Here is a 57,671-nt window from a genome sequence, read left to right as displayed (position 1 = left end):
ATCTATGTAGTTTTTCCATCTCGGATTCTCCGGTATCCACTGAATCGGGAAGATAAATACATCCTTATCCAATTTCAATGAAGCTGACACCATCCATGCAAACGGTACCAGCATAAGGAATGCAAAGACGATCAGGACTGCATAGAGAATAACCCGGCTGATCTTATAATTTGTGCTTTGTACTTTCATATTTATTCCTGCCCTCCTTAATTCGCATACTTCTTCTCACCACGGAACTGGATCAGCGTGATGACAAGGACCATCAGGAACAATACCATGGCGACCGCGCTGGCATATCCCAGATTCCAGTTACGGAACGCTTCCTCGTAAATATGGTAGACGAGAACCATGGCTGAGGAGCTGACAACGCCGTTGGAACCGCCGGCCAGCATGTATACGATATCGTAAACCTTGAAACAGTTAATCGTTAAAATAATCGTGACAAAGAACGTCGTCGGCTGCAGCTGCGGCCATGTGATGTAGCGGAAACGCTGAAGGGAATTAGCCCCGTCTAAGCTGGCCGCCTCATAGAGCTCGGCGTTGATTCCCTGTAAACCTGCTAAATAGATGACCATGTAATAGCCCATGTTCTTCCATACGGAAAACAGTACGATGGTGAACATAACCCAGTGGGGGTCGGCCGCCCATTTCGGCAGGCTCTTCGCAGATACGCCCAACTGATATAAAATCATGTTGATGGGACCGCTCTTCTGGGGACTGAAAAGCATGTTCCATACGGCGGCCACGGCCACCAGCGATGCTACGTAGGGAAAGAAGCTGACGGTACGGAAAAAATTCCGTCCCTTGACCTTCTGATTTAACAGGACCGCCAGCCCCAGCGCACAGGCCAGGGTAAAGGGCACCGTCGCAAGACAGTAGACGATTGTATTGACAAAGGATGCCCGGAATCTGGCGTTTCCGACCATCTGTATAAAATTCTTGAGTCCTGCGAACTCCATGGGGCTGTTGCCATCCCATTTCATAAATGCCAGCACAAAGGCAAAGATGATCGGTCCCAGGGTAAATACCGCGAATCCGATGAAGTTGGGAGCAATAAAAGAATATGCCACCATGTCCCTCTTTTCCTGTCTGGTAAACCGCTCTCCCGTGCGCACCTTCTTAATCTTCTCTTCTGTGGTCTCGATCTGGGAGATCAGTTTGTTTCTCTTATGTGACTGTTCTGTATTTTTAAGCTCGCGCTCCAGAGCCTCACGCCTTGTGAGCAGCGCAGCAATTTTTTCGTTTTTCTGTGCTTCTGTTATTGTCTTAGCCACCGGCTTTTCCTCCTTTTTACCATTGAGCACTCTCAGAAACTCCCTTGCACGTTTCCGAGAGTACTCCTTTACCATTCCACATTTCGTTTCAAATTCAGAGGGGATTCTTTAAATGAGGCGGGCTTTTATTCTGCCCGCCTCTTGATGTTGCCTGATTGTCGTCTGCGCTTTTTATTCAGCCAGGATAGCGCTTACCTGCTCATCCATCTGTGCGATTCCGTCATCGACAGACATGCTTCCTGTCATGATGGCATCATGTGCTTCGTTTAGTGCGGTCTCAATCTCAGAGCTCTTCGGATGTACCGGCATTTCCAGATACAGATTTGCAGTATTTAACGCGTCTACACTGGTTTCGTCGTCCTTCGGGAAGCCTTCCGTTGCAGATACCAGGTTCGCCACTTCGTCTGTCATAACAGCCGGGATTGTTCCTGTTGCCGCGAGAACCTCTGCGCCTTCTGCTCCGCTTACGAAATTTACGAACTCCCAGGCCAGATCTTTATGAGGTGCGTTGGTCGGGATTGCAAGGGAGGTGATGGTTGCCAGTGTGGAACCAGCCTCTACGCCGTCAGCATGAGGATACTTTGCAATTCCCCAGTTTGTGCAGTCTGTGTACTCGCCCGTTTTGATCTTCTCGATCAGTGTGGAGATGAACCAGGTTCCCATGTTCATCATCGCTACGTTGCCCTGGGCAAATGCGCCGGAGTAATGAAGGCCGCTGGTCTTTAAGGTTGCATAATCCTGGCATACGCCATCTTCCTGCTCTGCAAGAACCATGTCGTAGTATGGCTTTAAGAACTCATACTTTCCGTCCAGAATCGTATTCTTTCCATCCAGGATACCGAACAGCTGAACTGCGGATCTCCATGTGTGGTAGTGAGCGCCGTATACTTCCTGGCCTGGGGTATCGACGGTTACGGATCTGGCCAGCTTATCATACTCATCGAATGTCATGTCGTTGGTCGGATAGGCAACTCCTGCCTTGTCAAATACGTCCTTGTTGTAGAACAGCACCCAGAAGTCATTTCTGAATGGAAGCTCGTATAACTTGCCGTCTACCGTAATCTGATCGGTAAGTCCCTTGTACTGAGCCAGATCCACACCGGAATCTGATATGTAGCTGTCGAGAGGCTCCAGCACACCCTTGTTCACCAGAGTCATATAGCCTGGAACGTCCTTTACGGTTACTACGTCGAAGTCGGAACCATTGCCTGTAAGCTCTGTGGCAAGTACAGTCTGGTAATCGGTGGATCCCAAATCTACCATTTCAATGGTGACATCCGGGTGAGCCTTCTCGAACTCATCGATGAGCGGCTGATAATAGGTCGTGGAGCTGATATCCCAGACAGACCACTTAAGAGTTGTCTTATCTCCAGAGGCCGCTGCCGTCGTGTCCGCCGGTGCCTCTGCCTTCGTTGTCGTCTCCGTGGTTGTTCCTTCCGGTGCAGCCGTTGTTTCCTTGCTGCTGCTTCCGCAGCCAGCCAGCGTGGTAACTGCCATCACTCCTGCAAGCGCGAGACTTAATGCTCTTTTTTTCATTGTATTCCCTCCTGATTTGAATTTGGTAAATCTCATCTGTCTGTGATTTACTATGCCTAAATTATAACCGGACCGCCGGCTGAAAAGAATGGATTTTATCTCATAAAATATTCATTATTTATTCACAATTATTTCATAAACCCCTTGGCAATGTAATTTTTTACGATTAATAATACAATTTCTCTATTGTATACATATTGCATTGTTTTTCGTAAAGTACCATTCCATTTTTCATTGACAATTTACAATAAATAGTCTAATTTTGTATATAGAAATCTGTAGAGAGAGGAATTCATCCTTATGATAAAGAAATTTCTTCCCAGTTCCATCCGCGGAAAAATCATGGCCGTAACGGCGGCGATCACGGTTCTGATCGCAGTCATCACCATGGCAGTCTGCTACTCCGTATTCCAGTCTTTTCTTATGAAAAACCAGATTCAGTCCACGGAATTCAACCTTTCCGTCGTCAGCAGCAACATGGCAGAGGATATGAAGGAGATCGTCACCTTCACCAAATGGTGCTGCTCCAACAGTGAGGTCGGCCACTATCTGGAACGGCTGAAGGACCAGCCGAAGCTCCCAACGGCTTCCAAGGACACCGAGGCCCTGCGCCCGCTGGCTCTGACCGCTTACAAGCGGCTGAATGAGGAATACATAACCTCCGGGACCGCTGGCGGCAAGAAGTATATGGCCCGTGTCATCATCTCCACTCCCAATACCGGGAATTTCCTGCAGTCCATGACCAGCGCCAATTACTCCAGCTCCTTCGACGCCGCGCGGGTCAGCAAAAGCAGTTTCTTCGCTCCTCTGTTTGAAAGCCCCGACTTTCGATGGATCGGGGTGGTGGACGATCCGATCTCCAATGCCAATCACGAGAAGATCATCCCCATCGTGCGCCCCGTGTATGACGAATACAGCCTGGAGATCATCGGCTGGACCTATGTGGAGGTCTCCTCCCGCCTGTTCACGGACTACCTGGCATCCTATCCTCAGGCCAGCGACAGCCAGCTGTTTTTAACCATCGGGGACAAGACCTACGGTTCTTCCAGCAGCACCTGGTCCGATCCCTCCATGCCCTATACCGATTTTAAGCCTGTGACCGGCACTGCCACACTGGATCCCGGCACGCAGGTATTTTCCGTGGTCTCCCCCAATGGGGAAAAACGAATGCTGGTCCGGCGTCCTGTCGAGGTGGAGGGAGCCGACGGCTGGTATCTCTCCCAGGTTTTATCCCGGCAGCAGTTTAACCAGCAGCGCATGGTCTACCTGCTGCTGATTGTCGGAATCAGTGCAGCCATCATCTCCCTCGGCTGTCTGCTGACCATTCTCTTGAACAAGATCATCAGTCAGCCCATCAAACGGCTCAGTTTAAAGATTGACGCCATCGCAGACGGAGATTTCTCCAGGGACAGTGAAATCGAATGGAACCACGAACTGGGTTCCATCGGCCGCGGCATCAACAATATGTCGGAAAATATTGTAACCCTGATGGACAAGCGGGTGGCGGACGAAAAGCAGAAAAAAGATCTGGAATACCAGATTCTGCAAAGCCAGATCAATCCGCATTTCCTCTACAATACGCTGAATTCCATCAAATGGATGGCCACGATCCAGAACGCCACCGGCATCGCTGACATGACAACAGCTCTCGCCAGACTGTTAAAAAGCGTCTCCAAGGGGACCTCATCCATGGTCACCCTGCGGGAAGAGCTGGACCTCGTCAAGGATTATTTCCTTATTCAGCAGTACCGGTATGGCGGAAGCATCACCATGGACTACCACATCGAATCGGAGGAACTTTACGGCTGCGAGATCCACCGTTTCACCCTGCAGCCAATCATCGAAAATGCGCTGTTCCACGGGATCGAGCCGAAGGGAACCGCAGGTGCCATCACGGTATCCGCAGAATCCGGCACCGTGAACGGAAAGAAAGTGCTGAAGATCAGCGTAACCGACAACGGAATCGGCATGACCCGGGAGACCATCGATTCCGTGCTTCACGAGGAAGACAACCCCGGCAAAAACAAGACCGATTTCTTCCGCCACGTGGGAATCAGCAACGTAAACCGGAGAATCCAGTACGATTTCGGACCGGAATACGGAATCACCATTGTCAGCGAACCGGGCGTGTATACGACCATGACGATCGTACGCCCTTATATTAACCAATCTGAAAGGAAGAAAGATGAGGATCTGCTATGATAAAATTACTGATTGTAGATGATGAGCCGCTGGTTCAGATCGGAATCAAGTCCATGATAAACTGGGAGGAATACGGAATCGAGGTCTGCGGCACCGCCATGAACGGCGCCAATGCGCTGGATTTAATTGAGGAATACTCTCCGGAGATCGTCATCACCGACATCCGCATGCCCATCATGAACGGACTAGAGCTTGCAAAGACCTGCCGCGAAAAATACGGAAGAATTCCTCTCTTCATCTTTCTGACCAGCTACGAGGAATTTCAGCTGATCAAGGAGGCCATGACGTATGAGGCCGTCGATTACTTAATCAAGCTGGAACTGAGCGCAGACTCTCTGGCAGACGCCGTGAAGAAGGCGAAAAACCGTCTGGAAAACCTTCAGGCCGTCGTAAAGGCCAAAGACCCTGGCCGTCCCCTGCTCCAGAGCTACTATGATAAATTCATCCTGCGCCTGCTGCACAATCTCTTCGACACGGAAGAACAGTTCCATCTCCAGGCGAAGGATTTGAAGCTGACCTTCACGGACGCCTGCTACTGCGCCGCCCTGTTTGAGATACGCGAGGAATCCCATGGTTCCATGGACCATGCCAAGCTGATGAATCTCTGCAGCAGCACCTATTCCATGGCCCGGGATATTTTGAACAAGCACGTTCCCTGCTACGCCATCTCTCTCGATATGAAGCATTTTGCCGTGATTTTCCACGTTCAGAAGCCGGAGGACTTAAGCGGCGCCCAGCTTCAGAGCGCAGTCAAAAATGCGGTGGAAATGGTTCACAACTACTTTAACGTCACCGTGCTGGCCGGGATCGGCAGTCCGGTGGAACAGCCCTTAAAGATCTGTGAATCCTACCAGGACGCCCGACAGGCCTTCGGCCGGACCAAAAGCACAGCACCGATCATCCAGTTTTCCCAGGATGACACCCAGTCCGTCAAGAACGCGTTCAATATCGCCGTATTTAAAAATGACATCACCAAGGCTTTCGACGAATTCGACACCGACGTCCTCTACCGGACGCTTTCCGAGATCATCGAACTGTTCAGGGCGCATCCCCTCCGCTTCCTCCAGGCGGTGGACGGGGCCTGCAATATCCTCTACTTAGCGCTCTCCCTTCTCCCTGACGGAGAGGAAAACATGATGGAGATCTTCTCCTCCTACAGCGACGGCTACCGTTCCATCTACCGTTTTACCAGTGTGGATCAGATCATCGAATGGATGAGCATTCTGCGGGACGGCTTATGCGAGGTGCTAAAATCCAAGAGAAAGACGTACAAGGCCCACGTCATCACCAACGTGCAGAAGTACATAGGCAGCCACGTGAGCGAGCGCCTCTCCTTAAATGAGGTAGCCGGCGTCTTCGGTCTCAGCCCCAACTATCTGAGCATTTTATTTAAGAAAAACTGTCAGGTCGGCTTCTCCGAGTATATCTCCCAGGCCAAGATCGCAAAGGCCAAAAGCATGCTCTTAGAGCAGGACATGAAGATCTACGAGGTGGCGGACAGGCTGGGCTTTGAAAGCGCCTTTTATTTCAGCAAGGTATTTAAAAAAGTGGAGGGCATCTCTCCCCGCGAATATATACAGCAAAACACCATCGGACCCGATGGAGAACAAGGAGACACATTATGATTACAGAAGCAGCAAAAACTCTCACTGATTCACTCAGGCTTTTCACGCCCTGCCCGCCGGCGGCCGACAGGGAATGCTGGGAGAAGCTCCCGGAAGACTTGAAAGCCCGCCTGATAAGAAATGGAGAAGCCTATCTCCACTACGAATATCCCGCCTTAACCGCCGTGGATTTCATGGAATTTACACGCAGCGGAAACAGAAGCCGTTACCAGGACAGGCTCTTCGCCAGACGGACCGCTTTAGACAGCCTGGTTCTCGCGGAATGTGCAGAACACCGCGGCCGTTTTCTCGACGACATTATCAACGGACTTTACCTGATCTGTGAGGAAAATGCATGGCAGCTTCCGGCTCATAACTCCTATATCCGTGATACGCCCCAGTTTCCCCTACCTGACGTCACAAGGCCCGTCATCGACTTATTCGCCGCCGAGACCGCTTCCGTCCTTGCCGTGGCGGAATACCTGCTGCGCAGCGAATTAAAAGAGGTAAGCCCCTTCCTCTCCGTCATGATCGACCACGAACTGGAGACACGGATCTTCACACCCTATCTGAGCGAACATTTCTGGTGGATGGGGGATGGAAAGAGCCATATGAACAACTGGACGGTCTGGTGCACCCAGAACGTGCTTCTCTCCGCCTTTACCCGGCCTCTTCCGAAAGAAACACAGACCGCGATTCTTACCAAAGCGGCCGGAAGCATCGACTATTTCCTGGCTGAGTACGGCGAAGACGGCTGCTGCGACGAGGGTGCCCAGTATTACCGCCACGCAGGGCTCTGCCTCTTCGGCTGCCTTGAAATCCTGAACGGAATCACGGATCATGCCTTCTCCTTCGCCTGGGAGCAGGAAAAGATCAGAAATATCGCCTCCTACATCTTAAATGTGCACGTGGATACGGTCTATTACGTCAATTTCGCAGACTGCTCCCCCGTGGCCGGCCGCTGCAATGCCAGGGAATACCTGTTTGGAAAGCGCACCGGAAACCAGGCTCTTATGGAGTTCGCAGCCTCCGATTACCAGAACAGCGAAGACCCGCTCACCCTGGACGAGCACAATCTGTTTTACCGGCTTCAGACCGTATTTTCCCATGAGGAGATGATGCAGTATGACAGGAATCCCGTGATCGTCCACCGGGACCTCTATTATGAAAGCGTCGGCCTCTTTATGGCCCGCGACAGCCGCCTCTATCTCGCCGTGAAGGGCGGAGACAACGGCGACAGCCATAACCACAACGACGTCGGCAGCTTCACCATTTACAAGGACGGAAAGCCGCTCTTCATCGACGCCGGTGTGGAAACGTACACGAAAAAGACCTTCTCTCCCGACCGTTACGATATCTGGACCATGCAGTCCCGGTATCACAATCTCCCCACCTTCGTGGACCACGGCAGGGAGACGGTACAGCAGGCCGGCGAACAGTACCGCGCCGCGGACGTCCGGTATGAACTGGGAGAGACAGCCTGCCGGATCTCCATGGATATCCGGCAGGCCTATCCCGACACACGGATCCGTTCCTACACAAGGAACGCAGTTCTGGAAAAGGAAAAGTCCATCACCATCAGGGATCATTACGAGGGTGACGGCGGTACGGCCGTCCTGTCGCTCATGTTCTGCGAGAAGCCTGCCATTGATCAGAATACCATCCGAATCGGTGATCTGGCCGCCTGTGCAGTGGAAGGCGCTTCCTCCATCACCGTGGAAGAGATTCCAGTCACTGACGAGCGCCTGAAAACGGCCTGGAAGCACAAGCTGTACCGCTGCCTCGTCACCATGGAGGCCCACGATCTGACTCTGACGATTGTTTAGAGCCTTGCACCGATAACGCAGTCACAGCACTGCACTGCATAAGGAGGCTAACTCTTGAACCTTACACGAAAGGCCATCGGCGGCCGCATTCTGGCCGCCGCAAAAAAAGATACAATTCTGACGGTTTCCCTGGTCTGTGCCGTCTTTTCCATGTTTCTCGTCCCGCCCTCTGCCGCCTACATCGGATACGTGGACTTCCGGGTCCTGGCCCTTTTATTCTGTCTGATGGTGGTGGTGGCCGGATTTCAGGAATGCGGCCTCTTCGTCCTGATGGCGAGGAAACTGCTTTCCGGCGAGAATAATTTCCGGCAGCTCTCCTGGATGCTGGTTATGCTGCCCTTCTTCTGTTCCATGCTGATCACCAATGACGTGGCTCTCCTAACCTTCGTCCCCTTTACGATCCTCATTCTGGATATGATCGGCGAAAAGAAGCATATGGCCTGGATCGTGGTGCTCCAGACTGTGGCGGCAAACTTGGGGAGCATGGCAACCCCGGTAGGAAACCCGCAGAACCTCTTCCTGTACGGACGTTTTTCCATACCGGCAGGCAGCTTCTTCGCGGTCCTGCTGCCCTTAACCGCTCTGAGCTTCCTGCTCCTCACCGCGGCAGTATTTTGCATTCCCCGGATCCCCATGCAGATCCGATTTGACGCTCCGGCGGCGGCCCCGGAAAAAAACGCTCATCCGGCGCTCTTTTTGTTTTTGTTCCTTCTCTGTCTCCTGTCCGTATTCCGGGTTCTGGATTACCGGATCGTGCTGGCCGTCACCGTCGTCTGTCTCCTGCTCTTTGACAGAAAGCTGTTTCTCACCGCGGATTACCTTCTGCTCCTCACCTTCGTCTGCTTCTTCCTGTTCGCAGGCAACATGGGGCAGCTCGACTGGTTAAAGCGCTTTATGGCAGAGATTCTGAACCGGAATCCAGTGCTGTTCTCCGCTCTGACGAGCCAGTTTATCAGCAATGTTCCGGCGGCGGTGCTCCTCTCCGGTTTTACTAACGACTGGAAACCGCTCCTGCTCGGGACAAACCTGGGAGGTCTGGGAACGCCCATTGCCTCGCTGGCCAGCCTGATTTCTCTGAAATTCTACATAAAAGAACTGCCAGATAAGGTTTCCCATTATCTGGCAGTGTTCACCGCAGTCAATATAGCATTTTTTCTCATTCTGTACGCGGCGGCCAGCTTCCTTTAGAAGCGGCCGCACGCAGTTCTACATAAGCGGTGCAAACAGCCGCAGCACGCGCCCCGCAAACTTCTTATACCACGGATAGTGCCGGCACTCCTCCAGAGTGATTACCTGGCTCTTGGCCAGCGTCTCCTTAAAGTCCCTCTCCACATCCTTAATCACCTCATTGCGGTAAATATAGGCCGCACACTCAAAGTGCAGATACAGGCTTCTGTAATCCATATTGATCGTGCCGACCACCGCCTTCTCGTCATCGCTGGTAAAGACCTTGGCATGGACAAAGCCCGGCGTGTACTCGTAAATCTGCACACCCGCACGGATCAGCTCCTCATAATGCGCCTTGGCCAGCAGGAACGCGTACTCCTTGTCCGGAATATGGGGCATAATGATGATCGTCTCGACGCCGCGCTTAGCCGCAAACTGCAGGGCCTGTACCAGTTCGTAGTTGAGAATCAGATACGGCGTCATAATATGCACGTAGTTTCTGGCCGTATTGATGATATCGAGGTACACCAGCTCTCCCACGGTCTCCTGATCCAGGGGACTGTCGCCGTACGGGATCACGAAGCCCTCCATGGACAGCTCCGGCGGATAGAAAAATTCCGGATCCCTCAGATACCGGCCGTAATCCTCCGGCTCCTTCTCCGTAATATTCCACATCTGGAGAAACATCATCGTAAAGCTGGTGACCGCGTCGCCCTTCACCATGATGCCGGTATCCTTCCAGTGGCCGAAACGCACCTTCCTGTTGATATACTCATCCGCCAGGTTAATGCCGCCCGTAAATGCCGTGTGCCCGTCTATCACCAGGATCTTTCTGTGGTCCCGGTTATTCTGATAGGTGGACAGGGCCGGTCTGATCGGCGCGAACATCTTGGCCTTTAAACCCTTGGACCTCAATTCTTTGGGGTAGCTGTACGGAAGGAGGACGAGGCAGCACATGCCGTCATACATAAACCGGACTTCCACGCCTTCTGTCACCTTACGCTCCAGAATCTCCAAGATGCTGTCCCACATCTCACCGCGTTCCACGATAAAATATTCCATGAAAATGAAGCGTTTCGCCTTCTCCAGCTCCTTCTTCATGTCCTCGAACATCTCTTCGCCTACCGGATAATACTTCACATTGGTGCTGCCGTAGACCGGATAGCTGCCCGAGTTCTCGATATAAGCGGCCAGATTGGCGTTGCTCCTGCTTGTTTTTGCCAACTGCTCCATATAACGGGGATTCTGTTTCAGATACGGCTGCGTATCTGAGATATTCTCCCGCAGCCTCCTGTTTATGATCTTCCCTTCCCACTGCAGCTCCAGAAAGAGATAGAGCAGCGTGCCGAACACGGGAATCACCGTAATCGGAATGATCCACGCCAGCTTAAAGCTTGGATTCTCATCCTTATTTACGACATAGAGGATTACAAATGCGCTGAGCAGCGTAAATCCTCCGTAAATATAGACCATGTAATGACTCAGGAAGCGGAAACCTGCAAGCAGTATCGATATCTGCAGCAGCAGTGACATCACCACAAACGCAGTTCGCCCGAATATGATCCTCAAAAGTTTTCTAGCCTTCTTCATCCTTTGTCTCCTCTCCTGTATAAATCATTACACATTATACACCATGTGACTTTAATGTGCAACAATCCCAGAGAGAAGACCGCCTGCCAGCCCCCTTGAAGTTACAGTTCACTCCCCACCAGGGGCACCGCAGTCCGTCATAATCCGTATAATCTCCCGATCCGTCTCTTTCATACCGTCTTTGCCCAGACGGCCGATATTCCGGATCGTGTTTTCTACCCCTTTTGAGACAATTCCATCCCCGCCGTAAAACTGCTGGCCGTTTAAATACATGGAATATCCCAGGATACCGGCATCCACAGAGGCCGCGATCTTCGCAGCGCAGGATGGCTTCGCCCCGTCACAGACAATTCCTGAAACAATAGCCAGGCTGTTGACCAGCGTATGTGCGATCGCCTTAAAATCCGCGCCTTTCAGCCATGCGATGCCGCATCCTGCCCCGCTGCCGGCACTGACGGCACCACAGTATGCGGACAGGCGGCCCAACCCCGTCTTCAGATGGATGGCAATCAGATTGGAAAGTACCAGTGCCCGGTAGAGCCGCTCTTTGCTGCACTTCAGTTCCCTCGCGTATTCGATTACAGGCAGCGAGGCAGCCAGACCCTGATTCCCACTTCCCGAGTTAATGACGACCGGCAGCTCACAGCCGCTCATCCTGGCATCAGAAGCCGCCGCGGCCGCCGCCCTGGCTCTCACCTCAACTCTATTTCCGTATGCTTTTAAGATGGTCCTTCCGATGTTGGCTCCGTAGCTGTTCCTGAGCCCTTCCTTTGAGATTGCCGTATTATATTCAATCTGGCAATCCAGAATTTCACTGATTTCCTCCGTATCCACCGAATTGGAAAACTCACAGATGGATTCCACACTCAAAAGAGTCCGGTCATAGTCCGGTCTTCTTGCGGCTTTCTGTTCAGCTATTTCCCACAGGACTTCTCCATTCCGTTCCATCAGCACAATCTTTGTATGGCAGCCGGTAATTCTTACCCTGGCCTGATTAGATCCGCAGTATACGGTCACCGCCATATCCAGCACCTCCTCTGTCTCCAGAGGCCGCACCTCGATATGGTTCTCTTCCAAATAGGCTTTGATCTCCAGCTTCTGCCGCGCGGTCACATCAGAGAGTACCTCCAGTTCCCGTTCTTCATTCCCCGCCACGATCCCTGCCGCTGCCGCTGCCTCAATCCCTTTCAAGCCGCCCGTATTGGGAACTACGACGCTTTTTACATTTTTAATGATATTTCCGCTGGCCTCTACCACACATCGGTCCGGTACGGCTCCAAGAACCGCTCTCGCCTTCGCGCAGCAGTATGCCAGAGCAATCGGCTCCGTACAGCCCATAGCCGGCACCAGCTCCTCCCGCAAAATCTTCATATATGCCTGATATCTGATATCGTCTTTTGTCATCTCCAGGTTCCTCGCATTTCATCTCTTTATTATTTTTGAATCTCCCCATGTACTGTTTCCCATCTGTCATTCAGACCGTACTTTACCTATCCGGTCGCATATCCGATTTCCTGCTTTACAAGAAGAAATGGACAGAGTATGATAGTTATATTGTTACTTAAAACAGGAGATGGGCCCAATGTTCCAGTATCACGGTTATTTAGTCGAATTAGAATACAGGGAATACAAACTTCCCGAAAGCTTTCCCTGCATAGCTCTTCTGCAAGGCGAATTCTCCTTCTCCCCCGGAAGCAGCGGTCCCCTGACCTACCTCCATTTCCACAACTGCGTGGAAATCGGAATCTGTCACGCCGGCGGAAAGGACCTTTATGTAGAAGACAGTCATGAGCGCTTCTGCACCGGTGATATCAGTGTAATCCCGCCTTATACCATCCATATCTCTCAAAACCGGGAGGGGCAGGAAGGGGAAGACTGCGAATATCTCTATTTCAGTCCCGAGGAACTTTTAAAGCCGTTCTATCCAAATGGTATACCGGAGCATCTTCTCTGGTATAACAGAAATCAAGGCTGCTCCTGTGTATTTCCCATGGAGCGTTTTCGTGTTCTGTATCAGTTGATCATATCTGTCTTCGATGAACTGCGCCGAAAGCGTCCCTACTATCATAATACTGTCCGCGGACTGATTCTGGCCATGATGGTAGAGCTATCCCGGATCAACGGACTGGAAAATACCGTTCATTCCTTCGAGAGACTGCGGGATATGACGCCGATTCTTCCGGCGCTGGAGCTCATTGGCAGCAATAACGCCACTTTTATAACTACCGCTCAGCTCGCCGGCGCCTGCCATTTAAGCGTCGCCCAGTTTGGCAGGATCTTTAAACAGATAATGACACAGAGTCCTGCGGATTACATTCGAATGGTAAAGCTCCAGAAGGCGTGCGAGCTGCTCTACAGCACGGAAATGAGCATCCTGGATATCGCATTGGAATCCGGTTTTCAGTCTCTCTCCGCCTTTAACCGCGCGTTCCTCAAGTCTTACCAGAAAAGTCCCAGTAAATGGCGCCAGGAAAAGTGCAGCGTCCGGAAGAAAAATGTCAGATATTCCCCCTATCTTCCCAGCGTACGCTCTAACCTTTGATGCCGCCCGCATTAGCCATTCCTTTAATAATCTGCTTCTGTGCCATCACGTACACGATCAGGACCGGAATAAGCGCCATTAAGGTGCCCGCCATTAAAAGTGCAAACGAAGTACTGTGTTCCGCCTGGAAGTATTTCAGTCCCAGCTGGAGCGTTCTTTTGCTGTTGGAGGTAAGGAAAATCAGTGGGGCCAGGTAGTCGTTCCAGCAGCCCATAAATGTGAATATGGTCAGTGCCGAAAGCCCCGGTTTTACCATAGGCAGGATGATCCTGAAACAGATTTCCAGATGGGTACAGCCATCAATTTTTGCCGCCTGGGAGTACTCCTCCGAAATCCCCATAAATGCCTGTCTGAGCAGGAATACTCCAAATGGAGTGAAGCTCTGGGTCAGGATTAATGACAGATGGGTATCCGCCAGCTTCAGCTTCGAGATTACCATAAACTGAGGGATCATGATGACCTGCCACGGCACCATAAGTGTGGCCAGATATAAAAGGAATAGCTGGTCCCGTCCGCGATAGCGGAGTTTTGCAAAGGAATAGGCTGCCAGCGAGCTGGTCAGCAGTGTCAGTACTGTAATAATGACCGACAGCCTGATTGAATTCCAATAGTAATTTAAATACGGAATTTTCGTAAATACATCCTGAAAATTTTTCCAGCGGATCGAGGAAGGAATCCACTCGATGGGAAACCGGAAAACGTCCTGCTCGAATTTAAACGCGGTGGAGGTCATCCACAGAAATGGCAGGATTGTCACTGCCGCAAAACAAAAGAATACGAGGTAAGATAATACCTTACCGGTAATGCGTTCTGCTGTACTCTTGTTCATAGGAATCTCCTCTCTAATAATTTACCCATTTTTTCTGTCCCTGGAACTGGATCATAGTCACAATAAATACAAGTACAAATAACACTACGGCATAGGCCGAGGCATAGCCAAACTTGTAGTTCTGAAAAGCTTCCTGATAAATCCTGTATACCAGAACATTGGAGGAACGTCCCGGACCGCCGTCTGTCATAATATTTACCAGGTCGAATACCTTGAAGGAATTGATGATGCACATGACAGTACAAAGAAACGTGGTTGGTGATAAAAGAGGCAGCGTAATGCTTTTAAACTTTTTCCATGGACCTGCCCCGTCAAGGGAAGCCGCCTCATAAAGTTCTTCTGAGACAGACTGTAAGCCCGACAGAAACAAAACCATATAATACCCCATATTTTTGATGATTGAGACAATGGTAATCGTCGTCATGGACCATGCTGTCGAAGTCAGCCATTTCGGCGGATTTGCCATTCCCAGTATGGTGAGAACACTGTTCACCGGGCCTTCTCCGCGAAACAGCGCCATAAAGATCACGCCAAAGGCCACGCTGGACGTCAGCTGCGGGAAGAAAAAGATTGTCTTAAATACTTCGCTTCCCTTTAGCTTCTGCTGAAGCAGCACGGCCAGCAGCAGCCCAAATAATAGTGTGAGTGTCACACTGACTATGGAATAATAAATATTATTTCGCAGCGATGTATAAAAATAGTCGTCGCGAAACAGCTTCTTAAAATTAGCAAGACCTACAAATGCCGCATCACTGAATCCGTCGTAATTTGTCAGTGACAGCAGCAGTCCCCATACGACCGGTACCAGTGTAAATATGAAAAAACCGATCATATTTGGCAGCAAAAACAAGTATCCGGCTATTTCCTCTCTCCTGGCCATTTTCGAAATTTTGATTTTTGTTTTCTTCTGATTCTTCAATCGTACCACTCCTTCCTGCGTAAACCCGTGCAGACGGATATCCGGCTTATCAGCCGGACATCACGTCTCCCACACGTTTAATTGATCACATCAGCTCTTCTCGATTCAAAATTTTTCATCGTGGTATCGATATCCTGCTCACCTACCATATACAGCTCCATCTCCTCCTTCAGGATCGTCTCTACCTCAGCATACTTGGGATGGTATTTTGTATCGATGGCATTGTTTTCCGAGAATACAATTTTTGCAAGAGTGTCGTCGGACTGCTCCGCTGCCTTTAAGTAAATATCCTTGATCTCGTCATCATTGTACGCGGTCAGCGTACTGTTTTCTGCAATGATCTTAGCTCCGTCATGGGTGCACATCCACTGAATAAAATCGTAAGCCTCAGCCGGATGTTTGCTGGTTTTTGATACAGAGAGAAAATTCATGGAGCACGGCGCCGTATAGTCCCTGGAGCCTTCCGGAATAGGCATTGGCATTACTTTATACTTGAATGGCATTTCACCGCTCTCATACTTTAGATTGTAAGCAGCGACACCCCATGTACCATTCTGGAACATGGCGACAGTCTCAGCCGGAGCTGTGGTGAAAAGTGATCCCACATTCTGCCCCATCTCCAGTTTTTCCTCAAACGGTACGTGACTTCCATCCTCGTGGAGCGCTTTCCAGAGTTCCAGATTTTCCCGGATAATTGTGGTGTCCTCATCCATAACACTTCCGCCCATCTGCTGCATATAGACAAAGTTATCCATGCCAACCAGGCCGCCGTACGTTTTGTCCTTCGTCAATTTTTTTGCCAGCTCCCGGTACTCGTTCCAGGTAAGCTGCTCTGTAGGAACGTCTAATCCGGCTTTCTCAAACAGTTCCTCATTGATAAAAAGCAGCCATACCGCCTGACGGTAAGGAAGGCCGAAGATCCCCTCCTGATTGCACTCCTCGAATACCTGTCCGTATACAGAGGTATCCAGACCGGACTGCTCTACGTAAGAAGTGATATCCTGAATTGTCTTTTTATTCTGATAATCTCCGTAGGGAGCAATTCCATTGACACCCAAAACGTCGAACTCCACCCCGCTGGAGAAGGACGCCAGTATCTTATCCGCGTACTCGGTCGGCGGGAAATAAACCACCTCCACCTCGGCCACGTCGCTCTGGGCATTATACGCCGCCACGGCAGGATCAAGGTATGACTGCTCGTCACTCCAGTCATAGAATGTCAGCTTTACTTTTTCACCGCCGCCCCCGGCGGTCCCATTCTCAGTCCCCGCCTCAGCCTCGGTTTTGCTCTCCGTCTTCGCGCCCCCCTCTGTTCCTGCGCTGCCGTTTCCCGATCCGCATCCTGCCAGTGAGAATGCCATCACGCCTGCCATGCCAAGTGCCAGTAATCTTTTTTTCATCATCATATACCTCTCCTTTTTTTATTTGAGGATCTCTTCGATCCGTCTTTTCTCTTCCGATGTAAATTCCCTGTTCTTCAGTGCAGCCACATTTTCCTCCAGCTGTGCCAGTCTGCTGGCCCCCAGGATCACGCTGCTCAGCCTGCCTGCTTCCAGAGCCCATACCAGAGCCATCTGAGCCAGAGACTGCCCACGCTCCGCAGCTACTTCATTTAATGACGAGGTCATCTCCAAAGTCTCAGGCGTAATCTGCTTCTCAGACAGGAACACACTGTGTCCGGCCGCTCTGGAATCCCCTGGAATCCCGTTTAAATATTTACCGGTCAGAATACCTTGTTCCAGAGGACAGAATGCGATCGCCCCCATCCCCGACGCCTCAATGACAGGCAGCAGTTTTTCATTTTCTCTGTACACCATAGAATAGTGATGCTGATGAATGGTGCACGGAACCTTCAGTTCCTTCAAAATTGCCACTGCTTCCATAAGCTCTTCCCGGTTGTAGTTCGACAATCCTATGTAAAGTGCTTTCCCCTGGTGCACCAGCCCAGCCAGCGCATCCATTGTCTCCCACAACGGCGTCTCTTTGTCGGGCCTGTGATGGTAGTAGATATCCACATAATCCAGTCCCATGCGTTTTAAGCTCTGGTCTAAGGAAGCCGTCAGATATTTTTTGGAACCGCCGTCTCCGTAAGGACCAGGCCACATGTAGTACCCTGCCTTTGTGGAAATAATCAGTTCATCCCGGTATTTTCCCAGATCGCTCTGCAAAATCTTTCCAAAGGTCTCCTCTGCGGATCCCTCCGGCGGCCCATAATTGTTGGCCAGATCAAAATGTGTAATTCCCATATCGAATGCGCCCAGCACCATTTCCCTGGCATTGCTGTATGTGCTGCCATATCCGAAATTATGCCAGAGGCCAAATGACATGGCCGGAAGCTTTAATCCGCCCGCTCCGCACCGATTGTAAACCATGGTGTCATAGCGGGTATCCTTTGCCGCATAATTCATAACCTATTCTCCTCTCCCATATTTCCCGACTGCTTCGACTACCCAGGAAATCCTGTTTAAATCAATATTTCTCGGAAGTGTACAGTCGGCGCCGATAACCACTCCTCTGGTTCCGTGTTTTTCAAGAAGTGCTGCGGTATACGCCTCCACTTCCTCCTTCGTCCCGGAGCAAAGCACGCCCTGAGGCCTGTTATCAAATCCGCCCAGCACACATCTGCCGCCGAAGAATGCCTTTCCCTCTGTCAAGTCCATGTCTTCGATGAAGGTGGCCCAGTTGATCACCTTTGCCGGATAATCCTGCCACACCTCCACCCGGTTTTTATCCCCGGCCCATCCACAGCAGTGCAGAATATTATGATCACTGAACCGGTTAGCGTGCTCTAAGACCTTTAAATCCCCCGGTCTCACGTACTTACGGTACTCCTCCGCCGTAAAACGGTACTCCTCCGCATTCTGTACACAGTAATAAATTCCCGTACAGCCAGCTTCCCGGATCAGCAGTTCGGACAGAAGCGCCGCATCCTGGGCGATGACGTCCATGGCATAAAGTACTGCCTCCGGATTCTGCCGCAGATGATTCATCAGCAGTTCATCGGATGTCGCGAACCGCAAATATGACATGGGGCAGAATACGTTGTAGAAAGCGCACGCCTCTCCGTCCAATCTCTTCACAATCTCCTTCGCCCGTTTCACCTGACCGGTAATAAATGGATGATCCTGACCCATAGGGATCATTTTAAACCAGTCTTCCGGCTCTTTTATCTGGGAAATTATGGAATTCGGATAATCAAAATACCCATCGCACATAATTTTCACCATATCTACATTACACCGATGAAAATAATCAATATGTGCATCCACACACTCCTGATCCAACTCCATATCTTCCGGCAGATGGAACCAGAATCCCACTGGTACCCGGTCTGCTTTCTCATTCTCAAATGCCTTCATCAGGCGCTCTGTCTTTGTCATACTTTCCTCCAATTTTCTGTCTTAATTATTTATATAACCACATCACAGCTGCAGGCAGTCATATATGTCTGTCTAAGTCAATCAGGCACATGGTATAAATGGCCATGGCTTCCAAAAGCTGGCTGATACAGATCGACTCGTCCGCCTGATGAAAGTCACCGACCGGCCGTGCCGGATCCGGACGGTATACCTTCTTTCCCGGCAGCGCCATGCCAAACCCCAGACCTCCCGGCAGTTTTCTTGCATAGGTACCGCCGCTCATCGTGTATGCCGGATTATCATAGCCAGAATATTTATGGTAGCTGTCTGTCAGACACTGCACCACCGGATTATCAGCAGGGCAGTACATGGCTCCCGAATTCTTCCTGACACACAGCTTTAGACCGTAACGGCGGGCCGCCTCCCGCATTTTTTCCAGAGTCTCCGAACCGTCGGAGCAGGCGCCCCGGCTGTCCAAAACAGGATACCGGTAGTCTGCTGTGATTTTAAGCCTTCTCTCACTGCCGTAAGTGACTGCCAGGCCGGTAATTCCCCCCACCAGACAGCCGGATACCGTGTCCGATACCGCAGCGCCGATTCCTGTCCCATAGCCGTCGCGTCCGCAGTCACGCAAAAACTCTATCCATTGATTTTCTCCGGCACTCCTCTCATTCAGGCCGCAGGCCATCAATTCTTTCGCCAGATTTGTCACCGCACTTTTTCCCTGCTCCGGACTGATGATGTGGGCCGCTCTTCCGGAAGCTTCCACTACAGTTCCATGTTCCCCATCCATAACCGTTATTTCAGGAGATAACCGGAGACGCTCCTTCTGCTCTTTTGTCACTACGCCGGAGCGATATACGATACGAGCCTGATCGGGGATCGAGTTGGCACTGCTACCCCCTTCCACGGAAATAACTGTTTCGGGCAGAAGCTCCCGTGTCTCAAACACCAGACTTAAATTCCCCTTTTCCCCATGGCAGACCGGAAATCCGCAGTCGGCCACCAGAGACACCTCCGGCATTGGCACATGAGCAATCATATAGGCGGCATCATCCATCGTATTTTCCTCACTGCATCCCACATAGAGACTGTAATTACAGTTAAGGGAAACGAATTCTTTCAGATAGAGCAGCACATAGAGGATTCCCACTGCCGATGATTTATTGTCCTGAACGCCTCTCCCTATGAGGAAATCATCCACAACAGTCATTTCATAGGGCGGATAGGTCCAGCCGTTTCCCTCCGGCACCACATCCAAATGAGACCAGATTCCAATTTCCTTCCCACTGCCGGAAGCAAACGATATTTTCCCGCCGTAATAATTGAAGCAATCCGTTTTAAAGCCTTTCCCGGCCGCCAGTTCCAGCATGGTATCCAATACCTTCCGGCATCCCTTTCCAAACGGAAGCACATCGGAGTCCGGTTCTGAAACACTGCGGATATTTACAATTCTTCTCATATCTTCTATAATGTCATTGCGATGACTCTCCATCCATCGCCTTACAGCATCGATTCCAGTTTCCGTCATATAACCTCCTTTCCTTCTTTTACAGGTATCATTCCTTTCATTTTTGCAGGAAGGATTGTCTGTACTGATATGAGAAGTATAGCGGATGTAATATAAAAATTCTTTGCATGAAGGAGCGAAAACTATGCAAAATCGATCACCGTCATCGACTGATCTTCAATATCGCCATTATAATCTTCCATTGGAATTCCCTTCCTTTGCTTTCCTGGGAGACCGGTGGATTCTTCCCGATCATGCCGATTCCATGCATTTTCACAACTGCATGGAGATCGGATACTGTTTAAGCGGTCATGGCACATTCTACGTCGAGCAGAAGGCTCTTGCATTTTCTGAAGGTGATATCTGCATCATTCCAGAAAATACAATTCATATTTCCTGCAGTGACAGCCGCGTGGTCAGCCACTGGGAGTATATCCTTTTCGATCCCAAGCTTATGTTTCCTACCGGCGATTTTCACTTAATCGCAAAAGACAGCCGCCTTCTCTTTGACGATCCGCAGTTCTCCAATTTATTTTCGAAACAGGAGCATCCCGCTCTGATTTTCTTTGTATGCAGGATGTTCGAGGAATTCTATCACCATGAAACCGGGTACCGGGACGCCTTAAGAGGCCTTTTCATGGCCTTTATTACAGAGTATCTCCGCATCTGTCCCGATCGGAAAATCAGCGGCGAGGCCAGGCAGAATCTGCGTATCTATCCAGCTATTCTGCACATCCGGAGCTTCTACAGCCAGAAAATAACCGTGCCCGGTCTGGCGGCACTCTGCGGACTGAGCGAGCCACATTTTCGCAGGATCTTTGAGGAAATCATCCATTTGCCGCCGCTCGACTATATCCATCATCTGAGGATCCGGCAGGCGTGCTACTTTCTGGTACATACAAATACACCCGTCAGTGAGATATCCAAAATGGTGGGGTTTTCCACACTCTCCAGCTTTAACCGCCAGTTTCAGATGGTAACGGGCACTTCACCGCGGAAATGGAAGGCAAAAAACAGGGACAGCATGGAATCTCACCGGATAACGTCACTTGATTCCGGAGAAGATATGGGCTTTTTTGCGAGATAACTAGTACAGCATTCACTGTTAATTACGCAATGCTGTACTAGAGCTCCCGGCGCACAAAAAGAACCCGGCAGGCATAAAAATCATGCCTGCCGGGTTCCTCTGTACCGACCAGATACCTTATTCTTTTCGTTTCTGCCGCCTGTCTCTATTCCAGTGCCTGGCGGATATCTTCAATAATATCATCCACGTTCTCGATTCCAACACTGAAGCGGATCATAGAAGGATCCACGCCCGCTTCCACCAGCTGCTCATCGGTCAGCTGTCTGTGGGTATGGCTTGCCGGATGAAGCACGGAAGTACGCGCATCCGCAACATGAGTCACGATGGCGGCCAGCTTCAGGCGGTCCATAAATGTAACGGCCGCGTCGCGTCCCCCCTTCAGTCCAAAGGAAATTACGCCGCAGGTTCCGTCCGGCATGTACTTCTGAGCCAGATCATAGTACTTGTCCCCCTTTAATCCCGGATAGTTTACCCACTCCACGTCATCGCGGGTTTTTAAGTATTCCGCCACGCGCAGCGCGTTCTCACAGTGGCGCGGCACACGTAAATGCAGCGTCTCCAGGCCAAGATTTAAAAGGAATGCGTTCATCGGGGACTGGATAGAGCCAAGATCACGCATAAGCTGAGCCGTCGCTTTCATAATATAGGCCATCTTTCCGAATTTCTGTGTATAAACGATGCCGTGATAAGATTCATCCGGAGTGGTCAGTCCGGGGAACTTCTCCGCATTCGCTTCCCAATCAAAATTGCCGCTGTCCACGATGCAGCCGCCCACGCAGGTTGCATGGCCGTCCATGTACTTTGTGGTAGAATGGGTCACAATATCGGCGCCCCACTCAAACGGACGGCAGTTGATCGGAGTTGCAAACGTATTGTCAATAATCAGCGGCACGCCGTGTCTGTGTGCTGCCCTCGCAAACTTTTCAATATCCAGAACCACCAGGGCCGGATTGGCGATAGTCTCACCAAATACCGCCTTCGTATTCGGCTTAAATGCCTTCTCCAGCTCTTCCTCTGTCGCATCCGGATCCACCAGAGTCGAATCAATTCCCAGTTTCTTAAGTGTCACGGTAAAGAGATTGGTCGTTCCGCCATAGATTGCCGCAGAACTGATCACGTGATCTCCCTCCCCGCAGATATTTAAAATAGAGAAAAATGACGCTGCCTGTCCTGAGGATGTCAGCATCGCAGCCACGCCGCCCTCCAGTTCACATATTTTCGATGCCACCGCGTCGTTCGTCGGATTGGCTAAGCGGGTATAGAAATATCCCTCGTCCTCCAGATCGAACAGTCTGCCCATCTTATCGCTGTCATCATATTTAAATGTAGTACTCTGATAGATCGGAAGTACTCTGGGTTCTCCGCTCTTCGGCTGCCATCCACCCTGAATACAAACTGTCTCTCTGGAACGCTTATTCTGGCTCATGATTCTTCCTCCTGTGTTGTTAAGTCATATTTTCTCCCTAGTTTATCACAAAATTTTCCATAATTCAATATCCTGTCTGCGAAGGCTGAACTGTTACTGCGGAGTTACGGAAACAAAGAAAACATCTTGAACTCCTCACCCATTTACAGTATAATATCTAAATGGAAATTTTTATCAATCACGCACAGGAGGTGCACATGGATAAATCAAAGGTTTACTATACGAATTTTCACACCACATTTTCAGAAAATCTGCCGCAGAAGCTAAAGAGGCTTATTAAAACTGCCGGCATGGAGGAGATTGATTTTCAGAACAAATACGCGGCAATCAAGATCCATTTTGGAGAACTGGGCAACTTATCTTTTCTCCGTCCAAACTACGCAAAGGTCGTCGCAGACCTGGTTCGTGAAAACGGCGGAAAACCGTTTCTGACCGACTGCAACACGCTGTATGTCGGAAGCCGCAAGAACGCCCTGGATCACCTCGACACCGCTTACGAGAACGGTTTTTCCCCCTTTTCTACCGGCTGCCACGTTCTGATCGCCGACGGTTTAAAGGGCACCGATGAGGCTCTGGTGCCCATCGATGGTGACTACATAAAGGAAGCAAAGATCGGACGCGCCGTCATGGATGCCGATATCTTCATCTCCCTGACCCATTTCAAGGGCCATGAGAGCACCGGTTTCGGGGGCACCTTAAAGAACATCGGCATGGGCTGCGGTTCCCGCGCCGGCAAGATGGAGATGCATAACGCCGGGAAGCCCCACGTCGCGCAGGATACCTGTGTCGGCTGTCACGCCTGCGAGAAAAACTGTGCGCACGGAGCCATCTCCTTCCAGGAGAAAAAGGCCTCTATCGATCATAATCGCTGTGTCGGCTGCGGGCGCTGTGTCGGAGTCTGTCCGGTGGATGCTGTGGAGACAGACTGTGATGAGTCCAACGACATCTTAAACTGCAAGATCGCGGAATACACGTATGCAGTCGTGAAAGACCGTCCCTGCTTCCATATCAGCCTCGTTACAGACGTCTCGCCAAACTGTGACTGCCACTCCGAGAACGATATCCCGATTATTCCCAATGTCGGCATGTTCGCCTCCTTCGATCCGGTGGCCCTCGATATGGCTTGTGTGGACGCCGTCAACAGCCAGCCGGTTATTGCGGGAAGCATTCTGGAAAAGCACGGCAGCGAGCACCACGACCACTTCACAGACGTTCACCCGGATACCAACTGGAAAACCGCAGTAGAACACGGTGTAAAAATCGGTCTTGGAAATAAGGAATACGAGTTGATTAAAATTTAAATACGGAATGCCTTGTAATCAGTGGAATCGCAATAAAAAGAATGCCTGAAGCAGACCGGATCAACGTATGATCCCTGGGTTTGCTTCAGGCATTCTTTTTTTAACAAATTGATCTTCGACCAATTTCCAGCCTGTTTCCTCTCCTACATCCCCCGCTTATACTTCCCGCACAGCTCTCCTTTTTGCAGCACATGCCCTTCCATCGCCTTCAGAAGCTCCTTTTTCCCCGCAGTTCCCTCCAGCGGAAGAAGGCAGTCAAGGACGTAAAACTGAAAAACATATCTGTGCGTATTCCTTACAAAAACAGGCTGCTTCGGTCCCCGGTATCTGTTTTTTCCATACCCGCGCCCCTGCACGGCATTTCCCAGTTCTTTTACAACCGCTCCACAGGGGATATTTTCCGGAATCACGGCCATTGCCGGAAGGTTCCAGATCAGCCAGTGATTATAAGCCGGGATAAACGGGATATCCAGATCATCCATAATCACGGCAATCGAAACCGCATTGTCACAGAGATTCTCTAACTCAAACCCCGGTGATATATCTCTGCCAAAGCCGGTATACTCCCTGGGTATATTTCCATTATTCTCAAATGCCCGGCACACTGCCTTCAATTCCCTGTTGTCGCTCATGATCCTTTCCCCTTTTCCCTGACTCCCTCTCCCAGCGGAATCTTGTCCCTTCCGATCTGCCAAACCGTAATATCAGCATCCGTGACTTTTTTCTCCGGAATATTCCTGGCAATGATCAGTTCCGGCCACACGAATGTGGTCTCCACCGCCTTTCCGTCCAGGCAGATTTTGGAATACGGTGTAAAATTCTCGCCGTACACCAGAATATTGGAATCGTTATACACAATATCATCAATGGTGATGGGATCGATTCCCATCTGTAAATCTGTGGTCTGGTAGGGATTTTCCCTGCCATACACCTCCCTGTCTCCGTACAGGATATCGTATTCCAGCGCCTTCATATCGGCCAGATACGTCTCCTCATCCTCCATGCCGCCATCCAGATAGTTCTGATGGAACCGCATCATGGTTCCCTCATGAATCCCCAGCATATCCAGCACGTGGGCGGCCAGCTGATACGCTTCCACATCCACCTTCTTCTTCGGAAGATTCATGTTGTTCCAGACCACATACTCCGTCTGGTACAGGGATTTGTTGATCATCTCATCTTCCGTCCATTCGAAACTGGGAAGATGGTCACCATACATGACAAGCACGATCGGTTCCTCCCGCGTGCGGAGCGTATTGACAAGAGAACGGATAAAATCATCCATCTCATTAATCTGCTCACAGTAATACTCAAAATCTGGATACTTTCCGTGACCCTGAACCGATATGGTATAGATAAAGTCCGGTCCTTCTGTGGAATCCAGCGTCTTAATGATCTCCTTGACCAGGATCTTATCCTTACACCAACCGGCCGGATTTCTCTCGATATTGTTCATGTACTCAATGGGCGTAAACGTATCAAATCCGATCTGGGCAAACACATTGTTCCTGTCATAGAATGTCGCCTCATTGTTATGGATGGCATGAGCCGTATATCCGAGATTTTTTAAATCGAAGGCTACGCTTTCACAGGAGGTCTTCTTCAGCACGGTTTTATAGGGATACTCTCCTGGTCCGAAGAAATCCAGATTCATCCCGGTGATGGCTTCAAATTCCGTATTGGCTGTGCCCGCCCCAACGGATGGCACATTTAAATATCCGTGTGGATAGCTCTTCTGAAGACGGTGAAAAAATGGGATAGGATCGTAGTCCTCCCCCGTACCGGATTTAAGATTGCCCGTCACCGGATTCTTCTTCCACAGGAGCGGGTCGAAAAAGGACTCCAGCTGGATCATAATGACATTCGGCTTCGTACTGGCCGAGACCGCATATGTATTTTCCGGAACCAGCTCCTCCGCCTTAATCACCTCGATCGTCTCCGTACCATAGTCCTCCGGCTTGGAGATTCCCGTGTTAAACATGGAATTGGCAAAGCAGTAGGGGAACCCGTATGCCTGAAACGCCGCTCCGATATTGCCGAAACGCACCGCCACCAGCCCGGTGTTCATGGCAGCTGTCGTCAGTCCCAGAACCACCGCCGCGCTGATCCCCACAACCGCCGTGCCCTTGACGTAATTGACCTTTTCCCGGCTGACCGGTGCAATCCGCCACACAAACACGCAGAATACCGTCACCACCACCAGGGCCGCCGCTATCATAACCAGCTGCATCCAGGTGAAATACGTGGTCGCAATATTGGCCGCGTACTTGATCAGCCTGAAATCCGCCGCCGTAAACGGAGTCGTCCGAAAAATCAGGAGTATTCCGTTCACGACTCCCATTCCCAGCCAGACAATCGACAGCACGATTGCCCCAAACACCCTGCGCCTCGTAAGAAACAGCACCGTAAACGGCAGGGCGATAATGCATGTATTCAAAAGGAAGACCAACGGACTTTCCAACACATAGGCCAAAAGCACTGCAAACGACTTCCTGCTGATAAACTCGATCAAAAAATTTAAAACAGCTGCCAGAATCACAATCTTCCCCAGCCGTTTCCCATATGCCTTCATGGCGGATCTCCTTTGTACCTCATCGTACTTCATTTCTTTAGAATCGGATTTAGTCTACCACACTTTACTTGAAATTTACATACCTGTTTGCAAAATTTAGGAAAAATGTAAAAAACAGGTTACGGTTCGCGGCCCCTTTGTCCGCTCCCGCCGTCCGGTCTGTTCTGGCGGTTGGCATGACCTTTGCTGTGACTTTGCAGGGCATTAGCGGTTCTTAACGCGCAGAATTTTTCGTTCAGGGGAAATGCCCACCTGTTTGAGCGCAGCGAGTTTGGGCATTTTCTCTGGCTTTTAGAAAAATACTGCACGTTTAGAACCGCTTATGCCCTGCAAAGTCACAGCAAAGGTCATGCCAACCGCCAGAACAGACCGGACGGCGGGAGCGGACAAAGGGGCCGCAAACCGTAACCAAAAACAGAGTGCCATACGGTCCCCCGCACAGCACTCCTGATACCTTCACTCTTTTTAATTATGTTTAATACTCTTCCGTCGGAACAAATGCATCCTCTTCCGCAGCAGGAACGCCTGCCGGGCGCTCTGCTTCTTCCTCGGAAGCCGCCTGTTCTTCCGCAGCAGCGTCCACGTCTTCGCTTTCCGCCGCTTCTTCCTTAATCGAAGCACCGCATTTGCCGCAGTATAAGGAATCCTTCGGAACCTTTGCGCCGCAGACTGCACAGATCCGGCTGCCTTCGCTCTGGGTCAGTTCAATCTCCAGGGCTGCTATCCGTTCCCTGCAGGCCTTAACAGCATCGTATACCTTGGCATAGGCCTCTTCCGGCTCACGGTTGGATTCGTAATAAATCCGTCCGATGGCGGCATAGGCTTCCTCCAGCTTCGTCTTCTCCGTGCTGATCTGCGTCTTTAACTGTATCGTCTCCGTAAGTGCCTTTGCCTTTGTGGCCACTTCTTTACCGGTATCCGTAAGGGTCTTTCCCAATTCTTCCAAAAATGCCATACGTAGTTCCTCCTTTGACTTGTCACTCTTACTATTTTATCGTCATTGGAGGAAAAAGTCAATCAGAGACAGTTTCCACTTCTCTGTTAAAACGCTCCGACTCCTTCTTTAAGAATTCCGGCATATCTGCTTTGCGGATGCTGTAATCGTGGCTGATCTGCCCGCTGCTGCCCTTCACCACCGCTTCAAATGTGATCCGGTCATCCCATTCACTGAACGGGTTCATATTCGAATAATCCTCCAGCCTAGCCGTCTCCATCAGAGCTGCCACTTCTTCTTTATCCGTAACCGTAAGCTGAGAAGTAATATCCTTATCGTAGTATCTCGAGTCGTCCTTCTTCGCCAGCTGATAGAGATCAATATCGGCTCTTATCACCTCGCCCGCATCGGTCACAGTAGTCAGCCTGATGCCGCAGTCCTCCAGCAGTCCAATGGTCTTCTGAAAGGACGGGTATACCGGGTAGTAGCCTCTGTCCATCACATTGTTGTATCTCCAGGAATAACCGTTCTTTTCCTTTGATTTTTCCGCCTGCACCTGTATATCAGTCATAAACTGAATCTGGGCGATCGGATTCTGCTGCTCCATCACGTCTGAAGTCAGGCCCGCCATCTCCTCCTGATAGGTGCGGAGTATCAGATCGACGTAATCCATTCCCTCTTTACTGCTGCCCCGTGTCACATCTCTGGTCCAGCTGTTCTGTACTACCTTGATCTTTCCGGTATTCTCCGGAGTCTGTTCCAGCACCGGATAAGCCGCCATGCGGTAATCCTGGCTGTCATAGATCTTCCTGATGAGATCGTACTCCTCATCACCGTAAACAGCATAGGAACGGTACACTTCTCTGCCATTCTTCAGTTTAAACTTCACCGAGAAACTGACGTAATGATCTCTATCCTCAGAATCCCACTGATACTGACGCTTTTTCTCTTTTTCCACCTGGCTGACCGCCTCTGAGACGAGATCCAGCGCCGTGTCCATATCGGAGAGCTGCATACGGGAGAAGATGTATGTGTCGGAAGACTCGTAATCCCAGTAATACTCATCTTCATCGTCCATTTTCGCACTTCCGTAGTCCACCCAGTATTCCATATTCGTCAGGGAGACTGCCACGGATTCCAGATCCGACTGCTTCGGAATGTACTTGTCGTAGCCAAATAAGTCAAAGCGGAACCCACAGAATATCAGCGCCGCGGCAAGTGCGCACACCGCCATGGAAATCCTGCTGGAGAACAGCTTCCTGAAATCAAAGTGGTAAATGATTTCGATTATACAGTGCGACAGCAGCAGGCCGCAGATCAGTCCAAACACCGCCCATCCGATACTGTCATGCAGATACCAGAAGAACAGTCCGCCGCAGAGTGCGGAGAGGATTACAATCGGAATGCGGATGATTGGCTGGCTTACCTTAAACGCCATCGCCTTTCCGGCCGCCTCCGAACCTCTCACACGGTAAAGCAGAACCGCTGCCGCCGTTATCGCCGCGATAACGAGAATCACCGCGCAGATCCTTAATACAAGGCTTCCGCTCTTCGCCCCATCCATAAATGCCGAATAGTTGCTGATATACAGCGTCAGCGCAGAGCATTTATCGAGCAGCCTGTATGTGATACTGCTTCCGCCGTTATAGCTGGTCTTAAAGAATTCCTGATACAGCGCATCCAGAAGCAGGAGCAGCGCCGGAAAATACAGATGGAACACGCCGGTTCCCAGGATTCCCACCAAAATATTGCCGGTCATCACCATGGCCAGCACGGTCACGGAATACAGCATGATAAAGTGAAGCAAAAGGAAGCCAAACGCCCCCAAAGCCTCCGGAACGATATCCCCGGGGACGATTCCGTTCAACAGGGCAACCAGTATGCCCAGCAGTAAATTGACCGCATATGTAGAAAACAGGATCAGCACTCCGTCCAGATAATTCACAAAAAACAGCTTTTCACGCTTTACCGGAAGCGAGTGGTAGAAATCCACTTTTTTTCTGGAATGCAGCCAGGAAAAACTGGTCACGCCCAGAATCAGTGACAGCAGCACGATAATCACTGCTATGAATCCATTTTGAAAGCCGAGGATCGACCGGGCGCCATACATCAGGCCGTAGTACGTTTCCTCCATGTTTCTGCTGCCGCTGAGACTCAAAGCCGTAGCCACCGGCATCGCAAAGAAGAAGGTTAAGAAGGTGAGCGCCACCGCCCAGAGGCGCCGCTTCAAGTCCTCTTTCATCAGATTAAAGAATAAGTTTTTTGATGTCATATCCTGCCACCTCCGTCTCACTGATAAATATCTCTTCCAGGGACAATGGAATAATCTCATAAAATACCGGACTATAGGACTCCATCAAAGCTTCTGCCTCTTCCCGGCTTCCCCTCACGGTGATGGTTATAAGCTTTCCTCTCCGCTCCGTCTTAAGCCGGTCGAATGCCACTAAATCATCCGCGTCCATTCCCTCTCTCAATACGCACTGAATCTTATGAATATTGAGTTTCATATCATCCAAATCCCTGGACAGCAGGATTCCTCCCTTGTGAAGAAGTCCCACATGGTCACAAATATCCTCCAGCTCCCGCAGATTATGGGAAGCAATAATAGGAGTCAGATTCCGCTCCGATATGTCGCCTGCAAATATGCTCTTCACCGCCTGCCTCATCACAGGGTCCAGGCCGTCAAACGTCTCGTCACAGAATAAGTAATCCGTATTCGCACAGATTCCGCAGATCACAGACAGCTGCTTCTTCATACCCTTGGAAAATGTATTGACCTTTCTCCTGCCGTTTAATTCGAAACCAGACAGCAGCTTGTGAAATCTGGTCTTATCAAACTTCGGATAGACACGGCTGTAGAACTCCATCATCTCCAGCGGAGTCGCATTGCTGAAAAAATACTGTTCATCCGATATGTAGAAGAACCGCTGCTTGACGTCCTCCCTCTCAAATACATTCTTCCCATCGATCGTGACGCTTCCCTCATCGGGTTTTAAAACGCCGCTCATCATCCTTAAAAATGTGCTCTTCCCCGCCCCGTTCGTCCCGATTAAACCGAACACGGAGGCGTCCTTAATCTCTGCATTAATATGATCCACGGCAATCATATCATCAAACCGTTTCGTCAGATTCTCCGCTTTTATCACGCTGCTCTTCCTCCCTTACCATAGATTTTTGTCCCTTCCAGTCCTCAGCAACCCAGCAGTGAACCTTATCTTCCGTCACCCCTGCGTTCCTCGCCTCACAGAGCCAGCCGCCCAGCTCTTTCCGCAGCTCGCTCACCTTTAGAGCCCTGATGGAACTCGTATCCGATACGAAGCTTCCCCGCCCCTTTACGGAGTAAATAAAGCCGCGTCGTTCCAGTTCCGCGTAAGCCCGCTGTATCGTGTTGGGATTAATGGACAAATCCGTGGCCAGACTCCTGACCGACGGAAGCTGGCTGTCCTGTTCCAGAACACCGCATATCATCAGGTCCTGCAGCTTTTCCACGACCTGCTCGTAAATCGGCCTGCGGTCTTTGTAATCCAGCAGAATCATATGGCACCTCCTATACTGTATTAATACATCTAATACACTCAGTATACACGAACACCCCCGGTTTGTCAACCGGAGGTGCAAAAAAAACAGTAACAGGAGTCATCCATTAATTTCGTCTGTCTTCCACAATCAGAATCCGGATCGCATCCTGAGAATTGTTCCAGTTAAACACATAGAGTGTATAGGAGACATTTCCTCTGATATAGATATTGGAGGTCAGAAGCGGGCTTCCCGCAAACGCCGAGCTGTTGGAGACGGAAACCGTATAGTATCCGGCCGGCAGATATCGGAAGCTGGTCACCTCGCGGTAATTCACATTGCGGAAGGTAACCGCGCCGCCGTTCAGGGTGACGTTGACGCTGCGGTTCGTATTGGATAAGTTGCATACACGGAAGCATCCTGTATTCACTCCGCCGTTGCAGTTCATATCCGTGATCTCCATTAAATCCAGGCCGGTATTCGTATTGATGATGGCTACGGTAACTGCACCGTTTAACGGAACGTTGATCTGCTTCTGGATGTAGACGTAGCCGTTCTGTCCCGATACGGTGACGGTCTGCATGCCGGCGGATACGCGGCCGTACTGGCTGACCTCCGCGTTGTCCAGACCGTTTACCACCATCTGATTGTTGATGTAAATTATGAATGGATTATATCCGGCGGCGGCATTTAAGAACCGTACGACGCCGTACTGAGTGGTATTGCAGAAGTAACAGGGAATGATCGGTCTCGGGAAAACGGTGATGATCGAACCCCAGATGCCATTGTTCGGTCTCTCGGGAAACGTTGGAATCGGTCCGCCCTCTCCGGGGTTTGGCAGCGGAATCACCGGAGTCTGGCTCTCGTCAAAATCAGGAATCGGCCCGCCTTCGCCTGGATTCGGCAGCGGAGCTACCGGGAAATTTCTCTCGTCTTCTCCATCCGGTACCGGTCCGCCCTCGCCTGGGTTTGGCAGCGGAATCACGGGTGTATCTTCATCATTCTGCATATAAGATAAAGTGTCCATATTGCCCCTCTTTTATGTTTATTATACTTTAAGTTTATTCCACCTTATCTTCCCAGTGCCTGTACCGGAGCAAATTTATCTTAAATTATGTAAAATATTTTCTAAGAGGCCGTAACTGCGTCCCCATTTTGATTATTTCTGCCCATAAGCCTGCGCAGACGCCCCATCACATGGCGATAGGCCGGAAGCAGAAACAGATCCGCCGCCACCCAGGCGATGGGATTGGCAAAGCATACAGCTGCGTATCCAAACACCGGAACGAGACAGAATCCGACAAAGGACCGCGCCGCCATCTCACAGACTCCCGCGATGATGGCAAATTTCGAATAACCCAGCCCCTGAATCATGAATCTCACGATATTGACGAGGGCCAATGGGAAATAGAACAGGCTGTTGGCAACCAGGAACTGCTTCGTATTCGCTAAAATCTCCACTTCCCCCGTATCCACAAACAGCAAAGCCACCACATCGCTGAAGAGCCAGAGCCCGGCCAGCGCAATCACCGAATAGACAGCACCGATGATAATACAGGACTTGATCCCCTTGTCGATACGGTCCAGCTTTCTGGCTCCGATATTCTGGCCTCCATAGGTAGCCATGGTGGCTCCCATGGCATCAAAGGGGCAGCAGAAAAACATACTGATCTTTCCTCCGGCCGTGACAGATGCAACCGCCACCGAACCCAGGGAATTGACCGCGGTCTGTAAGATAACGCTTCCGATGGCCGTAATGGAATACTGAAGTCCCATGGGAATTCCCATGCCGCACAGCGTCATCATGGCATTCTTATCCGGCTTCCACTCGTCCCCCTGCATTTTTAAAATCGTAAACTTCTTTCTCATGTAGAGCAGGCAGAGAACGCCGGAGACGCCCTGAGATATCACCGTCGCCCATGCGGCTCCCGCCACGCCCATATGCAGGACGAGAATCGTAAAGAAATCCAGGAAAATATTCATAATAGAGGACATCAGCAGAAAAATAAGCGGCGTGGTACTGTCACCCAGAGACCGGATAATTCCGGACAGAATATTATAAAGGTATGTAGCCGGTATTCCCAAAAATATAATAAAAATGTAAGAGTATGCCCCATCGATAATGTCCGCCGGCGTATTCATCCAGATAAGGATATTCCTGCACAGCACACAGACCACGGCTGTCATCACGACCGCAAAGATCAAAGCCAGCCAGCCTCCATTGGCGACAAACCGCCGGAGCGCGACCTCGTTCTTCTCTCCGAACTTCTGTGCCACCGGAATCGCAAAGCCGCTGCATACACCGACGCAGAACCCGATAATCATAAAATTGATCGAGCCGGTGGATCCCACCGCCGCCAGCGCATTCACGCCCAGATACTTTCCAACGATAATGGTATCAACCATATTATACAGCTGCTGAAACAGCAGACCGAACAGCATGGGAATCAAAAAGCTCAATATAAGCTTCATCGGCGAGCCGGTTGTCATATCCTTTGTCTGCTTCTTTGCCATCGTTTTCTGTCCTCACTTGTTTATTCAGATTTTCTGTTCACCGCACCACAAAAGCATGATGCTACATCAACATAATTTACACGCAGTGCGAAGAATTTGCAAGCGAAATTTTTCCATTTTACCCCGTATTTTTCCATTTTCGTGAAATTTATCACATTACACAAAATATCCGCCGGATCCGCCCAAAATATAGGACTTCTTTCGTGTCAAAAAAAACGCCCGGGCATACCGCCCGGGCGCAGTCCTTCAAATCTTATTTATCACCATACAGTGTAACAAGCTTTGTCAGATAATCATATCTTTCCTTCGCATCTGCCTCGTTCTTAGCGAACAGATCAGCTGCTCTCTCAGGATTCTTCATAGCTAAGGAAGCGTAACGAACCTCGCCCTTTAAGAATTCCTGATAATCTCCTGTCGGAGCCTTGCTGTCCAGAGAGAATTTCTTCTCAGCAGCCGGGTTGAAACGGAAGTTATTCCAGTATCCACACTCAACAGCCAGTTTCTCTTCTGTCTGAGCCTTGCTCATGCCCTTCTTGATACCATGGTTGATACATGGAGCGTAAGCAATGATTAAGGACGGGCCCGGATAAGCCTCTGCCTCTGCAATGGCCTTAACGGTCTGTGCATAGTCAGCACCCATGGAGATCTGTGCTACGTATACATAGCCATAGCTCATTGCGATGCTTGCAAGGTCTTTCTTCTTAACTTCCTTACCGCCGGCAGCGAACTGTGCAACAGCGCCTGTCTTGGTAGCCTTGGAAGCCTGTCCGCCTGTGTTGGAGTAAACTTCTGTATCGTATACCATGATGTTGATATCCTTGCCGCTTGCAAGAACGTGATCAACACCGCCGAATCCGATATCGTAAGCCCAGCCGTCACCACCGAATACCCACTGGGATTTCTTTCCTAAGAAATCTTTGTCTTTCACGATGGCTTTGCAGGTCTCACAGTCACAGCCTTCTAATGCAGCAACTAACTTATCGGTTGCAGCACCGTTGGTTGCGCCGCATGTAAAGGTATCTAAGTATTCCTTGCATGCTGCTTTCACTTCCTCAGAAGCTGCTTCAGAGTTCATAACGGACTCAACTTTTGCCTTTAAGCCGTCTCTGATCGCGTTCTGAGCTAATAACATACCGTAACCGAACTCAGCGTTATCTTCAAATAAGGAGTTGGACCATGCAGGACCCTGTCCCTTTTCGTTTACTGTGTAAGGTGTGGACGGTGAAGAGTTGCCCCAGATAGAAGAACATCCGGTTGCGTTGGCGATGTACATTCTGTCACCGAATAACTGGGTAATTAATTTTGCGTAAGGAGTCTCGCCACAGCCCGCACATGCGCCTGAGAATTCAAGTAATGGCTGTTTGAACTGGCTTCCCTTAACAGTGGTAGGTTTGAATTTGTCGATAACTTCCTGCTTGATCGGAAGAGTCTGACCGAAGTCATATACCTTCTGAGATTCTGCGTAGTTTGCTTCCATGTTGACCATGGTAAGAGCCTTCTCGCCCTTCTTGCCAGGACATACGTTCGCACAGGAGCCGCATCCGGTACAGTCAAGAGCGGATACTGTCATGGAGAACTTGTAGCCAGGCATGCCTGTCATATCAAGCATCTTTGTTCCTTCTGGAGCCTGTGCAGCCTCTTCAGCTGTCATGGCAGCCGGACGGATTACTGCATGAGGACAAACGTATGCACAGAAGTTACACTGGATACAGTTGTCTGGATTCCAGTTAGGAATATTAACAGCGATACCACGTTTCTCATACGCGGAAGAACCGGATGGTGTGGAACCGTCTACATACTCTGTAAATGCGGATACTGGTAAGGAATCGCCCTCCTGAGCGCTGACCTTAGCCTGGATGTTGTTAACGAAGTCTACAACGTCCTTGCGGCCGGTGGTTGCGTGAGTCATGTCAAGACCTTCGTCTCCGCAGGACTTCCAGCTCTCCGGAACCTCTACCTTAACAACGCCCTTAGCGCCTGCATCGATCGCTGCCCAGTTCTTCATAACAACATCTTCGCCCTTACGTCCGTAGGTAGCCTTTGCAGCTGCCTTCATCAGTTCATTTGCCTTCTCAGCAGGAATGATTCCTGTCAGCTCGAAGAATGCGGACTGTAAGATTGTGTTGATACGTGTCGGGCCCATGCCGGTTTCGATACCGATCTTAACACCGTCGATGGTATAGAGGTTGATGTTGTGATCAGCGATGAACTTCTTAACCTGTCCAGGTAAATGCTTCTCAAGGCCTTCTGCATCCCATGGGCAGTTCAGTAAGAATGTACCGCCGTCCACTAATTCCTGAACCATGTTGTACTTACGTACATAGGACGGATTGTGGCATGCTACGAAGTTTGCCTTATGGATTAAATAGGTAGATTTAATCGGCTTATGTCCGAAACGCAAATGGGACATGGTAACACCGCCAGACTTCTTGGAGTCATAATCGAAGTAAGCCTGCGCGTACATATCCGTGTTGTCACCGATGATCTTGATGGAGTTCTTGTTAGCACCTACCGTACCGTCGGCGCCAAGACCCCAGAACTTACAGTTGGTTGTTCCTTCCGGAGTAGTAACCAGCGGAGCACCTGTCTCAAGAGATAAATGAGTAACATCATCAATGATGCCGATGGTGAAAGGTGTCTTTGTCTCGTTATCGAATACAGCAACGATCTGAGCCGGTGTTGTATCCTTGGAGCCTAAGCCGTAACGTCCGGTTAATATCTTAACCTGATCGAACTTGGTTCCTCTTAAAGCTGCCACTACGTCTAAGTATAACGGCTCGCCAAGGGATCCTGGCTCTTTTGTTCTGTCTAATACGGAGATCGTCTTAACGGTATCCGGGATTGCTTCAACAAGAGCGTCTGCGCAGAATGGTCTGTAAAGACGAACCTTCACAACACCAACCTTCTGTCCCCGTGCTACCATGTAGTCGATGGTCTCTTCGATTGTATCGTTTACGGAACCCATGGATACGATTACGTGCTCTGCATCCGGAGCGCCGTAGTAGTTGAACAGCTTATAATCGGTACCGATCTTAGCATTGACCTTGTCCATGTATTTCTGAACGATAGCCGGTAATGCTTCGTAATATGGATTACATGCTTCTCTTGCCTGGAAGAAGATATCCGGGTTCTGAGCAGAACCTCTCTGGCAAGGATGGTTTGGATTTAATGCATGACGACGGAACTCGTCCACTGCGTCCATGTCAACCATCTCTTTTAAATCTTCGTAATCCCAGGTCTCCACCTTCTGGATCTCATGAGATGTACGGAAACCGTCAAAGAAGTTGATGAACGGAACTTTTCCTTCAAGAGCTGCCATATGTGCAACAGGAGTTAAATCCATAACTTCCTGAACGCTGGATTCGCATAACATTGCGCAGCCGGTCTGACGGCATGCGTATACGTCGGAGTGGTCACCAAAGATTGATAAAGCATGGCTCGCAACTGCACGTGCGGAAACGTTGAATACACCCGGTAACTGCTCGCCTGCGATTTTATAAAGGTTCGGGATCATTAATAACAGACCCTGGGATGCTGTGTAGGTGGTGGTCAGCGCACCTGCAGATAAGGATCCGTGAACAGCACCTGCTGCACCTGCCTCAGACTGCATCTCTGTAATCTGTACTGTATGACCGAAGATATTGGTTCTTCCGTCGGTTGCCCATTCATCTGAAGCTTCCGCCATAGGTGAGGATGGGGTAATCGGATAGATAGCCGCTACATCAGTAAATGCATACGATGCATGTGCTGCTGCGTGGTTACCATCCATGGTTTTCATTTTTCTTGCCATTTTTGATTTCCTCCTACAAATGTGAATATTGTATAGTTTGGTTCCCCGAAGGGATAGTGACCTGTTTACTATTATAACAATTATTTAACAAATTGCAAATAAGAAAAATGGAAAATTACGTACTATTTTAGGAACAATTCCGCGAAACACCGGGAACTGCCCGCTGCAGGCGGCTGCCTGTCGTTTTTAGGCCAGTAAAAGGACCGGATAAAAATTTTATCCGGTCCATAAATCGTCCTTTAACTCAGCGGACTCGGAGGAACTACGTTCTGTCCCGAGCTGTTTCCGCCCGGCCCCTCCGGCTGTACCGCCTGGGTCGTGGTTGGCTGTGGTGCCGATGTCGGCTGCTCTCCCGGCCCTTGTCCGGGTACCGTATCGGGCTGGGCAGTAGTCGGCTGGGTCGGCGCTGTCGGCGCCGGAGTATCCGTTCCTCCGGAAGGTGATGTCTCTCCCTCCGAGGTGGCGATGGTGCTGCCTCCTGAAGAAGACTCATCCGTGGCAGGGACTACCACGCCTGATGTGTTGCGCTTGATTGTTGCGGGCTTGCCGCGGTATGTGCTGTTGTGGAAGAACTCGTCGCTTACCACAACGCCGTCCTTTTTCGTCACCATATTCGTCACCCAGCGGCTTCCCTTTGTCTCTGCCTTGACAATCTTCTCTTCTCCCGGCTGAAGGGTCTGATCCTCTTCGTAAACCGGCGCCGGAGCATCCAGTTCCGCTGTCTTCTTGGAGGTCATGGAAAGTGTAACTCCCTTTTCCAGAATCGGGATTCCTACAACGGAAATCTTCAGCTTCCTGTCTGCAAAGCTGGCTCTGAGGGCAATTGCCGTCGAAGAGGTGTTGATAAATTTCATATCGGGTCCGCCAAAGCTTACCATAGCGTCCTCGCCCGGCGTTACATAAGAGGGCTCATAGCTGTGCGCATGGCGCTCTGTCGTCGTAAGACCGGAGAAAATGACTGCGTTGTAGAGCGTGGAGGAAACCTGGCATACGCCGCCGCCCGGCTCTTCCACCAATTCGCCGTTTACATAGGCACCGGCCGGCCGATACCCCTTGGCCTCGGAACGCTCTCCCGTGGCCTTATTGAAAGAAAACTCCTCGCCTGGCTGTAAGATCAGGCCGTTAAGCGCTTCGGCAGCCAGTTCGATATTCTTGTTTCTGTCCTTGTTAGCCGTGGTTGTGGTGGTATAGGTTCCAATCACCTGATACAACTCCTTGGCCTGTGCCTCCGTGATCTCTGGAGCCGTCTCCTTGCCGGTAGCTTCAATCACAGCGCTGAAATTTTTATCCTTTAACTGAGCCAGAATATCGGAAACCAGCTTCTCCTGGTCGATCACCAGACCATTCTGCTCTCCCGAGTAGATAAACTTCCCTGCTTCCTTGTCAAAACCGGATACGGAACCGTTCTTGGCCTTCACGTCCCACTTGGCGGCGGCCTTTTTGGCCTCTTCCGCGGCCGCTTCGTCCAGTCCGTTCATATCCAGGGTATAGCTTTCCTTCGGTTCGCCCGTATAGATATCGCCTAAAAGGGTATCCACCTTCGTCTCCAGCAAATCGGCGACCTCATACGTATCATCCTTATACGTAATCTTCATGCCCCACTCATACTTGTCCAGAATCGCCTTTTTCGCCTGTTCTCTGGACATTCCGGTGATGGAGATCCCGTCTACGGAAACCTCCTTCTTAAGCTCCGGCTCCGGCTGGCTCGTCGTCTCGCCCGTCTCCACCTCGGCAGGCCTGCTTCCTACGAACTTCACTGCCGCCATAATCACGATCACGGCAACCACCGCGATAATGATCCCCAGCAGAATCTTCGTGATATCATACTGCGGACGCTTCTTCCGCTTTGACCCCCTTCCCGAACCGCCCCGCGGCTGGTAGGAACTCTTATATCTTGAGGACTGGCCCCTGCTTCCCTGGCTTGTCTTTCTGGAAGCTCCCGTTCCTGTCTTCCGTGTTCCCTGAGAGGAATAAGATCTTGATGTTCCACTCTGTCTGTTGCCTGTCTGACTCATCTATTTCACCTTTTCACATGATAGTGTATATTACATTGAGTAGTATACCATACTTTGTGGGAAATGCTATTACAAATTTATGAATTTTCTTAATTATTTTTCGTCGTTTTTCAACATTTTACAGAACGTAAAAAACATGTTACTATAGTATTACTAAAGTATTTCAAATTGGAGGTAACTCATGGAACTCATCGATCTGCACGTTCATTCTAATGCCTCGGATGGCACGCTATCCCCGGCCGCCGTCGTCGCTCTGGCCGTGGAAAACGGGCTTACCGCCATCGCTCTGACCGACCACGACACCATTGCCGGCATCCCACAAGCTATGGAGGCCGCCCTAGGCCTTCCCATCGAAATCATTCCCGGCATCGAGCTCTCCTGCCACTATGAGGGCGAAGAGATCCACGTTCTGGGACTGTATGTAAATCCGGATGATCCCGCGTTTCTCCGGGAAACCGACCGTCTCCTCATACTCCGTGAAAAACGCAATGACGAGATGATCCGCCGTTTTTCGGAGAACGGCATGGTACTGACCAGGGAAGAGCTTACCGCCGGCAATCCCGATACGGTCATCACGAGGGCCCATTTTGCCCGCGTCCTGATGGAAAAAGGATATGTCTCCTCCATGGACCAGGCATTTAAAAAGTATTTAAAATACGGCGGCCGCTGGTGTCCAAAGAAAGAGACCATCGAGCCCTCCTACGCGCTCAGGATCCTGACCGACTGCGGAGCGTCTCCGGTCCTCGCCCATCCATACCAGTACCATCTCGGCGATGCAAGGCTGGAAGCACTGGTCGCTTCGTTAAAAGAAGACGGACTGGCCGGCCTGGAAGTCTACCACTCGTCCAACAATCAGTACGAAAGCGGAAAGCTCAAGAAACTGGCCGTCAAATACGGTCTGTTCCCCACCGGCGGCTCCGACTTTCACGGGGCCAACAAGCCGGATATCGACATCGGATGCGGCCGCGGCAATCTGCGCATTTCCGCACTGCTTCTGGACGACATCAGGCAGGCGCGGGCCAAGAACATAAATTCAAGAGCATAAATTCAAGAATATAAATATTGAGAGGATTTTTATTATGGAAGAATTATACAGAACCATCGAAGATACGATCAAAAACTCCGGCTGCCCGTTCCCTGCCAACGGAGAAGAAATTTACAATGAAATCTGCGACGAGATCGAAAACAGGGAACCGGGTGCCTACGTCTTTTTCTCTAAGAAGACGGATGATACATTTTTTGAATACAGACTTCAGATTTTTGAGGACAACTTTAACTTAAGCAGCATCGATATCCATATAGCGGACAAGAACTACCACGTTGATTTCGATTAATTTATCGAATCTGCCGCTGCCAGATCCGCGGTGCTGAGTCCTGACAGCCATAAGTCCGTCAGGGAGTATCGTATCTCCCCCTGATAGCCGACTGTTGTCGACGCCATGGCCAGTGAATTTAATACTGCTTCTTCCACAGCTTCCGCCGCGGCCGTAAAGGCCGTGTCCAGGAGGCTTTCTTTTAAAATCCGGATGGTCAAGATCTCCGGTTCCCTCTCTTCCGAAATCCGGTTTGCCGTCGTAAAACCGATCATTATGTCGCCGCTCCCGTGTCCCATGAAGGATCCGATCCGGCTGAGCCCTACTCCGGCTCTCTTAATCACCCGCTTTAACTGCCGGTCGGAGAGCGGCAAATCTGTCGCAATTACAGTCATGATGGATCCCCGGTCCAGCAAAGCCGGCTTCGTCTTCTTCTCCAGTTCTCTTCCCACCATCGCCCCGCAGATCATTAAATTCTTCGTGCTGCCAAAATTCGACTGCACCAACGCACCAACCGTATACGTCTTTCCTCCGAGCGGAAACTGCCTGGATGCGGAACCGATACCGCCCTTTAAGCCGAAGCAGACGGTTCCCGTTCCGGCGCCGACAGCGCCCTCTTCAAAATCCCGTTTCGCCTCCCGGACCGCCGTCCGAACCTCCTCTAAACCGATGATCCGCTCTTTTATCAGATTTAAGCCGGAATCGTTGCACTCTCCCACCACTGGATTGATGGTGGTTACCTGGATTCCCTCCCGCTCACACTGCTCCGACATCATGTCGACCACCGCGTCATGCACCTTGCCCACATTGAGCGTATTGGTCAATGCGATAAATGTCTCTAACGTACCCAGTTCTTCCATCTGAACCAGCCCCTGGCTCTTTCCGAAGCCGTTGTGGATGTAGGCGGCGGCTGTCAGCTTGTTTTTATAAGGGTTGTCTTCACACGGCAGAATCACCGTGACTCCCGTCTTGTGCTCCGCTGTATTCACGGTGGCATGGCCCACCGTCACGCCTGCAACATCGGTAATCTTATTAAGGGGTCCCGGCTCCATTTCGCCCGGAATAATCCCGTATGCGCGGATTCTTTTCATCACTCTTTCCTTTCCAATGCGTATTTTCTGTTCTTATTATACATAAAAGTGACCGGCTAACCGGCATTTTCGGAATCTTTTCACCATGTATCCCGGAAAAACGTTGTTATAATCCAGACGTAGGAAATGGTAAGGTTACATAGCATCGAACTCGTAGCCCATGAGCCGGAAGACGCAGATCGCCTGATCAAGTACATGTATCAGGGGGAATAAAACCTGGCCCGTGTATGAAAAGCCTGCCGGATAAAGCGGCCGGAAGCAGACCGATTTTATCGTTCTGCTTCCGGCTGCTTTATCATTTTGCACGTCCGGGCTCCGGCTGCGGCTGCGCCTTTCCACGGTTCTTTTTCTGCTCCTGATTTTTCTTTTCCAGTCTCGCGTAAACCGTTCCGCGGAGCAGAGAATACAGAACCGAACAAAGCGGAATAAAGATCAGCATGCCGGCGATTCCCATAGCGCTGCCGCCGATGGTAACCGCAACGAGGACCCAGATGGACGGAAGTCCCACCGAGTTGCCCACCACATGGGGATAGATTAAATTTCCTTCAATCTGCTGAAGGATAAAGAACACCGCCACAAACAGAAGTGCATCGAGCGGCTTCACCATCAGCATCAGGAACGCTCCGATCACGCAGCCGATAAACGCTCCGAATATGGGAATCAGCGCGGTAAACGCGATCAGCACTCCGACTAACAGCGCATAGGGCAGCCGCAGAACGGACAGTGTGATGAAGAACATGGTTCCCAGAATCACCGCCTCGAGGCACTGACCGGTCAGGAAGTGGGAAAATGTATTGTATGCCAGATCTGCAACTGACAAAATATTTTCCGTGACCCGGTCCGGCAGAAACGCCCGCATCAGCTTCTTCATCTGAGCCGAAAGCGTCTCCTTCTGAAGCAGAATATAGATCGCGAATACCAGGGCGATTCCAAATGTGGTCACGCCGCTGACTATGGAGACCGCCGCTGTGATCGTTGAATTCAGCACTGTGCTGGCTCCTGAGGAGAGGAATCCGATCACATCCTCGGAGAAGGATTTCCAGTCAATCTGGATTCCATTGATATAATCCAGGATTTCCGGATTCTGGGCAAATAAGTCTTCCGCTCCCTTCTTCACCCCTGCCAGGAAGACCGGTATACTGTTCTGCAGACTCATAAATGTCTCGAACAGCTGTGGCATAACGACGAAAATAACTAAAAGCAGCAGACCTACCACAAACAACAGGGTAAGAACCAGGCCGATCGGACGGCGCAGTCTGTTATTTTCCTTCATGGGAAGCAATTTCTCAATCCTGCGCATGGGGACGTTTAAGATAAACGCCATGACTCCGCCCAGTAAAAACGGTGAGATGAACCCGAAAATCATCATAAACACCGCAAAAACACGCCGGTAGTTCACGCCGATCACTACAACCGCCACGGTAAATACGATAAGCCATCGCAGCTTCTTTATGTTGCTGTCATTTAATTCCATAAATTTACTCCTTTACCCGTTCTGTAAATGTTTCCAGAATCTCCTGTTTCGCTGCCTGAAAGGTACCCTGGGCCATCAGGGAGCTTCCGCCGCCTTTTCCGTTTAATTCTTTGTTTAAGTATTTGCTCAATTCCCGCATGTCGGAACTGCTGCTTCCTGCCGCATACTGGTAGCTGCCTTCCGTACCGGAGCAGACCAGGACCACGCTTCCTCTGCCGCCCTCATAGAGCATGGTGCAGTACTGGCGAAGCTGAATCGGCGCCAGCCCCTCCTCGAATACCGCCAGAGGCTTTTGGCTGGGCTCAAGCTGTTCCATTCTGGCCGCAAACAGTTCCTGATACAGCTGGTTGATCTTCCCATCCTTCATACCGCTTTCACTCTTTAACTTCTCCACGGTTTCCGTGACTTTCTCCGGCTTGGCTGAAAGCAGCACGGACAGCTCCGTCACCGTCTTCTGTTTCTTCTGGTAATCCTTAAGGGCGTCCATACCGCAGAGCATGGAAACCCGGATACCGCCTTTGTAGTGAATCATGCCGGTGATCTTAAAGATGCCGATCTCTCCAGTGGTCATGACATGGGTGCCGCAGCATGCGCAGACATCGCCGTCCGGAATCTCGATGATACGCACCTGTCCGGTCAGCTCCTTCTTGCTTCTGTACTCCATGGCGTCCAGCTCCCCAGCGGTTGGATACAGCTCCAGAACCGGCAGATTCTCTGCGATTTTCCGGTTGACCTCATTTTCTACCGCCTCCAGCTCTTCCGCCGTGAGCACTCCGTTAAAGTCAACGGTCACCTCTTCGCTTCCCATATGAAATCCCACATTATCGAACCCATACTTTTTATGTACCAGTCCTGAAAAAATATGTTCTCCCGAATGGTTCTGCATGTATCCAAACCGTCTCTCCCAATTGATGGTACCTGTAACGGCTGTCCCTGCCTCTAAGGGTCCATCGGTCTCGTGAATAATCTCCCCCGCCTTTTCATGGACATCCAGTACCTTCACGGATCCCAGGCTTCCGGTATCTCCGGGCTGACCGCCGCCCTCCGGATAAAAGCCTGTCCGGTCCAGAGTCACCTGGAATCTGCCGTTCTTCCCCGTCCGGCAGTCTGTCACCACCGCCTCGAACGATTTTACATAGGGCCGTCTATAATATAATTTCTCCATATAATCTACCTCTTTTCCCGTTTGTAACTAATTATACACAAGTATTGGATAAGTTCAATCATATGAATTCTAAAATTTTACGAAAAATGTGGAAACAGTGGCAAGCAGGGTCACATACATTTAAGTGTAAACAATTTATTTGGAGGAACAAATATGAGTGATCTGGCAGCAACAAATTGTGGATGTGGATGTGGCTGTGAATGCAACAATGGAGGAAGTGGATGCAACTTTATCTGGTTGATCCTGATTCTGTGCTGCTGCGGCGGCGGTGGTTTCGGAGGCGGCTGCGGCTGCGGCGGCGGAAGTAACTGCGGCTGTGGCTGTGGCGGAAGCAACGGATGTGATTTCATCTGGATCATCCTTCTTCTGTGCTGCTGCGGAGGCGGCGGTGGTGGATTCTGCTGCTAATACATGCAGAGAAAACATTTCCACAAAACATAAAGACTGCGGTCCGGATATTCCGGGCCGCAGTTTTTTTGGTGTAACAGGGCAATTTCCTGTTACACCAAAATCCCTTCGGGCAGGATGCGCGCTCCGGGCAGGCGGCGGTATATCACCGCCTCTGATTCTTCTCCTGCCCCGGCGCGGCCAGCGGATTTTCTCCATTTCCCCCGCGGCCGGGATTTCTGCCCTGTTTTCTCTTTACGCACTCGTCGTCAATTTCATATACTGCATTGCCATCTATAATTAAACGATTTCTCATGTTTATCACTCTCCTGTAATACTAATATATGCGGCCGCATATATTGTCAACAAGAAAAGTAAGGATATCATGTTATGAACAACGAAAAAAATTCCCAGCCAGTTGACCTGGATTCCTTAATCGGTGATAACCATTTACAGATGATGAAGGCCGCCCTCCCCTATATGAGCGTGACCGAGCAGCGTTTTATCTCTCTCTTTGTCAAATTCAATGAGCTTCGCCGCACCGTAAAGCTGTTTGAGGACGAGGAGGTGGCTGCCATGGGCATCTGCTCCACAGGAGAAGACACCGAGAAGCCGGCTTCCCCCATCGATATGCTGGGCGCCATCAAACCGTTTGGTACACCGACAGAACAGGATTTAATCGATCTGATCATGAACTTTTTCCAGGGCTTTAAGCTGGCAGGAGCAGTATCCGACGCGGTTCCCGGGTCCATGGTACCGGATCCCGAGCCCACTGAAAATACGGCCAGGCAGGCACAGTCACAGACACCGCCTCCTCACCGCTCCGGCGGACCGTTCGGACGCATGTCCTTCGATCAGATCAAGAACTTTATTCCTCAGGAGCAGCAGTCCCGTCTGGAGACCATGCAGCTCATGATGTCTGCCATGCAGCAGATGAACTAATTCACCGCTACATACAAAGAAAGGAAGTTTACCGCCCTATGAATACCAACTGGAAACAGGATCCCCGCTTAAAAGGCATGGACCAACAGAAACTTGAGCTGCTGACTACATTCGCCCAGGAGGTGGAATCCGCGCCGAAGGAACAGCTGATGTCCACGATCCTCACTCTCAATTTAAAGGCCAATGAAAAAGGCATCCATTTTTCCGATCAGGAGACGGAGCTGCTCGTCTCGATCTTAAGCGGGGGAATGAGCCCCGCCGAACGGAAACGCATGGATACCTTACGCATGATTTCTAAAAATTTGTCAAAACGGAAATAAGACTCACGCCATTACTCCTGCTCCAACTGGCTGATATCGGAAACAATGACAATCCTGGTCTCTTCATCGACGCTCGTCACCAGCTTTTTCATGTACTCCTCGGACACCTTGACACAGCCCGAGGTTCCGGTGTCAGCCGCTCCATTCATGCAGTGCAGAAAGATGGCGGAACCCTTCCCAGGCACGCGGTCACTGTTGTAGTCGAGCGCCAGTCCATAGTTGTAGAACGGAACCATGGCGGCCATATGCTCCGCCGACTTCCAGTCTTTTTTTGTGCTGCTGGAATCCACCAGCTGGTTATAATGGCTGCTGCCAGGGTCATCCACCCAGTAATCGGTATCCGTCAGCTGGTGATACGGCAGAATACTGCCCGGGTTTTCCTTCACGCCAAAGGCCATGGTAAAACGGTACGTTCCGAGGGGAGTCTTCTTATCCCCTTCCTTCTTATCGCCCGTCGCTCCGTTCTTTCCATATCTCCCCGCAGTCACAAATTCTTCCGTCCAGATACCCTTATCATCCTTCGTATGATAGGAAAGGCTGATATCCGCCTCCCCCTGTCCCACCACCAGGATCAGACTGTCCGTTTCCGAGGCGGCCGGTATGTTTCCCATAAGTTCCTGCTCCTTATCGGACGCCTCTGTGTTGATATCCTTCAGGCCGATTCCAGGACCTGTCTCCCCTTTTCCGTTTATTCCCACCATGGCCTGTCCAGTCAAGCGTCCATCCGTCTGACCATACACAGCCGTTCCAGCGGCGCCGGCGTACGCAAAAAGGACCGCCCCTGTCATGACCAGCAAATATTTCTGATATCGTCTCATTCGTAATTCCTCCGATTATCATATCTTATGCTGTCATTATACACGGTACGGTCCCTTTTGTCATGCCTGAACGGCTATTTTGTAACAGTTCATACGGCTTATCTTCTTGACCGAAAAAGCCGGCATCCGATGTAAAAATCAGTGCAAAAACGGTCTTATAAGCAAGCTTAACGCCCGCCTTTGCACTGATTTTTCCGCCGTCTGAACTGTTACGTTATTTTAATCTTACAACATGCTGACAATATATGTACACATTCTTAATTTTTTTAGCCTGCTCTCCTTCTTCCCCCAAAATGATCGGCTGTGTGCCGGATGGTGTAATGTACAGCTTAAATGCAATTCCATCCTGACCTACCTTCATCTGCCTGACCGGACGGTACTCGAACGTCCTGCGCTCAATTCCCAGATATTCGTAAATGGCATTCTCCAAATCCTTGTCTTCAAAGCATTTGGCAATATCCTCTTCCGCATTCATATCCAGAATAGCTTTCGCTTCATCAAACGTCAGATTTGCAAACCGGAAATCCCCGTCTCCCAGTATATAGGCCAGAGTCTCATTATCAAGAAGCAACAATGGGTAACCTACGCTCGACTGCTCCATAAAATACCTCCTTATCTCCGTTTATTATAACAAAGTTCTCAATTATCTGCTAGTATTATCATATCTATTTTTCTCTCATTTGTCAATATTTTCTGATTTTTTTATTTTTGTTCGTTAATTATCAAACTATTATGTTTGATTTATTCTCACAACACAAGACACCCTTCGGCTTCCGCCTCCGGGTGTCTGTAACTGCTATTTGCAAACAATATTGATAATTCTTCCTGGCACATAGATTTCCTTGACAATCGTCCCAGTCAATTTATCCGTAACCAGCGCCTTGCCGGCCTCGATCGCATCCTCTTTGGCTGTACCGTCCGGAAGCGTTACGACCGCTTTCGTCTTTCCATTCACCTGCACGGCCACGGAAATCTCATCTTCCTTCATGGCTTCCTCATCGCATACCGGCCACTGGGCATGGAATACCGTATCGCTTCCCCCCAGCTGCTGCCACAATTCCTCTCCGATATGAGGCGCGAACGGAGCAAGCAGAATCACAAAGGTGCGGAGCGTCTCCCTGTCAATTCCTCCGGTCTTCTTCGCCAGCTCGATGAATTTGTTGTTATACTCCATAAATCCGGAGATTACCGTGTTTAAATTGAACTGGTTAAACCGCTGTTCGATATCAAAGATCAGCTTATTGCGGAGACGCACCATCTCTCTCGTCGGTTCGGTCTCCTTATCCTTGCTGTCCATGACGAGATTCCAGAAACGGTTCAAGAAACGGCTGACGCCTTCGATTCCCCTGTCGTCCCATTCCGCGTCCAGCTCCGGCGGACCGACGAAGAGTTCGTACATTCTCAGGGAATCACAGCCGTAATCACGGACCAGTTCATCCGGAGATACCACATTTCCCTTGGATTTGCTCATCTTGATACCGTTCTTGCCGGTGATCATGCCCTGGTTAAACAGCTTAGTAAACGGTTCGTCGAAATCGATGACGCCGATATCACAGAGGAATTTCGTGTAGAACCTGGAATAGAGCAGATGAAGCACCGCGTGCTCCACGCCTCCGATATACATATCGACAGGAAGATATTTATCCGCCTTTTCGCGGGAAACTAGCTCCTTCTCGTTATGGCTGTCCACATAGCGCAGGAAATACCAGGAGGAACCGGCCCACTGCGGCATGGTGTTCGTCTCCCGCCTGGCCGGAGCGCCGCAGACTGGACAGGTGGTGTTCACCCACTCGTCGATGGCAGCCAGCGGAGATTCTCCCGTTCCCGTCGGCTGATAACTTTCCACCTCCGGCAGAGTTAAGGGAAGCTGATCCTCCGGAACCGGGACATTGCCGCAGTGCGGACAGTGGATAATCGGAATCGGTTCGCCCCAGTAGCGCTGTCTCGAAAATACCCAGTCGCGCAGCTTGTAATTGACCGTCTTCTTACCAATTCCGCGCTCTTCAATCATCACGGGGGCTTCCTTCTTTAAGACGGAAGACTCCATTCCGTTCCACTCGCCGGAATTGATCATAATTCCGCTCGCCTCGGTATAGGCCTGTGTCATATGCTCGATCTCCACTCCGTCTTTCGCAATAACCTGAATAATCGGAAGATCAAATTTCTTTGCAAACTCAAAGTCTCTGTCGTCGTGAGCCGGCACGCACATGATGGCTCCCGTGCCGTAATCGGCCAGCACATAGTCGGAGAGCCAGATCGGCACCTTTGCACCATTTAACGGGTTGACGGCATAGCTGCCCGTAAATACACCCGTTTTTTCCTTATCCTGAAGACGGTCCACATTCGACTTCATGGAGGCTTCATAGATATACTTCTCCACCGCCTCCTTCGTCTCCGGCACGGCGAGACCGGCCGCCAGCGCATGCTCCGGGGCCAGTACCATGAAGGTCGCGCCGTACAGCGTATCCGGCCTAGTCGTATAGACTTTAATCGCGTCTTCCCGTCCGTCCACTTTGAAATCCACTTCTGCGCCGTAGGACTTGCCGATCCACTCTGTCTGCATCTTCTTGACCTTCTCCGGCCAGTCCAGCTTATCTAAGTCATCCAGCAGGCGGTCCGCGTAGGCGGTAATCTTTAACATCCACTGCCTTAAGTTTTTCTTCGTAACCGGTGTCTGGCAGCGTTCACAGCAGCCGTTCACCACCTCTTCGTTGGCAAGGCCTGTCTTACAGGAGGGGCACCAGTTAATCGGGAATTCCTTCTCATAGGCCAGCCCCTTCTTAAACATCTGAACAAAGATCCACTGCGTCCATTTATAGAATCCGGGGTCGGTCGTGTTGACCTCCATATCCCAGTCATATACCGCGGCGATCTCATTAATCTGACGCTTGATGTTGGCTACATTTTCAGCCGTGGATTTGGCCGGATGAACGCCCATCTTGATCGCATAGTTTTCCGCCGGAAGGCCAAAGGCATCCCAGCCCATCGGATGGATGACGTAATGTCCCTTTAAAATCTGATACCTGCTCCAGACGTCGGAGATCACATATCCCCTCCAGTGTCCCACATGAAGTCCGCTCCCCGACGGATACGGAAACATATCGAGACAGTAATACTTCGGTTTCTTCCCGTCATTGATATTTACGGGATTCTTTTTCCAGTTTTCGCGCCACTTCTTTTCAATTGCGCTGTGATTGTATGATGATGCCATAACAAACCATTCTCCTTCCTGATAAAAAATAAAATCCGGCTCCCTGGAATTCCGTAGGACAAACTTTCTTAGAAATAAAAAACGCGTCTCCACCGTCCAGGCCGCTCAGGCCATAACGATAGAGACGCGGATTCCTTCCACGCGGTACCACTCTATTTCATACAGAAGCTGTATGCACTTATCGGATACGCATTCATATCCTTCCCCCGATAACGGCTGGGATGCCGGCTGCACCTACACAAAAGCATCGCTTCCTTCAGTGAGCAACTCCAAGGCGAGTTCAGCCATCCTTCCCAACCGGCTCGCACCATACGCCGGCTCTCTGCATGTTCCAGACCGCTTACTGTTCCTCTTCACAGTATTTATGCTGACCATAAATGTATCACACTTGTGGGAACGTGTCAACCGCTATTTATCATTTCCCTGCAACTCCCACTCCTGCTTATGAAAACAGAAACAGTCCCACGGAGACAAAGAAAAAGAGGATCATGCCCAGATTTAAAAACAGGGTCTCAAACCGCCTTCCTCTCGGGATCGCCAGCATCGCGGGTTTTAAGTGGATCTCACGGCGGTAAAGGATCAGGAATACAACTCCCAGCACAACGGCCGCAATCATGAAGATGCCATAGGCCATGGCAAACCAGATATTATCTGCTGCATGAAGCGCTACAATCGATCCCATAAAATTGATCACCGCATGGAATATTACGGTATAACGCAGCTTTCCCGTGTTGATGTAGACGTATGCAAATACGACCCCCAGCCCGAAGGCATAGAAAAACTGATAAAAATTTCCATGGCTGAGCCCGAATAAGACACCCGACAGAACGATAGCCACCCGGTCGCCGTAATGAGCCACCCGGTCGATCAACAGCTTCCGGTACAGAAGCTCCTCAAATATGGGAGCCGCCACCACCGTCAACAGGAAAATTACCCACGTATCCAGATTCTCGATCAGCTCATTTACCGGATTTAAGAGAGGCTTGCCCTGGATTCCATTCACGATGCTCATGAGGACGGTTCCTATAATATTTCCAATGTACATAATGCTGATGCAGGCAAAAAAAGCAACCACCAGCCGCCCCGCGCCGAACGGCTGCCTCTGCGGCCTGCACGGCGTTCTCATGTCTTTCACAATGAGCCAGCATATCAGCGTTCCGAACAAATACATGGGAATCGAGCCCAGGAGCACGATCCACGTATTCCAGTCCCCCTTCCACCCCATTTTACCAAGAACTCCGAGTATCAGCCCCGCCTCCGCCTGCACCATAAGTCCCACCAGCAGAAATGCCGCGTATCCCACTCCGAGCCTTGAACACGTTTTCTTTATTTCTCTTAAGTAATCCATCCGGTCACTACCTCCTGACTCTTCTTACCATCACGATTCCAAGTTTATCACATCTGTCTCATGTTGACAAGAAATCTCAGGGGAAAGGAGAAAACCTGCGCAGGCCGGGGTAACAGTTCACTCCCCGCCTGGGGCTCCGCAGGCGGAAAATGAACTGTTACAAGTCGGGAATGGAAATGAGGCGGAACGATCTTCCGTCCCGCCTCTCAATATCTTTATTCTTTTTCTTATGCCTCGGTTCTGTCAACCTTGGAAGCACGCTCTTCCACTTCACGCTTCTGAACATCGCCAGGAGCCTGCTCGTAGCGGCTGAACTCATATTCATACGTTCCCATACCGCCTGTCATGGAGCGGAGGTCTGTATTGTATCCGAAAAGCTCAGACATCGGAACATCTGCTTCGATGATCTGCTTGCCGTTATGGTTGGAATTCATACCCAGTACACGGCCGCGTCTGCGGTTTAAGTCACCCATAACATCACCGGTGAACTTATCCGGAACAGTAACCTTTAAGGAGGCAATCGGCTCTAACAGAACCGGGTTCGCTTCCATAAAGCCCTTCTTAAACGCCAGGGTGGCCGCCATCTTAAAGGCCATCTCGGAGGAATCTACCGGGTGGTAGGAGCCGTCTGTCAGCGTTGCCTTCAGTCCGACAACCGGATAAGCTGCGAGAGGTCCTCTTAAAACACACTCTGCAACCCCCTTTTCAACAGCCGGGAAGTAGTTCTTCGGAACAGCGCCGCCGAATACAGTCTCCTCGAATACGTAAGGTGTCTCTAAATCGCCGGATGGCTCAAAGGTCATCTTAACATCGCCGAACTGTCCATGTCCGCCTGACTGCTTCTTATATCTTCCCTGAACCTCAACTTTCTTTCTGATGGTCTCACGGAACGCAAATTTCGGTTTGCTTAACTCGATCTCTACTTTATAGCGGTTTAACAGCTTGCTGACTACAACGTCCAGCTGCTGGTCGCCGATTCCGTATAACAGGGACTGACGGTTCTCTGTATCGGTAACTGCCTTTAAGGTCCAGTCTTCTTCTGTCAGCTTCGACAACGCGCTGGATACCTTATCGTCATCGCCCTTCGTCTTTGTTTTATAGCACATATACGTATACGGCGTGGAAATCTCCGGCTTATGGTATACGATCGGCGCGGAACGGAGCGCAATAGTATCTCCCGTCTGGGTTACGGATAACTTGGATACAGCGCCGATATCGCCGGCCTTCAATTCCGGAACCTCGATCACGTCTTTTCCTCTGAGCAGATAGATCTTTCCGATCTTCTCCTCTGTATCCTTGTTTACGTTATAGATATTGGAATCCGGTTTTAAGGTACCGGTACAAATCTTCATCAGAGAGTATTTGCCGATAAACGGGTCCACAATCGTCTTAAATACACGAGCGGAAAGTGATACGTTATCGTTATATTTGGCTGTAAAGCGCTCTCCTGTGGATACGTCCACACCGATACACTCGTAACGGTCCGGAGTCGGGAAGTACTTGTCGATTCCCTGAAGCACCATCTTCGCACCCTGTGCGTTAATGCCGGAGCCCAGCATAACCGGTACGATATTGCCTTCTATTACATGTTCCCGAAGTGCAGAAGAAATCTCTTCCTGAGTGAACTCATCGCCTGAGAAGTAGCGTTCCATATACTCTTCGCTCGTCTCCGCAACGGCCTCCATCAGCGCTTCACGCGCAATCCCCAGGTTCTTCTGTGAATATTCAGGAATCTCACATTCTTCATAGTCACTGTTCACCGTGAATCTGCGGCCCGCCATCTTTACGACGTTGACAAATCCGACGAACTTTTCATTCTCACGAATCGGAAGATGGAACGGTGCAATCTTTCTGCCGAACTCTTTTTCCAGTCTCAGCAGCAGTTCACGGTAGCTTGCATGATCGTCATCCATATTCGTTACAAAAATAATACGCGGCAGCTTATACTTTTCACAAAGTTCCCAAGCCTTATATGTACCAACCTCTATGCCTGCCTTGCAGTTCACTACGATAACCGCGGCGTCTGCAACGCTGATTGCTTCTTCTACTTCACCAACAAAATCGAAATAACCCGGCGTATCCAGCAAGTTAATCTTGATCGGACCGTCTTCACCCTGATACTCCAGCGGAATCAGAGTTGTGGAAATGGAGAACTGTCTCTTAATCTCTTCCTTATCATAATCGCTGATGGTGTTTCCATCGGTGATCTTTCCCATTCTGCTGACAGCTCCTGTAATCAGTGCCATCGCCTCTGCGAGTGTCGTCTTACCCGCGCCTCCGTGGCCGAGTAATACAACGTTACGGATTTGTTTGGTTCCATACACGTTCATAAACATTCCTCCTGTTCAGTATTTAAGTCTATGAGGATATTTTACTAAAAGTGTCGGAAAATTGCAAGTAGAATGTGCATTTTGCACAAATAATTTTACTTGCCAAAATATGGGTATCCTACAGAGCCGGGCACCAGGCGGCCAGGGGTCTGTTTTCTCCTTTAAAATCAAGGAAAGACGCGTGATACGGGGCTTCATTCTGCTCCGCTTCATTGGCTCTGTTCCATATCTTTAAGGCGGCCTGCAGAGTGATCTCCACATCATGATAGTAATAGATACCGGCCTGAGTATGAGAAACCACGTCCTCAATCAATAGCCTGGCATCCTGGTTTTCAAACATAACTTCATTTAAATTATTCCTCGTCAGCTTCATAGTATTGATCTTCTCCTTCCTGTCAGGTTTTTACTATTTCGAACATACGTTCTTCTACTTATTTTTATTATATCAGAACATACGTTCTTTATCAAATCTTTTCGCACCGTCTTTGCTAATCTGCGTTAAAGCGTCGAAGTTTAACGTATAAAAGCGTTGACAACTTCTATTCTTTCGATTACAATGGTGCTTAAGCTGTTTTTGAATACTTGTTAAAGAGAGGAAACCGATATGATTATTATTATGAAACCGAACGCTTCCGAAGAGGCGGTTGGGAAAATAAAAAACCTGATAGAATCCAAAGGCCTCCAGGCTCATCTTTCCAAAGGAACGGAGGTCACCATCGTAGGCGTTGTCGGCGACAAGACGAAGCTCCAGGGCGCCAACATCGAGATGGCGGAGGGCGTGGATAAGATCGTTCCGGTCACCGAGACGTATAAACTGGTAAACAAAAAGTTTCACCCGGAGGACTCTGTGATCGAGGTTGGAAATACCAGTATCGGACCTGGCAGGCTGACCATGATGGCCGGCCCCTGCGCCATCGAAAATCACGACATGGTCATCGAGACAGCGATCGCCGTAAAGAAGGCCGGCGCAGAATTTTTAAGAGGCGGCGCCTACAAGCCGAGAACTTCCCCCTACGCCTTCCAGGGGCTGGAGGAAGAAGGCTTACAGTATATGAAGGAAGCCCGGGATGAGACCGGCCTTAATATTGTCTGCGAGGTCACCAGCTTACGGGCGCTGGAGACTGCGGTGAAATACGTGGACATGATCCAGATCGGCGCCCGCAACATGCAGAATTTTGAGCTGTTAAAGGAGGCCGGACGCGCCGGTATTCCGGTACTGTTGAAGAGGGGCTTATCCGCAACCATCGACGAATGGCTGAACGCGGCGGAATACATCGCCTCCGAAGGCAATCCCCGCATCGTGCTCTGTGAGCGCGGCATCCGCACCTACGAAACCGCAACCAGGAACACGCTGGACATCAGCGCCGTGCCGGTTATCCGCGCCAAGAGCCATCTGCCTATTCTCATCGATCCGAGCCATGCAACCGGTGTCCGCGCCTACATTGGGCCGATCTCTAAAGCCGCAGTCGCAGCAGGCGCCGACGGTCTGATCGTGGAGGTTCACCCGTGCCCGTCCTGCGCGCTGTCCGACGGCCCGCAGTCGCTCACCTTTGAACAGTTTGAGCAGCTTACCGAAAACCTGAAACCTTACGCAGCGCTTGCAGGGAGGATATTTTAATGACTGATTCCACCATTGCCTTTATTGGGCTTGGTCTCATCGGCGGTTCCATAGCCAGAGGGATCAAGCGTGAAAAACCGGATACGAAGATTATGGCATACATGCGGACCCGTTCCAGGCTCTTAAGCGCCCTGGATGAGGGCGTGATCGACGTGATACTCGACGGAGTCAATGAACAGTTATTCGATTGTGATCTCATCTTTCTGTGCACCCCCGTGGAATATAACGCCCGCTACCTTGCCGAAATCAAACCATTTTTAAAGCCGGGCACCATCATCACCGACGTGGGGAGCACCAAGACCGACATCCACGAGGCGGTCATCCGGCTCGGGATGGAGGACTGCTTTATCGGAGGCCATCCCATGGCCGGATCCGAAAAGACAGGCTTCGAGAATTCCACGGATCATCTGCTGGAAAACGCCTACTACATCATCACCCCCACCCGCACCTCTTCCCCGGAGGCGGTGGATCGGCTGATATCCGTCGCTTCGCTGATCGGGTCCATCCCCATCGTCCTGGACTACCACGAGCACGATTCCGTCACGGCGGCGATCAGCCATCTGCCACACGTGATCGCCTCCAGCCTGGTGAATCTGGTCAGGGATGCCGATAATCCGGAGGGTCTGATGAAACGTCTGGCCGCCGGCGGATTTAAGGATATTACCCGAATCGCCTCCTCGTCTCCCGAGATGTGGGAGCAGATCTGCATGACGAACCGGGCGCCTCTGGCCGCCGTTCTGGAGCAGTATATCGCCTCCTTAAACGGAACTCTGGAAAAGCTCAAAGCGGGTGACAACCAGTATCTCTCCCGGCTGTTCGAGACTTCAAGGGACTACCGGAACTCCATTTCCGAGCGGAACCAGGGCTCTGTCACACCGGAATATTCGTTTACCGTAGACATGGCGGACGAGGTCGGCGCGATCTCCACGCTGTCCGTTATCCTTGCGGCCAAGGGCATCAGCATTAAGAACATCGGCATTAACCACAACAGAGAGCACGGGGAGGGCACGCTCAAGATTATCTTCTACGACAAGGAAACCATGGACATGGCGTGGAAGCAGTTAGAGCGCTACCATTACGACCTGGTGCGTGTCTGAAAATTGATATACGGAGGAACACCATGAAATTTAAAAAGGCAAGCCCGCTTAAGGGTGAAGTACATATTCCCGGCGATAAATCCATTTCACACAGAAGCGTCATGTTCGGATCGATTGCAAAGGGGACGACGCAGATCAGCCATTTTCTTCAGGGGGCAGACTGCCTTTCCACCATCTCCTGCTTTCAGAAGATGGGCGTGGCCATCGAAAATAACGGCGATTCCGTCATCGTCCGCGGCAATGGGCTGCGAGGCTTAAAAAGGCCGGATACCGTTCTGGACTGCGGCAACAGCGGCACCACCACCCGCCTGATATCCGGAATCCTGTCAGCACAGAATTTTGACGTGACAGTGACCGGCGACGAATCCATACAGAAACGCCCCATGAAACGAATCATAGAGCCTCTTTCCCTGATGGGCGCCCAGATTGAGAGCCTCCGTCAAAATGGCTGCGCGCCCCTGCATATTACAGGCAGGCCCCTTCAGGCTATCCATTACCATTCCAGGATACCGTCCGCCCAGGTAAAATCGGCCATCCTTCTGGCCGGACTCTATGCGGACGGCGAGACAAGGGTGACGGAAGACTATGTGTCCCGCAACCATTCGGAGCTCATGCTCCGCTCCTTCGGCGCCGATGTGAGGTGCGAGGGCACGACAGCCATCATCCGGCCGGCCGGGGAACTCTACGGAAAACAGATTACGGTTCCCGGCGATATTTCGTCTGCCGCCCCGTTTCTTGCTGCGGGCCTTTTGGTGCCGGGTTCCGAACTGCTGATCCGCCAGGTGGGAATCAATCCCACCAGAGACGGCATTCTCCATGTCTGCCAGGCCATGGGCGCCGGCATAACGCTGATGAATGAACAGGATGCCTCCGGGGAACCCACCGCTGACATTCTGGTTAAAAGCAGCAGCCTCCACGGCACGGTCATCGAAGGAGCCATCATCCCCACTCTGATCGATGAGCTTCCCATGATCGCGGTGATGGCCTGCTTCGCGGAAGGCACCACCATCATCAAAGATGCGGCGGAATTAAAGGTCAAGGAAT

The 57,671-nt window shown here is 50.6% G+C and carries 48 protein-coding genes and 1 other annotated feature (2 of these 49 only partly in view); of the genes, 15 read left to right on the top strand and 33 right to left on the bottom strand.

The annotated features are described in order from the left end of the window. The 3 genes from M1L66_RS13125 to M1L66_RS13115 all read right to left on the bottom strand — a co-directional run. Positions 1 to 189, bottom strand: partial view of a carbohydrate ABC transporter permease gene (locus M1L66_RS13125; protein ID WP_002600040.1) — the 5' portion only. The gene continues 648 nt to the left of window position 1, outside the view; 189 of the gene's 837 nt are visible here — the first part of the coding sequence; it begins with the start codon at positions 187 to 189; its stop codon lies beyond the left edge, outside the window. 17 nt (positions 190 to 206) lie between these two features. Then, positions 207 to 1,274: a carbohydrate ABC transporter permease gene (locus M1L66_RS13120; RefSeq protein ID WP_434693458.1), complete on the bottom strand. Its 1,068-nt coding sequence runs from the start codon at positions 1,272 to 1,274 to the stop codon at positions 207 to 209. 171 nt (positions 1,275 to 1,445) lie between these two features. Further along, positions 1,446 to 2,810 carry an ABC transporter substrate-binding protein gene (locus tag M1L66_RS13115; RefSeq protein ID WP_110324940.1) on the bottom strand — a complete coding sequence of 455 codons (1,365 nt, stop codon included), beginning with the start codon at positions 2,808 to 2,810 and terminating at the stop codon, positions 1,446 to 1,448. A gap of 300 nt (positions 2,811 to 3,110) precedes the next feature. Here M1L66_RS13115 and M1L66_RS13110 point away from each other — a divergent pair, with 300 nt between their 5' ends. Genes M1L66_RS13110 through M1L66_RS13095 form a run of 4 tightly spaced genes read left to right on the top strand, consistent with a single transcriptional unit; the run spans position 3,111 to position 9,630 of the window. Next, the gene (locus M1L66_RS13110) at positions 3,111 to 5,012 is read left to right on the top strand and encodes a sensor histidine kinase (RefSeq protein WP_187020767.1); all 1,902 of its coding nucleotides are present in this window, start codon (positions 3,111 to 3,113) and stop codon (positions 5,010 to 5,012) included. Next, positions 5,009 to 6,637, top strand: a complete 1,629-nt coding sequence (locus M1L66_RS13105) for a response regulator (RefSeq protein WP_187020768.1) — start codon at positions 5,009 to 5,011, stop codon at positions 6,635 to 6,637. Before M1L66_RS13110 ends, M1L66_RS13105 begins: the two co-directional genes overlap by 4 nt. Beyond that, positions 6,634 to 8,442 carry a heparinase II/III domain-containing protein gene (locus M1L66_RS13100; RefSeq protein ID WP_434693454.1) on the top strand — a complete coding sequence of 603 codons (1,809 nt, stop codon included), beginning with the start codon at positions 6,634 to 6,636 and terminating at the stop codon, positions 8,440 to 8,442. Before M1L66_RS13105 ends, M1L66_RS13100 begins: the two co-directional genes overlap by 4 nt. Before the next feature lie 54 nt (positions 8,443 to 8,496). Further along, positions 8,497 to 9,630, top strand: coding sequence for an SLC13 family permease (locus M1L66_RS13095; RefSeq protein WP_187020772.1), 1,134 nt, complete (start codon positions 8,497 to 8,499; stop codon positions 9,628 to 9,630). An 18-nt stretch (positions 9,631 to 9,648) separates the two neighbouring features. On the opposite strand, the gene cls is transcribed toward M1L66_RS13095, so the two are convergent. Beyond that, positions 9,649 to 11,199 carry a cardiolipin synthase gene (cls, locus tag M1L66_RS13090; protein WP_187020774.1) on the bottom strand — a complete coding sequence of 517 codons (1,551 nt, stop codon included), beginning with the start codon at positions 11,197 to 11,199 and terminating at the stop codon, positions 9,649 to 9,651. A 108-nt stretch (positions 11,200 to 11,307) separates the two neighbouring features. Continuing rightward, entirely contained in the window at positions 11,308 to 12,603 is a 1,296-nt protein-coding gene (locus M1L66_RS13085; protein WP_434693451.1) for a serine dehydratase subunit alpha family protein, read from the bottom strand. Positions 12,604 to 12,781: 178 nt separating this feature from the next. On the opposite strand from M1L66_RS13085, the gene M1L66_RS13080 reads away from it, so the two are divergent. Beyond that, positions 12,782 to 13,741 (top strand): AraC family transcriptional regulator, encoded by a 960-nt coding sequence (locus M1L66_RS13080; RefSeq protein WP_187020778.1) that lies wholly within the window; start codon positions 12,782 to 12,784, stop codon positions 13,739 to 13,741. Here M1L66_RS13080 and M1L66_RS13075 read toward each other — a convergent pair. The 6 genes from M1L66_RS13075 to M1L66_RS13050 all read right to left on the bottom strand — a co-directional run bounded on the left by M1L66_RS13075 (position 13,731) and on the right by M1L66_RS13050 (position 20,379). Continuing rightward, positions 13,731 to 14,570 (bottom strand): carbohydrate ABC transporter permease, encoded by an 840-nt coding sequence (locus M1L66_RS13075; RefSeq protein ID WP_002600050.1) that lies wholly within the window; start codon positions 14,568 to 14,570, stop codon positions 13,731 to 13,733. The two genes, M1L66_RS13080 and M1L66_RS13075, sit on opposite strands and share 11 nt — an antisense overlap. Positions 14,571 to 14,583: 13 nt before the next feature. Then, a complete protein-coding gene (locus M1L66_RS13070; protein WP_025531018.1) occupies positions 14,584 to 15,489 on the bottom strand; it encodes a carbohydrate ABC transporter permease in 906 nt (301 codons plus the stop codon). A gap of 77 nt (positions 15,490 to 15,566) precedes the next feature. Next, complete coding sequence (locus tag M1L66_RS13065; protein WP_434693447.1) at positions 15,567 to 16,895, bottom strand: ABC transporter substrate-binding protein; 1,329 nt, start codon at positions 16,893 to 16,895, stop codon at positions 15,567 to 15,569. A 15-nt stretch (positions 16,896 to 16,910) separates the two neighbouring features. Next, positions 16,911 to 17,897, bottom strand: a complete 987-nt coding sequence (locus M1L66_RS13060) for an aldo/keto reductase (protein WP_187020781.1) — start codon at positions 17,895 to 17,897, stop codon at positions 16,911 to 16,913. A 3-nt stretch (positions 17,898 to 17,900) separates the two neighbouring features. Beyond that, positions 17,901 to 18,869: a uroporphyrinogen decarboxylase family protein gene (locus M1L66_RS13055; RefSeq protein WP_434693444.1), complete on the bottom strand. Its 969-nt coding sequence runs from the start codon at positions 18,867 to 18,869 to the stop codon at positions 17,901 to 17,903. 58 nt (positions 18,870 to 18,927) lie between these two features. Then, a complete protein-coding gene (locus tag M1L66_RS13050; protein ID WP_434693442.1) occupies positions 18,928 to 20,379 on the bottom strand; it encodes a Sapep family Mn(2+)-dependent dipeptidase in 1,452 nt (483 codons plus the stop codon). A gap of 124 nt (positions 20,380 to 20,503) precedes the next feature. Here M1L66_RS13050 and M1L66_RS13045 point away from each other — a divergent pair, with 124 nt between their 5' ends. After that, positions 20,504 to 21,445, top strand: a complete 942-nt coding sequence (locus M1L66_RS13045; protein ID WP_002600056.1) for a helix-turn-helix domain-containing protein — start codon at positions 20,504 to 20,506, stop codon at positions 21,443 to 21,445. A 145-nt stretch (positions 21,446 to 21,590) separates the two neighbouring features. Here the strand turns inward: M1L66_RS13045 and M1L66_RS13040 are convergent, their stop codons facing one another. Further along, entirely contained in the window at positions 21,591 to 22,871 is a 1,281-nt protein-coding gene (locus tag M1L66_RS13040; RefSeq protein WP_187020786.1) for an O-acetylhomoserine aminocarboxypropyltransferase/cysteine synthase family protein, read from the bottom strand. Between the two features lie 197 nt (positions 22,872 to 23,068). Here M1L66_RS13040 and M1L66_RS13035 point away from each other — a divergent pair, with 197 nt between their 5' ends. Beyond that, on the top strand, positions 23,069 to 24,172 hold the full coding sequence (locus M1L66_RS13035) for a DUF362 domain-containing protein (protein ID WP_187020788.1): 1,104 nt from the start codon (positions 23,069 to 23,071) through the stop codon (positions 24,170 to 24,172). A gap of 143 nt (positions 24,173 to 24,315) precedes the next feature. Here M1L66_RS13035 and M1L66_RS13030 read toward each other — a convergent pair whose 3' ends face one another. The 10 genes from M1L66_RS13030 to M1L66_RS12985 all read right to left on the bottom strand — a co-directional run bounded on the left by M1L66_RS13030 (position 24,316) and on the right by M1L66_RS12985 (position 39,513). Then, positions 24,316 to 24,804, bottom strand: coding sequence for a YbhB/YbcL family Raf kinase inhibitor-like protein (locus tag M1L66_RS13030; protein ID WP_434693439.1), 489 nt, complete (start codon positions 24,802 to 24,804; stop codon positions 24,316 to 24,318). Next, positions 24,801 to 26,744, bottom strand: a complete 1,944-nt coding sequence (locus tag M1L66_RS13025; RefSeq protein ID WP_187020792.1) for an LTA synthase family protein — start codon at positions 26,742 to 26,744, stop codon at positions 24,801 to 24,803. The genes M1L66_RS13030 and M1L66_RS13025 overlap by 4 nt, the downstream gene beginning before the upstream one ends. Positions 26,745 to 27,219: 475 nt before the next feature. Beyond that, a complete protein-coding gene (locus M1L66_RS13020; protein WP_002600062.1) occupies positions 27,220 to 27,699 on the bottom strand; it encodes a zinc ribbon domain-containing protein in 480 nt (159 codons plus the stop codon). A gap of 58 nt (positions 27,700 to 27,757) precedes the next feature. Continuing rightward, on the bottom strand, positions 27,758 to 29,950 hold the full coding sequence (locus M1L66_RS13015; protein WP_187020794.1) for a DUF6449 domain-containing protein: 2,193 nt from the start codon (positions 29,948 to 29,950) through the stop codon (positions 27,758 to 27,760). After that, the gene (locus tag M1L66_RS13010; RefSeq protein ID WP_187020796.1) at positions 29,925 to 30,824 is read right to left on the bottom strand and encodes an ABC transporter ATP-binding protein; all 900 of its coding nucleotides are present in this window, start codon (positions 30,822 to 30,824) and stop codon (positions 29,925 to 29,927) included. The genes M1L66_RS13015 and M1L66_RS13010 overlap by 26 nt, the downstream gene beginning before the upstream one ends. After that, entirely contained in the window at positions 30,790 to 31,215 is a 426-nt protein-coding gene (locus M1L66_RS13005; RefSeq protein ID WP_187020797.1) for a GntR family transcriptional regulator, read from the bottom strand. Before M1L66_RS13005 ends, M1L66_RS13010 begins: the two co-directional genes overlap by 35 nt. Positions 31,216 to 31,321: 106 nt before the next feature. Further along, entirely contained in the window at positions 31,322 to 32,221 is a 900-nt protein-coding gene (locus M1L66_RS13000) for a DUF4397 domain-containing protein (RefSeq protein ID WP_187020799.1), read from the bottom strand. 101 nt (positions 32,222 to 32,322) lie between these two features. Next, positions 32,323 to 33,708: an MATE family efflux transporter gene (locus M1L66_RS12995; RefSeq protein ID WP_187020801.1), complete on the bottom strand. Its 1,386-nt coding sequence runs from the start codon at positions 33,706 to 33,708 to the stop codon at positions 32,323 to 32,325. 253 nt (positions 33,709 to 33,961) lie between these two features. Further along, a complete protein-coding gene (gene nifJ, locus M1L66_RS12990) occupies positions 33,962 to 37,498 on the bottom strand; it encodes a pyruvate:ferredoxin (flavodoxin) oxidoreductase (RefSeq protein ID WP_187020803.1) in 3,537 nt (1,178 codons plus the stop codon). 239 nt (positions 37,499 to 37,737) lie between these two features. Continuing rightward, positions 37,738 to 39,513, bottom strand: a complete 1,776-nt coding sequence (locus M1L66_RS12985; protein WP_187020805.1) for a VanW family protein — start codon at positions 39,511 to 39,513, stop codon at positions 37,738 to 37,740. A gap of 181 nt (positions 39,514 to 39,694) precedes the next feature. On the opposite strand from M1L66_RS12985, the gene M1L66_RS12980 reads away from it, so the two are divergent. Further along, the gene (locus M1L66_RS12980; RefSeq protein WP_434693433.1) at positions 39,695 to 40,558 is read left to right on the top strand and encodes a PHP domain-containing protein; all 864 of its coding nucleotides are present in this window, start codon (positions 39,695 to 39,697) and stop codon (positions 40,556 to 40,558) included. Between the two features lie 34 nt (positions 40,559 to 40,592). Continuing rightward, positions 40,593 to 40,847, top strand: coding sequence for a hypothetical protein (locus M1L66_RS12975; protein ID WP_187020809.1), 255 nt, complete (start codon positions 40,593 to 40,595; stop codon positions 40,845 to 40,847). Here the strand turns inward: M1L66_RS12975 and M1L66_RS12970 are convergent. The 4 genes from M1L66_RS12970 to M1L66_RS12955 form a co-directional block, all read right to left on the bottom strand. Continuing rightward, positions 40,844 to 41,917, bottom strand: a complete 1,074-nt coding sequence (locus tag M1L66_RS12970; RefSeq protein ID WP_187020811.1) for a P1 family peptidase — start codon at positions 41,915 to 41,917, stop codon at positions 40,844 to 40,846. The genes M1L66_RS12975 and M1L66_RS12970 overlap by 4 nt on opposite strands. 135 nt (positions 41,918 to 42,052) lie before the next feature. After that, complete coding sequence (locus tag M1L66_RS12965) at positions 42,053 to 42,223, bottom strand: hypothetical protein (protein ID WP_434693429.1); 171 nt, start codon at positions 42,221 to 42,223, stop codon at positions 42,053 to 42,055. Further along, positions 42,213 to 43,391, bottom strand: a complete 1,179-nt coding sequence (locus M1L66_RS12960; RefSeq protein WP_187020814.1) for an AI-2E family transporter — start codon at positions 43,389 to 43,391, stop codon at positions 42,213 to 42,215. The genes M1L66_RS12965 and M1L66_RS12960 overlap by 11 nt, the downstream gene beginning before the upstream one ends. 4 nt (positions 43,392 to 43,395) lie before the next feature. Beyond that, positions 43,396 to 44,556: an alanyl-tRNA editing protein gene (locus M1L66_RS12955; RefSeq protein ID WP_434693427.1), complete on the bottom strand. Its 1,161-nt coding sequence runs from the start codon at positions 44,554 to 44,556 to the stop codon at positions 43,396 to 43,398. Positions 44,557 to 44,709: 153 nt separating this feature from the next. Here M1L66_RS12955 and M1L66_RS12950 point away from each other — a divergent pair, with 153 nt between their 5' ends. Further along, a complete protein-coding gene (locus M1L66_RS12950; RefSeq protein WP_081034236.1) occupies positions 44,710 to 44,964 on the top strand; it encodes a keratin associated protein 6-2-like protein in 255 nt (84 codons plus the stop codon). Positions 44,965 to 45,109: 145 nt separating this feature from the next. Here M1L66_RS12950 and M1L66_RS12945 read toward each other — a convergent pair whose 3' ends face one another. Further along, complete coding sequence (locus M1L66_RS12945) at positions 45,110 to 45,259, bottom strand: hypothetical protein (RefSeq protein WP_167437694.1); 150 nt, start codon at positions 45,257 to 45,259, stop codon at positions 45,110 to 45,112. A 74-nt stretch (positions 45,260 to 45,333) separates the two neighbouring features. On the opposite strand from M1L66_RS12945, the gene M1L66_RS12940 reads away from it, so the two are divergent. Together M1L66_RS12940 and M1L66_RS12935 are read left to right on the top strand one after the other, a co-directional pair. Then, positions 45,334 to 45,885: a hypothetical protein gene (locus M1L66_RS12940; protein WP_055655798.1), complete on the top strand. Its 552-nt coding sequence runs from the start codon at positions 45,334 to 45,336 to the stop codon at positions 45,883 to 45,885. A 38-nt stretch (positions 45,886 to 45,923) separates the two neighbouring features. After that, positions 45,924 to 46,205 (top strand): hypothetical protein, encoded by a 282-nt coding sequence (locus tag M1L66_RS12935; protein ID WP_187020818.1) that lies wholly within the window; start codon positions 45,924 to 45,926, stop codon positions 46,203 to 46,205. Between the two features lie 11 nt (positions 46,206 to 46,216). Here M1L66_RS12935 and M1L66_RS12930 read toward each other — a convergent pair whose 3' ends face one another. From M1L66_RS12930 to M1L66_RS12905, 6 genes are all read right to left on the bottom strand, one after another. After that, positions 46,217 to 47,023, bottom strand: a complete 807-nt coding sequence (locus M1L66_RS12930; protein ID WP_187020819.1) for a L,D-transpeptidase family protein — start codon at positions 47,021 to 47,023, stop codon at positions 46,217 to 46,219. 214 nt (positions 47,024 to 47,237) lie between these two features. Then, the gene (locus M1L66_RS12925) at positions 47,238 to 47,624 is read right to left on the bottom strand and encodes a hypothetical protein (protein WP_002600082.1); all 387 of its coding nucleotides are present in this window, start codon (positions 47,622 to 47,624) and stop codon (positions 47,238 to 47,240) included. Between the two features lie 195 nt (positions 47,625 to 47,819). After that, positions 47,820 to 50,234: a leucine--tRNA ligase gene (leuS, locus tag M1L66_RS12920; protein ID WP_434693421.1), complete on the bottom strand. Its 2,415-nt coding sequence runs from the start codon at positions 50,232 to 50,234 to the stop codon at positions 47,820 to 47,822. Between the two features lie 117 nt (positions 50,235 to 50,351). Beyond that, positions 50,352 to 50,600: a binding site (T-box leader), on the bottom strand. Between the two features lie 76 nt (positions 50,601 to 50,676). Continuing rightward, positions 50,677 to 51,582: a CPBP family intramembrane glutamic endopeptidase gene (locus M1L66_RS12915; RefSeq protein ID WP_187020823.1), complete on the bottom strand. Its 906-nt coding sequence runs from the start codon at positions 51,580 to 51,582 to the stop codon at positions 50,677 to 50,679. Positions 51,583 to 51,809: 227 nt separating this feature from the next. Beyond that, positions 51,810 to 53,912 carry an elongation factor G gene (locus M1L66_RS12910; protein ID WP_434693419.1) on the bottom strand — a complete coding sequence of 701 codons (2,103 nt, stop codon included), beginning with the start codon at positions 53,910 to 53,912 and terminating at the stop codon, positions 51,810 to 51,812. 118 nt (positions 53,913 to 54,030) lie between these two features. Next, positions 54,031 to 54,285, bottom strand: a complete 255-nt coding sequence (locus M1L66_RS12905) for a hypothetical protein (protein ID WP_434693416.1) — start codon at positions 54,283 to 54,285, stop codon at positions 54,031 to 54,033. A gap of 231 nt (positions 54,286 to 54,516) precedes the next feature. On the opposite strand from M1L66_RS12905, the gene aroF reads away from it, so the two are divergent. The 3 genes in view from aroF to aroA are tightly spaced (at most 23 nt apart) and all read left to right on the top strand, a layout consistent with a single transcriptional unit that may run on beyond the window. Further along, positions 54,517 to 55,530: a 3-deoxy-7-phosphoheptulonate synthase gene (gene aroF, locus M1L66_RS12900; RefSeq protein WP_434693413.1), complete on the top strand. Its 1,014-nt coding sequence runs from the start codon at positions 54,517 to 54,519 to the stop codon at positions 55,528 to 55,530. Further along, positions 55,530 to 56,627: a prephenate dehydrogenase/arogenate dehydrogenase family protein gene (locus tag M1L66_RS12895; protein WP_434693411.1), complete on the top strand. Its 1,098-nt coding sequence runs from the start codon at positions 55,530 to 55,532 to the stop codon at positions 56,625 to 56,627. Before aroF ends, M1L66_RS12895 begins: the two co-directional genes overlap by 1 nt. Before the next feature lie 23 nt (positions 56,628 to 56,650). Next, a protein-coding gene (aroA, locus tag M1L66_RS12890) for a 3-phosphoshikimate 1-carboxyvinyltransferase (protein ID WP_187020833.1) crosses the window boundary here: on the top strand, positions 56,651 to 57,671 show its 5' portion. The gene runs 257 nt beyond the window's last position; only the first 1,021 of its 1,278 coding nucleotides appear in the window; its start codon is at positions 56,651 to 56,653; its stop codon lies beyond the right edge, outside the window.

Source organism: Hungatella sp. SB206 (genome assembly GCF_051132295.1).
GTDB classification, from domain to species: domain Bacteria; phylum Bacillota; class Clostridia; order Lachnospirales; family Lachnospiraceae; genus Hungatella; species Hungatella effluvii.
Note: the sequence above shows the minus strand (reverse complement) of the source record. Positions and strands in the feature narration are given on the sequence as shown.

Excerpts from the sequence above, each read along its gene's own strand:
- M1L66_RS12975 (WP_187020809.1), top strand. The coding sequence starts at position 40,593 with ATGGAAGAATTATACAGAACCATCGAAGATACGATCAAAAACTCCGGC.
- M1L66_RS13040 (WP_187020786.1), bottom strand. The coding sequence starts at position 22,871 with ATGAGCCAGAATAAGCGTTCCAGAGAGACAGTTTGTATTCAGGGTGGA.
- M1L66_RS12945 (WP_167437694.1), bottom strand. The coding sequence starts at position 45,259 with ATGAGAAATCGTTTAATTATAGATGGCAATGCAGTATATGAAATTGAC.
- M1L66_RS12995 (WP_187020801.1), bottom strand. The coding sequence starts at position 33,708 with ATGGCAAAGAAGCAGACAAAGGATATGACAACCGGCTCGCCGATGAAG.
- nifJ (WP_187020803.1), bottom strand. The coding sequence starts at position 37,498 with ATGGCAAGAAAAATGAAAACCATGGATGGTAACCACGCAGCAGCACAT.
- M1L66_RS12895 (WP_434693411.1), top strand. The coding sequence starts at position 55,530 with ATGACTGATTCCACCATTGCCTTTATTGGGCTTGGTCTCATCGGCGGT.
- M1L66_RS13105 (WP_187020768.1), top strand. The coding sequence starts at position 5,009 with ATGATAAAATTACTGATTGTAGATGATGAGCCGCTGGTTCAGATCGGA.
- M1L66_RS13080 (WP_187020778.1), top strand. The coding sequence starts at position 12,782 with ATGTTCCAGTATCACGGTTATTTAGTCGAATTAGAATACAGGGAATAC.
- M1L66_RS12985 (WP_187020805.1), bottom strand. The coding sequence starts at position 39,513 with ATGAGTCAGACAGGCAACAGACAGAGTGGAACATCAAGATCTTATTCC.
- M1L66_RS13045 (WP_002600056.1), top strand. The coding sequence starts at position 20,504 with ATGCAAAATCGATCACCGTCATCGACTGATCTTCAATATCGCCATTAT.
- M1L66_RS12960 (WP_187020814.1), bottom strand. The coding sequence starts at position 43,391 with ATGGAATTAAATGACAGCAACATAAAGAAGCTGCGATGGCTTATCGTA.
- M1L66_RS13035 (WP_187020788.1), top strand. The coding sequence starts at position 23,069 with ATGGATAAATCAAAGGTTTACTATACGAATTTTCACACCACATTTTCA.
- M1L66_RS12930 (WP_187020819.1), bottom strand. The coding sequence starts at position 47,023 with ATGAGACGATATCAGAAATATTTGCTGGTCATGACAGGGGCGGTCCTT.
- M1L66_RS13055 (WP_434693444.1), bottom strand. The coding sequence starts at position 18,869 with ATGACAAAGACAGAGCGCCTGATGAAGGCATTTGAGAATGAGAAAGCA.
- M1L66_RS13000 (WP_187020799.1), bottom strand. The coding sequence starts at position 32,221 with ATGGACACTTTATCTTATATGCAGAATGATGAAGATACACCCGTGATT.
- M1L66_RS12935 (WP_187020818.1), top strand. The coding sequence starts at position 45,924 with ATGAATACCAACTGGAAACAGGATCCCCGCTTAAAAGGCATGGACCAA.
- M1L66_RS13015 (WP_187020794.1), bottom strand. The coding sequence starts at position 29,950 with ATGACATCAAAAAACTTATTCTTTAATCTGATGAAAGAGGACTTGAAG.
- M1L66_RS12905 (WP_434693416.1), bottom strand. The coding sequence starts at position 54,285 with ATGAAGCTGACGAGGAATAATTTAAATGAAGTTATGTTTGAAAACCAG.
- M1L66_RS12925 (WP_002600082.1), bottom strand. The coding sequence starts at position 47,624 with ATGGAGCAGTCGAGCGTAGGTTACCCATTGTTGCTTCTTGATAATGAG.
- M1L66_RS13025 (WP_187020792.1), bottom strand. The coding sequence starts at position 26,744 with ATGAAGGCATATGGGAAACGGCTGGGGAAGATTGTGATTCTGGCAGCT.
- M1L66_RS13110 (WP_187020767.1), top strand. The coding sequence starts at position 3,111 with ATGATAAAGAAATTTCTTCCCAGTTCCATCCGCGGAAAAATCATGGCC.
- M1L66_RS12955 (WP_434693427.1), bottom strand. The coding sequence starts at position 44,556 with ATGGAGAAATTATATTATAGACGGCCCTATGTAAAATCGTTCGAGGCG.
- M1L66_RS13005 (WP_187020797.1), bottom strand. The coding sequence starts at position 31,215 with ATGATTCTGCTGGATTACAAAGACCGCAGGCCGATTTACGAGCAGGTC.
- M1L66_RS12970 (WP_187020811.1), bottom strand. The coding sequence starts at position 41,917 with ATGAAAAGAATCCGCGCATACGGGATTATTCCGGGCGAAATGGAGCCG.
- M1L66_RS13020 (WP_002600062.1), bottom strand. The coding sequence starts at position 27,699 with ATGGCATTTTTGGAAGAATTGGGAAAGACCCTTACGGATACCGGTAAA.
- M1L66_RS13100 (WP_434693454.1), top strand. The coding sequence starts at position 6,634 with ATGATTACAGAAGCAGCAAAAACTCTCACTGATTCACTCAGGCTTTTC.
- M1L66_RS12910 (WP_434693419.1), bottom strand. The coding sequence starts at position 53,912 with ATGAACGTGTATGGAACCAAACAAATCCGTAACGTTGTATTACTCGGC.
- M1L66_RS13060 (WP_187020781.1), bottom strand. The coding sequence starts at position 17,897 with ATGAATTATGCGGCAAAGGATACCCGCTATGACACCATGGTTTACAAT.
- M1L66_RS13050 (WP_434693442.1), bottom strand. The coding sequence starts at position 20,379 with ATGACGGAAACTGGAATCGATGCTGTAAGGCGATGGATGGAGAGTCAT.
- M1L66_RS12940 (WP_055655798.1), top strand. The coding sequence starts at position 45,334 with ATGAACAACGAAAAAAATTCCCAGCCAGTTGACCTGGATTCCTTAATC.
- aroF (WP_434693413.1), top strand. The coding sequence starts at position 54,517 with ATGATTATTATTATGAAACCGAACGCTTCCGAAGAGGCGGTTGGGAAA.
- M1L66_RS13075 (WP_002600050.1), bottom strand. The coding sequence starts at position 14,570 with ATGAACAAGAGTACAGCAGAACGCATTACCGGTAAGGTATTATCTTAC.
- leuS (WP_434693421.1), bottom strand. The coding sequence starts at position 50,234 with ATGGCATCATCATACAATCACAGCGCAATTGAAAAGAAGTGGCGCGAA.
- M1L66_RS12950 (WP_081034236.1), top strand. The coding sequence starts at position 44,710 with ATGAGTGATCTGGCAGCAACAAATTGTGGATGTGGATGTGGCTGTGAA.
- M1L66_RS13115 (WP_110324940.1), bottom strand. The coding sequence starts at position 2,810 with ATGAAAAAAAGAGCATTAAGTCTCGCGCTTGCAGGAGTGATGGCAGTT.
- cls (WP_187020774.1), bottom strand. The coding sequence starts at position 11,199 with ATGAAGAAGGCTAGAAAACTTTTGAGGATCATATTCGGGCGAACTGCG.
- M1L66_RS12915 (WP_187020823.1), bottom strand. The coding sequence starts at position 51,582 with ATGGATTACTTAAGAGAAATAAAGAAAACGTGTTCAAGGCTCGGAGTG.
- M1L66_RS13030 (WP_434693439.1), bottom strand. The coding sequence starts at position 24,804 with ATGAGCGACAACAGGGAATTGAAGGCAGTGTGCCGGGCATTTGAGAAT.
- M1L66_RS12980 (WP_434693433.1), top strand. The coding sequence starts at position 39,695 with ATGGAACTCATCGATCTGCACGTTCATTCTAATGCCTCGGATGGCACG.
- M1L66_RS13065 (WP_434693447.1), bottom strand. The coding sequence starts at position 16,895 with ATGATGATGAAAAAAAGATTACTGGCACTTGGCATGGCAGGCGTGATG.
- M1L66_RS13085 (WP_434693451.1), bottom strand. The coding sequence starts at position 12,603 with ATGACAAAAGACGATATCAGATATCAGGCATATATGAAGATTTTGCGG.